The sequence below is a fragment of the Ruegeria sp. HKCCA4812 genome, from assembly GCF_013034245.1.
Taxonomy (GTDB): Bacteria; Pseudomonadota; Alphaproteobacteria; order Rhodobacterales; family Rhodobacteraceae; genus Ruegeria.
Genome location: NZ_WQFQ01000001.1, coordinates 224697 through 280496 on the forward strand (window position 1 = coordinate 224697; position 55800 = coordinate 280496).

Here is a 55800-nt window from a genome sequence, read left to right on the forward strand (position 1 = left end):
AGCCCAGCGGGTATGGCCTATGCCGGATTTTCCGGGAAGAGGATCATGCACCAGAAGGTCGCTGAGGTTGACCAGCTTGCCAACCGCGCGCCGCCGGCCCAATGCGCCGTCGTTGACGGTTGCAATCCCGGCGCTGTCATAGCCGCGATATTCCAGCCGTTTCAGGGCTTCTACCAGAATAGGGGCGGCCTCGTGCTGCCCCAAAACACCTACTATTCCACACATATCTCAGGCCTTTTTATCGCGGCGAGCCTTTTTCGCCTTCAACATATCAAACAATTTACGCGCATATCCGGGCTTGTTTTCCTGCTTGGCCCGCGCAACAGCCAGCGCATCAGGGTCCACATCCCTGGTCACGACAGTGCCCGTCGCGGTCATCGCGCCGTCGCCCACTGTGACCGGCGCTACCAGCATGGTGTTCGAGCCGACAAAGACATTCTCACCAATCGTGGTCTTGTGCTTCATCACGCCATCGTAGTTGCAGGTGATCGTGCCTGCGCCGATGTTGGTCGCAGCGCCAACCGAAGCGTCCCCGATATAGCTGAGGTGATTGACCTTCGCGCCTTCGGCGATTTCGGCATTCTTGATCTCGACAAAATTGCCGACCCGCGTGTTTTCGGCCAGTTCGGCACCGGGGCGCAGGCGAGCGTAGGGGCCGACGACAGCGCCCCGGCTGACATGGCAGCCCTCAAGATGAGAAAAGGCGCGGATCGTTGCGCCGCTTTCGACCGTGACGCCCGGTCCGAACACCACATTCGGTTCGATCACCGTATCGCGCCCGATCACCGTATCCGCGGCCAGATACACCGTGTCAGGCGCCATCAAGGTGACGCCCAGGTCAAGCAGCTCGGCACGGGCGCGCGCCTGAAATACGGCATCGGCGGCCGCCAGATCAGCGCGAGAGTTCACGCCCAGCGTCTGCGCCTCGTCGCACGCGACTGCGGTCACGTTCAGCCCCCGGCGGCGCGCAATTTCAACCACGTCGGTCAGATAGTATTCGCCCGAAGCGTTGTCGTTTCCGACCTCGTCGATCAGCGAAAACAGCAGCTGAGCATTGCAGGCCAAAAGTCCTGAATTGCAGAATGTTATGGATCGTTCTTCATCTGACGCATCCTTGAATTCGACAATGCGTTCCAGCACGTCGCCAGTCATGACCAGCCGGCCATAACGGGCAGGATCGGCTGCTTCAAAGCCAAGAATGACAAGGTCATTCCCTGACCGTGCCTCGATCATCCTTTCCAGCGTGTCGGGCTGCAAGAACGGGGTGTCGCCATAAAGAACAACCACATCACCTTCGAACCCGCTCAATGCGCTTCGGGCCTGGGCGACCGCATGGGCCGTACCCAACTGGTCTTCCTGCACGGTGATCTGCGCCCCTTCATCCTCGGCCCGTGCAACCTTTGCCACGGCTTCGGACCCGTGGCCGGTGACGATCACGGTATGTTCGGGCGACAGGACAGATCCGGCGCGCATCGCATGGATCAGCATCGGAACCTGAGCGATGGGATGCAGAACTTTGGGAAGGTCCGAATTCATCCTGGTGCCTTTTCCGGCGGCAAGGATGACGAGGGCAGTGGTCATGAATTCGTTTTCTCTTTGTGTTTTGTTGCCGTCCGTTTTATCCGCTGAGGTCAAAGGCGCAAGCCGTTCGGCCATCAAACAAGATTGCCGATTGAAACAGGATACGGCGAAAACCTGCCGAGCAAGGGGGCGAAATGCGCACCGTCATCTTCGATCTGGACGGCACTTTGGCGGATACATCCGGTGATTTGCTGGCGGCCGCGAACCATTGTTTCCGCAAAATGGGGCACGGGGATGTACTGGTCCACGGGCCGGATTCCGGTGTGGCGCTGCGAGGTGGGCGCATGATGCTGACCCACGGGCTGAAACGTGTCGGGGCCTATGACGAGGATACGGTGCAGGCCTATTATCCGGTTCTTCTTGAGGCCTACGCGCAGGACATCGACACCCACACCAGTTTCTATCCCGGCGCACTACAGGCGGTCGAGATGCTGAGTGACGCGGGTTACGGTGTGGGCATTTGCACGAACAAACCGGAACATCTGGCCGAATTGTTGCTGACTCGCTTGGGGGTGCGGGACCGTTTTGCATCTTTGGTCGGGGCCGATACGCTGCCGGTACGCAAACCGGACCCGGCGCCGTTGCGTGAAGCCGCGCGCCGTGCCGGGGGAGATCCGGACTTGTGCGTACTGGTCGGAGACTCGGATACCGACCGCAATACCGCCAGGGCGGCGGGCGTTCCTTCGGTGCTGGTTACCTTCGGGCCATCGGGGGATGACATGGCGGCGCTGGAACCCGAAGCCCTTCTGCATCATTTTGACGACTTGCCCGGCCTCGTGCCTGATCTGATCGGTGCGGCAGCCTGAAACCTTGACCGGACCCTTTCGGAGCCTCAGAACAAGACCATGACCGACGTATTCTCTGGCAGCTTTACGCAGCAGGAACCCCTTTCGGAAGATGCAATCGAGGCGGCACTGGCCGTTCTGCGCCATGGGCGTCTGCATCGATACAATGTCGTCCCCGGAGAGTTGGGGGAAACGGCCCTGCTGGAGCAGGAATTTGCCGCGCAGATGGGGGCCAAATACTGTCTTGCGGTTTCGTCTGGCGGTTACGCTCTGGCCACGGCCCTGCGTGCGGTAGGCGTGCAGCCGGGCGATCCGGTTTTAACCAATGCGTTCACGCTGGCCCCGGTGCCGGGGTCGATTGCCTCGGTCGGAGGGCGGGCAATTTTTGTCGGAGTGACGGAAGACTTGACCATTGATCTGGATGATCTTGAGGGCAAGCTGGATCAAGCCCGTGTTCTGATGCTCAGCCATATGCGCGGGCATCTGTGTGATATGGACCGGCTGATGCAGATGTGTGACGCGGCCGGGGTGATCGTGATCGAGGATTGCGCACACACGATGGGGGCAGCCTGGCGCGGTCAGTTGTCAGGACGGCAGGGCGCGATCGGGTGTTATTCCTGTCAGACCTACAAGCACGTCAATTCGGGCGAAGGGGGCTTGCTGGTCACCGATGACGAGGAACTGGCGGCCAAGGCCACCATGTTGTCGGGGTCCTACATGTTGTACGAACGCCATCTGGCGGCGCCGGGGCCTGAGGTGTTCGAGCGGATCAAATACACCACGCCCAACGTTTCTGGCCGGATGGACAATTTGCGCGCGGCGATCCTGCGCCCGCAATTGCGGGATCTGGACCGGCAGGTGGCCCGGTGGAACGAACGTTATCGCGAGATCGAAACCGGGTTGCGGGGTACGCCGGGTCTGACGATCGTCGAACGGCCCGAAGAGGAAACCTATGTCGGTTCTTCGATTCAGTTCCTGCTGCTGGATTGGGCGCCTGAACGGATAGCCGAAGTGATCAGCCGTTGCGCGGCGCGTGGGGTTGAGTTGAAGTGGTTCGGCGGTGCCGAACCGACAGGATTCACGTCGCGCTATGACAGTTGGCGATATTTCGATAGCGAGCGGATGCCGGAAAGTGACCGCGTTCTGGCCGGCGTTATGGATATGCGCGTGCCTTTGACGTTTTCCCTGGAGGATTGTCGATTGATCGCCCGGATCATCCGGGCCGAAGTGAGCGCGGTTTATCAGTCTTGACCAAGCGGAGTGCGCCTGCGGCGCACGCTCGATCTTTTGAAACGCCGCCCTTTTCGGGGCGGTGTTTTCCGTTTTGGACGCGCTGTCACAAAGATTGACCGGCAAAAGATTCACTGCTAGAGATTTATTGAACACTTGTTCATTAAAGCGGAGGGAAGACGCAGATGTTCATGGCCACGATGAAGTTCGATCTGGGTGAGGATGTGAATGCCCTGCGCGAGATGGTGCATCGCTGGGCGCAGGAGCGTGTCAAGCCGATGGCGGCCGAGATCGATTCAAAAAATGCCTTTCCGAACGAGCTGTGGAAAGAGATGGGAGAGCTTGGTCTGCTGGGTGTTACCGTGCCGGAAGAGTACGGCGGTGCAGGCATGTCTTACCTGGCGCATACGATCGCCGTCGAAGAGGTCGCGCGCGCTTCAGCTTCGGTTTCTTTGTCATACGGGGCGCATTCGAACCTGTGCGTGAACCAGATCAAGCTGAACGGCAATGAAGAACAGAAGCAAAAGTATTTGCCGCGGCTGATCTCGGGCGAGCATGTGGGGGCGCTGGCCATGTCGGAGCCTTCGGCCGGGTCGGATGTGGTGTCGATGAAGCTGCGCGCGGAAAAGCGGAACGACCATTACCGTCTGAACGGAAACAAATACTGGATCACCAACGGGCCGGATGCGGATACTCTGGTGGTTTATGCCAAGACCGACCCCGATGCCGGATCGAAAGGTATTACCGCATTTCTGATCGAAAAAGAGATGAAGGGTTTTTCAACCTCGCCCCATTTCGACAAGCTGGGTATGCGCGGGTCGAACACGGCTGAGCTGATCTTTGAAGACGTCGAGGTGTCGTTCGAGAACGTGTTGGGCGAAGAGGGCAAGGGTGTTGCTGTGCTCATGTCGGGGCTGGATTATGAGCGGGTCGTGCTGGCAGGCATCGGGACCGGCATCATGGCCGCCTGTCTGGACGAAGTGATGCCTTATCTGGCTGAACGCAAGCAGTTCGGCAAACCTATCGGCAGCTTTCAGTTGATGCAGGGCAAGATTGCCGACATGTACACCGCGATGAACTCGGCGCGAGCATATGTCTATGAGGTCGCCAAGGCGTGTGATCGCGGTGACGTGACCCGGCAGGATGCGGCAGCGTGCTGCCTTTACGCGTCGGAACAGGCGATGGTTCAGGCCCATCAGGCGGTTCAGGCGCTGGGCGGGGCGGGTTTCCTGTCGGATGCGCCGGTCAGCCGGATTTTCCGGGATGCCAAGCTGATGGAGATCGGTGCAGGCACCAGCGAGATTCGCCGGATGCTGATCGGCCGCGAAATGATGAATGAAATGCTCTGAAAGAAAGAACGCCCTGCGGACGAGGTAACCGCAGGGCGCTTTGGAAACGGGATCAGAACCGATGGACGTAGGAAACACCGACCAGCCAGGGATCGATTTCCGCGGTGCCGATGGGGGCGCCGTTGAGCGAAACGTCCGAGTCAATGTCGAACCAGCGCACGTTCAGGCGGATCGCCCCGTTGTCGGTGACCATGTAATCCAGACCCGCCTGCAACGAGACGCCGAAGGAGTCATCGACCTTGATGTTGCCCAGGGGCGATTGCTCGTCGAAGAAGATCGTATAGTTGAGACCGGCGCCGACATAGGGTTTCCAGACGCTGTTGGTCGGGAAGTGATAATTCAGCGACAAGGTGGGCGGCAGGTGCTTGACCGTGGCCGCGTCCGTACCGCCAAGGGCTACGGTGTGTTTGAACGGGGTCGCTGCCAGAAGCTCGATGCCCAGGTTGTCGCGAATAAAGTACTCGGCGGTGAAAATCGGGCGGGTGTCCGCGTCGATCGTCGCTGGCGCACCGGCCAGCGTGCCGTTGTCGGATTTCGGGTCCAGATAGCCAACACCGATACCCAGTGTCCAGTCCCCTTGCGACTGGGCCAAAGCCGGAGCCGCCAGGGCGACCAGTGCGGTAGACAGTGTCAAAGCGGCGAGTTTCTTTGTCATATTCTTGCCTTTGGTTATGTTGATGCTCTTGGTTTCGCAAAGGCGGTGTCCGGCCACTCTGATCTGCATCAAGTTTGCGTGATGTGTCCGCCCAAGGTCAGGTCGCGAAGCATCAGGAAAACAAGGGGAAATCGCGTTGCTGCACGCTGAGCGCATACCGGGTTTGCGCTCAGGTGGGGGCTGGGACATACCGGACCGGCTGAACATGGCGCAGCAATGTCTGAACCATCCGGGTGATCAGGTGGCGCTTATCGATCTGACCGGATCAGGGCAGAGGCAGATAACCTATGGGCAACTGGCGCAAATGGCTGATGGGATCGCCCGCGCCCTGCTGGCCCGCGTCCGGCCCGGTGATCGGGTCGGAGTGCTGCTGAGCCAGTCACCCTGGTGTGCGGCAGCTCATCTGGCGATCTGGAAGATCGGCGCGATTTCGGTGCCCTTGTTCAAGTTGTTCAAGCAGGATGCGCTGCGGTCGCGGGCGGGCGATGCAGGCGTTCAGATCGTGCTGACCGATGCTGAAGGGGCGGATTTGCTGGGCGATCTGGCTGAACCTCTGATCGCATCCGAAATTGGCGTGACCGGTCCTGCGCTGCCCTATGCCGCGACCGGGCCCGAGGATCCTGCCGTATTGATCTACACCTCTGGTACAACCGGCAGCCCTAAAGGCGCACTGCACGGGCATCGGGTTCTGACCGGGCATTTGCCGGGTGTCTCGATCAGCCACAATCACCTGCGCGAAGGAGACTGTCTGTGGACCCCGGCGGATTGGGCGTGGATCGGCGGGTTGTTCGATGTGCTGATGCCGGGCCTTGCGCTGGGCATTCCGGTTGTCGCGGCACGGCTTGAGAAGTTCACCCCCGAAGCCTGCGCCGAGATCATTGCGCGGGGCGGGGTGCGGAATGTGTTCTTTCCGCCGACCGCCCTGCGGATGCTCAAGGCGGCGGATCAGGCGATCCCGGGTTTGCGCTCGGTCGCGTCCGGGGGTGAGCCGCTGGGGGCCGAGATGCTGGCCTGGGGCCAAGGTGCGTTTGGTCTGACGATCAACGAATTCTACGGCCAGACCGAATGCAATATGGTCGTATCCTCCTGCGCCGAGGATTTCCCTGTTCAACCCGGCTGTATCGGCAAGCCGGTGCCCGGGCATGAAGTCGCGGTGATCGACGATGACGGCATCCCGACCAGCGAGGAAGGCGATGTCGCCATCCGGCGGGGTTCGGCCTCGATGCTGCTGGAATACTGGAACAATCCGCAAGCGACGGCCGAGAAGTTCCGGGGTGATTGGCTGATCACCGGAGATCGCGGCGTGTGGGAAGGCGACTATCTGCGCTTTGTAGGCCGCGACGATGACGTGATCACCTCGGCCGGCTACCGCATTGGCCCGGCCGAGATCGAGGATTGCCTGCTGACCCATCCGGCGGTGGCCACCGTGGGCGTGGTCGGCAAACCTGACAAGCTGCGGACCGAGATCGTCAAGGCGTATGTGGTGTTGAAACCGGGGGCCGAGGCCACGGGTGCCGAGTTGCAGGATTGGGTCAAGGACCGTCTGGCGCATTATTCCTATCCGCGCGAGGTGGCATTTCTGGAGGAACTGCCGATGACCGTTACAGGAAAGGTGATCCGGAAAGAGTTGAAGGCTCGGGCGGCGGGGGAGCATAGAGATGGCTGCTAATACTTTTCCTAACCGAATGAATAGCCTGATCTGGAAAACTGTTGGTTACCCGTACACAGCTAAGTGTCCTGTATGCGCTGCTGCAATATCACAAAGAAAACTGTTGCGAGCGTTTCGTAGATTCAATCGTCCGACCAAGATTCATTGGCAATCTTGCCCGTCCTGTGGATCTGCTTTGCGGATTGAGCAAGAGCACCATAGCAGGATTGTAGTTGCCCTAAGAATGCTAGTGTTTCTGGTAAGCGCAACCTTTGGTTTCATAGTGTTTTCAGAGATTGGCGCGACCAGCTACTATCGTGAAGAAAGGGGAGGTACTGAACCTAACCTTTTGGGGTTCATCTTGACCATTGCCCTGTTCGTTCTCCCGGCGGTTGGTTTAACGGGCAAACTTTTCCGAATTGAGGTTGCCGAATGATCGTTTTGAATGTCTCGCGTGCACCACGCATTTTGCCCTTCTTCGAACAATCCCAGAAAACACCGGGGCACAAGCCTGCTGTTGTCGCGGTGCCACAGGAGGACTTATGAAACTCACATCCAAAGCCATGCCTGCCTCTGAGGGCTTCAAGGCCAACCGCGCAGCGCATCTCGATGCACTGGCGCAAATCTCTGCCGCTGCCGAAGCCGCCCGCATGGGCGGTGGTGAGAAATCCCGCGCGCGGCATGAATCCCGAGGCAAGATGTTGCCCCGGCGGCGGGTGGCGAACCTGCTGGATGCCGGGTCTCCGTTTCTCGAAATCGGCGCGACGGCGGCGCACGGGATGTATGGCGATGCCGCGCCCTGTGCCGGCGTCATCGCGGGCATTGGCCGGGTGCAGGGGCGTGAGGTCATGGTGGTGTGCAATGATGCCACCGTGAAAGGCGGCACCTATTATCCGATGACGGTCAAAAAACACCTGCGGGCGCAGGAGATTGCCGAGGAAAACCATCTGCCCTGCATCTATCTGGTCGATAGTGGCGGCGCGAACCTGCCCAATCAGGATGAGGTTTTCCCCGATCGCGACCACTTTGGCCGCATTTTCTACAACCAGGCGCGGATGAGCGCGAAGGGTATCCCTCAGATCGCTGTGGTCATGGGCTCCTGCACGGCCGGTGGGGCTTATGTGCCGGCGATGTCGGATGTGACGATCATCGTCAAGGAACAGGGCACCATCTTTCTGGCCGGCCCGCCTCTGGTCAAGGCAGCAACGGGCGAGGTCGTCAGCGCCGAAGATCTCGGCGGCGGCGATGTACACACGCGCCTGTCCGGCGTCGCCGACTATCTGGCCGAGGATGATGCCCACGCGCTGGCCTTGGCCCGTCGGGCGGTTGGGTCACTCAATCGCCGCAAGCCGCAGACGGTGGACTGGGCCAGCCCCGAAGATCCGGCCTATGACCCCGAGGAAATCCTGGGCGTTGTCCCTGCTGATCTGCGCACGCCCTATGACATCCGTGAAGTGATTGCGCGTCTGGTCGATGGGTCTCGGTTCGACGAATTCAAACCGCGCTTCGGCGAAACGCTGGTCACGGGGTTTGCCCATGTCAAAGGCTGCCCGGTGGGGATCATCGCCAATAACGGCGTGCTGTTTTCCGAGGCGGCGCAGAAGGGTGCCCATTTCGTCGAGCTGTGTTCGCAACGCAAAATCCCGCTTGTGTTCCTGCAAAACATCACCGGGTTCATGGTCGGTCGCAAATACGAAAACGAAGGCATCGCGCGGCATGGGGCCAAGATGGTTACGGCGGTGGCCACGACGTCGGTGCCCAAGATCACGATGCTGGTCGGCGGCTCGTTCGGGGCCGGGAACTATGGCATGGCCGGTCGTGCCTATCAGCCGCGCTTTCTGTGGACTTGGCCGAATTCGCGCATTTCAGTGATGGGCGGGGAACAGGCCGCTGGCGTTCTGGCCACCGTCAAACGCGACGGGATAGAACGGCAGGGTGGAACATGGTCCGCCGAAGAAGAGGCCGAGTTCAAACGCCCGACGCTGGATATGTTCGAGGAACAGTCGCATCCGCTCTACGCCTCGGCGCGGCTGTGGGATGACGGCATCATCGACCCGCGCAAAAGCCGCGATGTGCTGGCCCTGTCGCTCAGCGCCGCTTTGAATGCCCCGATCGAGGAGACACGTTTCGGCGTGTTCAGGATGTGAGATGAGCGAGAGTTTGAAAGACATAATAGCCCGCTATCCGGGTGCACAAACCTTCAAATTCGGCGACAACCCCGTGCTGAGTTCAGAGCTTCTGGCCTTGGTCCGTTCTGGCCGTAAAACAGCGACCTGCGACGCGCTCAGAAACTATCCTGATGACAGCCTTGAGATGCCCAAGTCCGGTCGCCGCGATATTGCGCTGAACTGGGATGACACTCCGGCGTTGGTCATTGAAACCGTTGATGTTTCGATCCAGCGTTACTGCGATGTGACCGAGGAATTCGCCTTGGCGGAAGGTGAAAATGAAACGCTTGAAGGATGGCGGGAAGATCATCGTCGATATTTCCAGCGAAACGGCGGCTTTGATCCTGAGATGAAACTCGTGTGCGAACGGTTCCGTCTAGTCGAAGATCTGGCAGTGGAAGGGTGAAAGACATGTTCAACAAAATCCTGATTGCCAACCGGGGCGAGATCGCCTGCCGGGTGATGGAGACGGCTCAGAAGATGGGCGTGTCCTGCGTTGCTGTCTATTCCGATGCGGACGCGGCGGCAAAGCATGTGCAAATGGCGGACGAGGCGGTTCATATTGGCGGCCCCGCCCCGGCGGACAGCTATTTGAAGGGCGACGTCATCATTCAGGCCGCGCTGGATACCGGTGCACAGGCGATCCATCCGGGGTATGGCTTTCTGTCCGAGAACCCCGATTTCGTGGATGCCGTGCAGGCGGCGGGGCTGACGTTCATCGGCCCTTCGGCGGATGCGATCCGCAAGATGGGCCTCAAGGACGCGGCCAAGGTTCTGATGGAGAAGGCCGGCGTTCCGGTCGTACCCGGCTATCACGGCGACAATCAGGACCCCGAGCATCTGGCCGGTGCGGCGGATGCGATCGGCTATCCGGTTCTGATCAAGGCCGTTGCGGGCGGCGGCGGCAAGGGGATGCGCCTTGTTGAACGCCCTGAGAATTTCGCGACCGCGCTCGACAGCGCGCGGGGCGAGGCCCGGACCGGCTTCGGCAATGATGCCGTGCTGGTCGAAAAATTCGTGGCCAAACCCCGCCATATCGAAGTGCAGGTGTTCGGCGATGGTACCCATGCCGTTCATCTGTTTGAAAGGGACTGCTCGTTGCAGCGCCGCCATCAGAAGGTGATCGAAGAAGCCCCCGCCCCGGGCATGACGTCTGAAATGCGCGAGGCTATGGGGCAGGCCGGCGTGCGCGCCGCCGAGGCGATCGGCTATAAAGGCGCGGGCACGGTCGAATTCATCGTCGATGCCTCTGACGGGCTGCGCCCCGACAGGTTCTGGTTCATGGAAATGAACACGCGCCTTCAGGTGGAGCACCCGGTGACAGAGGCCATCACGGGGATCGATCTGGTCGAGTGGCAGCTTCGCGTGGCCGCAGGCGAGAGTCTTCCCAAGAAACAGGATGATCTTGCGATCTCTGGCCATGCCTTCGAGGCTCGTTTGTATGCCGAGGATGTGCCGAAAGGGTTCCTGCCCGCGACGGGAACGCTGACTCATCTGGTTTTCCCCGGCAACTGTCGCGCCGATAGCGGCGTTCGCGCCGGGGACACGATCAGCCCGTGGTATGACCCGATGATCGCCAAGGTGGTGGTGCATGGATCGACGCGTGCCGTTGCGCTTGAGACGTTGAACCGGGTGCTGCAACAGACCGAAGTTGCAGGTACTGTTACCAATCTGGCCTTTCTGGGCGCGTTGACGCGTCACGAAGGATTTGCCTCGGGCGATGTCGATACGGGGCTGATCGGGCGAGACCTTGAAACGTTGGTGCAGGAACCCGAGCCGTCGGATGTTACCGCGGTCGCGGCTGCGATGACGGCATTGGATCTGGTGGATGTCGATCCGGAAACCGGGTTTTCGCTGTGGGCGCCGCTGCATCGTGCCGTGCAATTGTCCCGTCGCGACGACGTGCTGGATCTGGATGTGCAGGTCGATGGGCCGGATCGCCAGATTTGGCAGGTTGGCGAAAACCGCGTCGTTGCGGAACGCACCGCCGGGCGCTGGATGTTGAACGGCACGCCGATGCCTCGCGTTGCCGCACAAAACAGGACCCTGACGGTTTTCACCGATTACGGTCAGAGTTTCGACGTCATCGATCCGCTTGACCGGGATACCAGCGCGACCGGCGACACCAATGTGATCGAGGCGCCTATGCCCGGTCTGGTCAAAGCCGTCTTTGCCACAGCGGGACAAACCGTACAGGAAGGCGATCGTCTGGCCATTTTGGAAGCGATGAAGATGGAGCATTCGCTGCTTGCGGCGCGGGACGGGATCGTTGCCGAAGTGCTGGTCGAGGATGGTTCGCAGGTCGAAGCCGGGGCTGCTCTGGTGAGGTTGGAGGACGAAGCTTGATCTGTACCCGCGCAACGCGGCGTGCCAAGGTCAGACGATAATTGCTTGAAACGACGACAATCCAGAAGGGGGGCGGACATGGGTGAGCTGGTCGAAATCTATGAGGTCGGGCCGCGCGACGGGCTGCAAAACGAAAAGCGCGAAATACCGGTCGCGGACAAGATCGCCTTGATCGACTGTCTCAGCCGTGCGGGGTTTCGCCGGATCGAAGTTGCAAGCTTCGTGTCCCCGAAATGGGTGCCGCAGATGGCGGGTTCCGCTCAGGTGCTGGGGGGGATCACGCGTGCGAATGGGGTGCGCTATGCCGCGCTGACGCCGAACATGCATGGCTATGGCGACGCGCTGGCGGCCAAGGCGGACGAGATCGCCGTGTTCGCCTCGGCCTCCGAAGGATTCTCGAAGGCCAATATCAATGCCTCCATCGCCGAGTCGATCGAGCGGTTCACGCCGATTCTGGAGGCGGCGCGCCATATCGACCTGCCGGTTCGTGGCTATGTCTCATGCGTGACGGATTGCCCGTATGACGGTCCGACGCCGCCCGAAAAAGTGGCTGAGGTTGCTGATCGGCTTTTCGCGCTGGGCTGTTACGAGGTTTCGCTGGGCGACACGATTGGGCAGGGAACTCCGGACAAGGTTGCACATATGCTTCTGGCAGTGCGCGAAAGGGTTCCGGTGACGCGGCTGGCGGGGCATTTCCATGACACCAACGGGCGCGCGATCGACAACATTGATGCGGCATTGGCGCTGGGCGTGCGGGTGTTCGATGCAGCCGTGGGTGGGTTGGGCGGTTGCCCTTACGCCCCGGGTGCGGCCGGTAACGTGGCCACCGAGGAAGTTGCGGCGCATTTGCAGCGGCTGGGGTATGAAACTGGCCTGGATATCGACGTTATTGAAGAGGCCGCGCAGATGGCCAGGGCTTTGAGGGGCTGACATGTTTGAAACGATCACGATCTCGACGGATATGCGCGGTGTCGCGACGCTTACCCTGAACCGGCCTGAAAAACACAATGCCATGTCGGGGCAGATGATCACGGAATTGACCGAGGCGGCATCGCAACTTGGTCAGGATGACGCGGTCCGGGCGGTCGTTCTGGTCGCAGCGGGCAAGACGTTTTGTGCCGGCGGTGATCTGGGGTGGATGCAGGACCAGATGGCGGCTGACAAAAAGACGCGTTTTGTCGAGGCGCGCAAGCTGGCCGAGATGTTGCAGGCTCTGAACACGATGCCAAAGCCTCTGATCGGGGCGTTGCAGGGCAATGCCTTTGGGGGCGGGGTGGGCATGGCGGCCGTGTGCGATGTCGCGATCGGGGTCGACAGTCTGAAGATGGGGTTGACCGAAACGCGCCTGGGGCTGATCCCCGCAACAATTGGCCCCTATGTCATCGCCCGTATGGGCGAAGCCCGCGCGCGCCGGGTGTTCATGTCAGCTCGTTTGTTCGATGCGTCCGAGGCCGTTGATCTGGGCCTGCTGGCGAAAACTGTTTCGGCAGATCGGCTTTCGGACGCGGTTGAGGACGAAATTCGCCCCTATTTGTCTTGCGCGCCCGGGGCGGTTGCCTCTGCCAAGGCGCTGGTACGCGCTCTGGGTCCGCGCATCGACGATGCCGTGATCGATCAGACCATAGGCGAGTTGGTCGAGCGCTGGGAAACACAAGAGGCACGCGAAGGGATCGCGGCGTTTTTTGAAAAACGAAAACCTGCATGGAACAAGTAGGTTTTACCAGGTTCCGCCAAGCCAAAGTCAAACGCAGGTGCTGCGATTCTATGCCGCGCTGTCAAACGCAGGTTTGATCGCGAAGGGGGCTGTGTTCGGTTGACCCTCTGACCCCGCAGAGATAGAGAATGTCCAGTCAACACGCCAATTGACGGCGCACCCGACAAGATGCGTGCGCAGGAAAGGAGCTATTCGTGGAAGACCTGCTGCGGGAGTACCTCCCGATTCTGGTGTTTCTGGCCGTTGCCGTGGGCCTTGGGATCGTCTTGATTCTGGCCGCCGTCGTACTGGCCGTCCGCAATCCCGACCCCGAAAAGGTCAGCGCATATGAATGTGGTTTCAATGCCTTCGACGATGCGCGGATGAAATTCGACGTCCGATTCTATCTGGTTTCGATTCTGTTCATCATCTTCGATCTAGAGATCGCTTTCCTGTTTCCCTGGGCCGTGGGCTTCAGAGACATCAGCGATGTCGGGTTCTGGTCCATGATGGTGTTCCTGGGTGTTCTGACCATCGGCTTTGCCTATGAATGGAAGAAAGGGGCACTGGAATGGGAGTGATGACAGGAGCCAACACTGCCGGTGTCGACAAGGAAGTCGCCACCCAGGCCCTGAACGCCGAGTTGCAGGACAAGGGTTTCCTGCTGACCTCGACCGAAGACATCATCAACTGGGCCCGCACCGGCTCGTTGCACTGGATGACCTTTGGACTGGCCTGCTGCGCGGTTGAGATGATGCATACCTCGATGCCACGTTATGATGCGGAACGGTTCGGCATCGCGCCCCGGGCGTCTCCGCGCCAGTCGGACGTGATGATCGTGGCGGGAACGCTGACCAACAAGATGGCGCCCGCGCTGCGCAAGGTCTATGACCAGATGCCCGAGCCGCGCTATGTGATCTCGATGGGCTCCTGCGCGAATGGCGGTGGGTATTACCACTATTCCTATTCCGTCGTACGTGGCTGTGACCGGGTTGTTCCGGTGGACATCTACGTGCCCGGATGCCCTCCGACTGCTGAGGCACTGCTTTACGGTCTGATGCAGTTGCAACGCAAAATCCGCCGTACCGGCACAATTGTCCGCTGAGGAGAGAGCTGATGAGCGAAGCACTCAAGGAACTCGGCGCACAGCTGGAAATCAAACGCTCTGATTGCGTTCTGTCATGGGACGTGACCCATGGCGAACTGAACGTGGATGTGGCACCGTCAAACCTTGTGGAATTCGTCGAATTCCTGAAATCCGACCAGAGCTGCAAATTCTCGACGCTGGTGGATATCACTGGCGTGGATTACCCCGAACGCGCCAAACGGTTCGATGTGGTCTATCACTTCCTGTCGATGTACCAGAACCAGCGCATCCGGCTGCGAGTCTCGATCCGTGAAGAAGACATGGTGCCGTCCATCGTTGACGTGCACCCCTCGGCCAACTGGTTCGAGCGTGAGGTGTTCGACATGTTCGGCATCCTGTTCTCGGGTCACCCGGATCTGCGCCGCATCCTGACGGATTATGGATTCCGCGGCTATCCGCTGCGCAAGGATTTTCCGACCACCGGCTATACCGAGGTCCGCTATGACGAGGCGCAGAAGCGCGTGGTCTACGAGCCCGTCAGCCTGGTGCAGGAATACCGTCAGTTCGATTTCATGTCCCCATGGGAGGGTGCGAACTACATTCTGCCGGGGGATGAGAAACAGGGGACAGAATAATGGGTGGCATCTGGTGGTTGATCCTGTCCGCGCTGACCATCATTCCGATGGTGAAGATATTGCCGTTCTTCGGGATCAACAAATACTGGTGCCTGCTGTGTCTGGTTCCCTTTGGCACGATCGCCTTGCTGTGGTGGGTCGGGCTGAAACTGCAAGAGTTGGAGCGCCGCTGAGATGATGGGTGAGTTGATCATTCTGGGCGCGTTGGGGGTTCTTCTGGCCGGGGCCGCAGCCAAAGCGGCCGAGGCGGAAAAGGTTCGGGTTCGGGCCGATGCGAAAAAGAAACGAGGGCGTTGATGGACGGCTCAAGATACGATGACGGCAGCACGGACGCGCTGAGCGGAGAACAGAAGATCCGCAATTTCAACATTAACTTCGGCCCGCAACACCCTGCGGCGCACGGGGTTCTGCGCCTTGTGCTGGAACTCGACGGTGAGATCGTCGAACGGTGCGACCCGCATATCGGCCTGCTGCACCGCGGCACCGAAAAGCTGATGGAAAGCCGGACCTATCTGCAAAACCTGCCGTATTTCGATCGTCTGGATTACGTGGCGCCGATGAACCAGGAACATGCCTGGTGTCTGGCCATCGAAAAGCTGACCGGGGTTGAAGTGCCGCGTCGGGGTTCGCTGATCCGGGTTCTGTATTCCGAGATCGGCCGCATCCTGAACCACCTGCTGAACGTGACCACGCAGGCTATGGATGTGGGCGCGCTGACCCCGCCGCTCTGGGGTTTTGAAGAGCGTGAAAAGCTGATGGTGTTCTACGAGCGTGCCTGTGGTGCCCGCCTGCACGCGGCCTATTTCCGCCCCGGTGGTGTGCATCAGGACCTGCCGTCGGAACTGCTGGACGATATCGAGGCCTGGAGCCACGAATTCCCCGCCGTTCTGGACGACATTGACGGTCTGCTGACCGAAAACCGCATCTTCAAACAGCGCAACGCCGATATTGGTGTCGTGACTGAAGATGACATTCAGAAATACGGTTTCTCGGGCGTGATGGTGCGCGGGTCGGGCCTTGCATGGGACTTGCGCCGCGCTCAGCCCTATGAATGCTATGACGAGTTTGAATTCCAGATCCCCGTCGGCAAAAACGGCGACTGTTATGACCGCTATTTGGTGCGGATGGAAGAAATGCGCCAATCGCTGTCGATCATCCAGCAGGCCATCGTCAAAATCCGCGAATGCCCCGGTGACGTGCTTGCGCGTGGCAAGATCACCCCGCCGAAACGCTCGGACATGAAGACTTCGATGGAAAGCCTGATCCACCACTTCAAGCTGTATACCGAAGGCTTCCACGTCCCCGCAGGTGAGGTCTATGCCGCGGTCGAAGCCCCCAAGGGCGAGTTCGGCGTCTATCTGGTTGCCGACGGCACCAACAAGCCCTACCGCGCCAAACTGCGCGCGCCCGGTTTCCTGCACCTGCAAGCCATGGACCACGTCGCCAAAGGCCACCAGCTGGCCGACGTCGCCGCCATCATCGGCACCATGGATGTCGTATTTGGAGAGATTGACCGCTAATGCTCCGCCGTCTTCACCCCGAACAACCCGAAAGCTTTGCCTTCACCGCTGCCAACCAGCAGTGGGCCGAAGCGCAGATCACCAAATACCCCGAAGGCCGCCAGGCCAGCGCGGTCATTCCGCTGCTGTGGCGCGCGCAAGAGCAGGAAGGTTGGCTGAGCCGCCCGGCGATTGAATCCATCGCCGACATGCTGGGCATGGCCTATATCCGCGTGCTCGAGGTGGCGTCCTTCTACTTCATGTTCCAGCTGCAACCGGTTGGATCTGTGGCGCATATTCAGGTGTGCGGAACGACATCCTGCATGATCTGCGGGGCCGAAGATCTGATCGCGGTCTGCAAGGAAAAGATCGCCGCGAAACCGCATGAACTTTCTGCCGATGGCAAGCTGAGCTGGGAAGAGGTCGAATGTCTCGGTTCCTGCACCAACGCGCCGATGGCGCAGATCGGCAAGGATTACTACGAGGATCTGACCGCCGAGAGCTTTGGCAGGATCCTCGACGATCTGGTGGCGGGCAAGGTGCCGACGCCCGGCCCTCAGAACGGGCGTTACGCGGCCGAGCCGTTGAAAGGGCTTTCCAGCCTGTCCGAATATGAAGCCGGCAAGCCGGAATACAACGCAAGTGTTGAACTGGCGACAGAGCTTGGAGACACGGTCAAGCGTATCGACGGAACCGAAGTTCCGATCCTGACACCGTGGCTTGGCAAGGATGGCAAAGCCAAAGCTTCCGGTTCCGCTCCTCAACCGCCGAAAAAGCCGGAGCCCGGCAAGACGGCGGCACAACAGAGTGGAACCAAAAAATCGACCCATACCGAACCGGCATCTCCCGAGGGCGCTGCAGCAAAGTCGGATAGCCCGGAAGTTCAGGAGACCCAGCCTAACACTCTAACCGCGGCACGCGACGGCAAGGCCGATGACCTGAAACTGTTGAAAGGCGTCGGCCCCAAGCTGGAAGAAACGCTGAACGAGCTGGGTTTCTATCACTACGACCAGATCGCGGCCTGGACGCCCGAACAGGTGGCCTGGGTCGATGCGCGATTGAAATTCAAAGGCCGGATCGAACGCGATGGCTGGATCGAGCAGGCGGCCAAGCTTGCTGCGGGTGAGGAAACCGAATTCGCCAAACGTGCCAAATCCGAGGGCACATACGAAGACTAGACGGATGCCCGTTCCGGGCTTCGGGGGAAGATGGACAAGGACAAGGAACAGGCCATAGCCCGCAAGGGCCGACATATCGGGGTGGTCATCGCCGTGACCATGCTGATCTGGCTTGCGATGAACGTGTTCATTGGCCCCGCGCTGGGTTTGACAGCCCGGCATGCGCTGCTGTTTGATTTCGCCGCTCTGGCGGGTTTCATCTATGCGGGCGTCAACATTTTTCAACTCTGGCGCATGCGTCAGGACAGCTGAAGGTAACACGCGATGCTGAAGGATCAGGACCGGATCTTTACCAACATCTACGGGATGCATGAACGCACGCTGAAAGGTGCGCAGGCCCGCGGGCATTGGGACGGCACTGCTGGCCTGATTGAAAAAGGGCGCGACTGGATCATCCAGACGATGAAGGATTCCGGGCTGCGCGGACGCGGCGGCGCGGGTTTCCCGACTGGTCTCAAATGGTCGTTCATGCCCAAGGAAAGCGACGGACGCCCTTCCTATCTGGTTGTCAACGCGGACGAATCCGAACCCGGCACCTGCAAAGACCGCGAGATCATGCGCCATGATCCGCATACGCTGATCGAGGGCTGCCTGATCGCGTCTTTCGCCATGAACGCCCACACCTGCTACATCTATCTGCGCGGTGAGTACATCCGCGAACGCGAGGCGTTGCAGGCCGCGATTGACGAGGCCTATGACGCGGGTCTTCTGGGCAAGAACGCCGCCGGCTCGGGCTGGGATTTCGACCTGTTTCTGCACCACGGGGCAGGCGCCTATATCTGTGGCGAGGAAACCGCGCTGATTGAAAGCCTCGAAGGTAAAAAGGGCATGCCGCGGATGAAGCCGCCGTTCCCCGCAGGTGCGGGCTTGTATGGCTGCCCGACGACCGTGAACAACGTCGAATCCATCGCTGTCGTGCCTACGATCCTGCGCCGTGGGGCGGATTGGTTCGCAGGTTTCGGCCGCCAGAACAACGCGGGCACCAAACTGTTTGCGATCTCGGGTCACGTCAACAACCCCTGCGTGGTCGAAGAGGCGATGTCGATTTCCTTCGAGGAGCTGATCGAGACCCATTGCGGCGGCATTCGCGGCGGCTGGGACAATCTGCTGGCCGTGATCCCCGGTGGATCCTCGGTTCCGTGTGTGCGCGGTGAGAACATGCGCGACGCGATCATGGATTTCGATTATCTGCGCAACGATCTGGGCTCGGGGCTTGGAACGGCGGCGGTGATCGTGATGGACAAGTCCACCGACATCATCAAGGCGATCTGGCGCCTGTCGAAATTCTACAAACACGAAAGCTGCGGCCAGTGCACGCCCTGCCGCGAAGGCACCGGCTGGATGATGCGGGTCATGGACCGCTTGGTGCGCGGTGAGGCCGAGCTGGAAGAGATCGACATGCTGTTTGATGTGACCAAACAGGTGGAAGGTCACACGATCTGCGCCCTTGGCGATGCGGCCGCCTGGCCGATCCAGGGCCTGATCCGGAATTTCCGGGAAGAAATCGAAGACCGCATCAAGGCTCAGAAATCGGGCCGTATGGGTGCGATGGCGGCGGAGTGATCGGGATGGACATGTTTGCGCAATACAGCCACGCGATTTCATCGGTTGTGCTTTTCACGCTGGTGGTTCTGTTCCTGGCCCCGTTTTCAGCACTGGCCAAGCAGGGCAAGGGCCTCGCGCCGGGGGCAACCCCTGAGCAGGACTATTCCGACCAGGCCTATCGACTGAACCGGGCCTATCTGAACGGAACGGAAACGCTTCCGGCGTTTGTGGCTGTTGTGACCGCGGCGGTATTGCTGGGCGCCAGCCCGTTCTGGGTCAATCTGCTGGCGTCTGTCGCTTTGGTTGCGCGGTTGGTGATGCTGGTGGTGCACATCAAAGGCATAGGCAAGCCGAACAGTGGCCTTCGGTCCGTGCTGTATGTGTTGGGCTGGGCCTGCATGTTTGTGATTGGGCTTATGGCATTGGTGGCGGCGTTCTGATGGCGTCCCGGCAGATGAGAACACGAAGAGGGATAGTATGAAGGCCCGAAAAACCCTTGTAGTCCTGCTGGCACTGGCAAGCGTGTCCGCCTGCGGCATCATCAAGCCGTCGGAAGATCGTATTCTGTTCGATGGAAAGGCGTTCAAGGCAAAGGCGAAGGCGGTCGACAAGAAAGCATCGCCAACGGACTTTACCGTTGTGGTAAAGGGTGCGTCCGCATCGCTGGACGGCGCGCGTGAGGCCGGCCGACACGAAGGAACCAAGTTTTGCGTGCAGAATTTCGGGTCTTCGCGGATCGACTGGAAAGTGGGGCCGGACACTGAACCGCAGAACCTGCGCATCAGTGATGATCAATTGACCTTTGCGGGAAAATGCCAACGGCCATGACGCGCGGTTTTGCATATCACGACACGGATTGCCGGCCGCTATTGCCTAGCAAGACCGGACCGGTTCGTTTTGGTGCGTCCAAAACGAAGGGAAGATCCATGTCTTTTGCCAAAACACTCACCCTGGCTGCCTTGGTGACATTGCCTGCCGTAGCAAATGCGAAGCCGCCCTTGAGGGATGTCAAAGAGATCGACGACGAACTCTATTACATCGCCATCGCAAATGAAATTTCGGAATATTGCCCCTCGATCAGCGGGCGTCGATTGAAAGCGATCAGTGTGATGTGGGGGCTGCGGTCCAAGGCGAACAAGCTGGGGTATTCGGACACCGAAATCCGCTCTTACGTCGAATCGGATGCTGAAAAGGACCGGATGCGCGCCAAGGGCGAGGCGTATCTGGCTTCGAATGGCGTGACCTATGACAACCCCAACACATTCTGCACTCTGGGGCAGAAAGAAATCCAAAGAAACAGCGCCATTGGCGTTTATTTGAGGGCGAATTGAAAGCCATGTCTGACCTCCGCAAGATCAATATCGACGGACAGGAAATCGAAGTCGATGGCGCGATGACCCTGATCCAGGCTTGTGAACAAGCCGGGGTCGAAGTGCCGCGCTTTTGTTATCACGAGCGTCTGTCGATCGCTGGCAATTGCCGGATGTGCCTGGTCGAGGTCGTCGGCGGGCCGCCGAAACCTGCGGCCTCCTGCGCGATGCAGGTGCGTGACCTGCGTCCGGGGCCTGAAGGCCAGCCCCCGGTGGTCAAGACGAACTCGCCCATGGTCAAAAAGGCCCGCGAAGGTGTGATGGAGTTCCTGCTGATCAACCATCCGCTGGATTGCCCGATCTGCGATCAGGGTGGCGAATGCGACCTTCAGGATCAGGCGATGGCCTATGGCATGTCGGGATCCCGCTTCAAGGAAGCAAAGCGGGCGGTCGATGACCTGGATCTTGGCCCGCTGGTTGGCACCGCAATGACCCGCTGCATCAGCTGCACGCGCTGCGTGCGCTTCACCACCGAAGTTGCCGGGATAACTCAGATGGGTCAGACCGGGCGCGGTGAGGATGCCGAGATCACCTCGTATCTGAACCAGACGCTGGATTCGAATTTGCAGGGCAACATCATCGATCTGTGCCCTGTCGGGGCGCTGACCTCCAAGCCCTACGCCTTTACTGCGCGTCCGTGGGAATTGACCAAAACCGAAAGCATCGATGTGATGGATGCGTTGGGATCGAACATACGCGTCGATACCAAAGGTCGTGAAGTCATGCGTTTCCTGCCGCGCAATCATGACGGCGTGAACGAGGAATGGATCAGCGACAAGACACGTTTCGTCTGGGATGGCCTGCGCCGTCAGCGTTTGGACAAGCCCTATGTCCGTGAAAATGGCAAGCTGCGCCCGGCCTCATGGTCCGAGGCACTGACCAAGGCAGCAGAGGCGCTGAAGGGCGCCGAGAAACCTGCCGGTATCGTGGGCGATCTGGCTCCGGTCGAGGCGGCGTTTGCGCTGAAACAGATGATCGAAGGGCAGGGTGGTGTTGTCGAATGCCGTACCGATGGCGCAAAGCTTCCGGCGGGCAATCGTGGCGCTTACGCTGGTACCGCCGCGATTGAAGACATCGACACCACGGAACGCATCCTGCTGATCGGTACCAACCCACGTGACGAAGCGCCTGTCCTGAACGCGCGTATCCGCAAGGCGTGGGCGCATGGGGCCGAAGTCGCTTTGGTCGGTCCTGCGGTCGATCTGACATATGAGTATCACCACGTTGGCGATGATCGAACAGCGCTGCAAAAAGTTGTCGACATGGGCGGAGATGATGAGATCAAGAGCAAACGTTCGTTGGTCATCATCGGGCAGGGCGCTTTGCAGGAAGCGGACGGCGCCGCCGTGCTGGCTGCTGCGCAAGCCATCGCGGCCAATACGGAAAGTGGTCTGATCGTTTTGCACACTGCGGCGTCGCGCGTCGGTGCGATGGATGTGGGTGCCACGAACGAAGGCGGAATGGACGCGATCAGCGCCGCCGATGTAATCTACAACCTTGGCGCGGACGAGGTCGAGATCGGCGAAGGCGCCTTTGTGATCTATCAGGGCAGCCATGGTGACCGGGGCGCACACCGCGCCGATGTGATCCTGCCAGGCGCGGCCTATACCGAGGAAAACGGCGTGTTCGCAAACACCGAAGGTCGCCCTCAACTGGCGATGCGGGCCGGTTTTGCGCCGGGTGAGGCGAAGGAGAACTGGGCCATCCTGCGCGCCTTGTCGGCCGAACTGGGCGCAACACTGCCCTACGACTCTCTGGCGCAGTTGCGCACGGCCTTGATCGAGGCGGTTCCGCATCTGGCCCGCATCGACGAAGTGATCGAGAACGAAGTGAAAGCTCTCGACACCGGTACTCTGGGCAACGCAACTTTCCGCTATGCGATCAAGGACTTCTACCTGACCAACCCGATTGCACGGGCTTCACAGCTGATGGCCGAGCTGTCGGCACAGGCGCAGGCCCGCAAATCCGAGAAGATCGCGGCGGAATGACCCAGACCTGTTTCATATCGCAGGCAAAAGCGGCTGCCGGGTGGCAGTTCGCCGCGCCAGATTTGCATGTGAAACCGAATATTAAGGGTGGCGCAATGGCGGCAGATGCTGTTTACACCAACGCGCCGACCCAGCCGCAATTTGCGCAGGCTTCTGGCCTTTGCATCGCGCGCGGAAAACGGAATACCCACGGTGTGAGGACCAATGGCTGAATTCTTTAACACCCCAGGCGGAATAGCCATCATCATTCTGGCGCAAGTGCTTGCCGTTGTTGCCTTTGTGATGATTTCACTGTTGTTCCTTGTTTACGGGGACCGCAAGATCTGGGCTGCTGTCCAGATGCGCCGCGGCCCCAACGTGGTGGGCGTCTATGGCCTGCTGCAATCGGTGGCGGATGCCCTGAAATATGTGGTGAAAGAGGTCGTCATTCCTGCGGGCGCCGACCGGACGGTCTTTATCCTCGCACCGCTGACATCCTTCGTTCTGGCCATGATCGCCTGGGCGGTGATCCCGTTCAACGATGGATGGGTTCTGTCGGATATCAACGTGGCCATCCTCTATGTATTCGCCGTGTCCTCGCTCGAGGTTTATGGCGTGATCATGGGCGGTTGGGCGTCGAACTCAAAGTACCCGTTCCTGGGCTCGCTGCGCTCGGCCGCGCAGATGATTTCCTACGAGGTTTCGATCGGCCTGATCATCATCGGTGTGATCATTTCGACCGGCTCGATGAATTTTGGCGACATCGTGCGCGCTCAGGACGGCTCGTTCGGCTTCTTCAGCTGGTACTGGCTGCCGCATTTTCCGATGGTGTTCCTGTTCTTCATCTCGGCCCTGGCCGAAACCAACCGCCCGCCCTTCGACCTGCCCGAGGCGGAATCTGAACTGGTTGCCGGTTATCAGGTCGAATATTCGGCCACGCCTTTCCTGCTTTTCATGGCAGGCGAATACATCGCGATTTTCCTGATGTGCGCGCTGACCTCTCTGCTGTTCTTCGGCGGCTGGCTGTCGCCGATCCCGGGCCTGCCCGATGGCGTGCTGTGGATGGTCGCCAAGATGGCGTTCTTCTTCTTCATCTTCGCGATGGTCAAGGCGATCACGCCCCGCTACCGCTATGACCAGCTGATGCGGCTGGGTTGGAAAGTGTTCCTGCCATTCTCGCTGGCTTGGGTGGTTTTCGTGGCCTTCGCGGCGAAATTCGACTGGTTCTGGGGCGCATTTGCCCGTTGGAGCGTAGGAGGCTGATATGACTCAAATTGACTATACCCGCGCTGCCAAATACTTCCTTCTGCAAGACTTCTGGGTCGGCATGAAACTGGGGCTGAAGTATTTCTTCGCCCCCAAGGCCACGGTGAACTATCCGCACGAAAAGGGGCCTCTGTCCCCACGTTTCCGCGGCGAACACGCTCTGCGCCGCTATCCGAATGGTGAAGAACGCTGCATCGCCTGCAAACTCTGCGAGGCGATCTGCCCTGCGCAAGCCATCACCATCGACGCCGAGCCGCGCGAAGACGGCAGCCGCCGCACCACGCGTTACGACATCGACATGACCAAGTGCATCTATTGCGGTTTCTGTCAGGAGGCCTGCCCGGTCGATGCCATCGTCGAAGGCCCGAATTTCGAGTTCGCAACGGAAACCCGCGAAGAGCTGTTCTATGACAAGCAAAAACTGCTCGACAACGGCGAACGCTGGGAAGCCGAGATTGCCCGCAATCTGGAACTGGACGCGCCTTACCGATGACTGACAGCCCGACAAATCCTTTCGAGCTGATGATGAAACAGGCTCAGGACATGGCCAAGGCGATGAACCCGGCGATGGAAAGCTTCTCGCCCAAGGGGTTCGAGGCGCTGTGGCCGACCATGCCGAAAGAGGTCATGGAGATGATGTTCGGCAATACCGTCAACAAAGACGGGCTGGATGCCAAGACCCGCCTGCTGCTGACGCTGGCCGGGCTGACCTGCCAGGGCGCGCAGGCGGATTCGGCGGTGCGTCAGACCGTGCGCCACGCTCTGGAAGCTGGTGCCAAGAAACAAGAGATCGTGGAAACGATCGGTCAGATGTCGGTCTTTGCCGGCATCCCGGCCATGACCCGCGCGCTGGATCTGGCGCAAGAGGTCATGGGCGACAACGAGGATGAGGATCAATGACCGTCTTTGCCTTCTATCTGTTTGCCATCAGCGCGATCACCGGCGGGCTGTTCACGGTGATCAGCCGCCAGCCGGTGCACTCGGTGCTGTGGCTGATCCTGGCGTTTCTATCCTCGGCGGGGCTGTTCGTGCTGCTGGGGGCCGAGTTCGTGGCGATGCTGCTGATCATCGTTTACGTGGGTGCGGTCGCGGTTCTGTTCCTGTTCGTCGTTATGATGCTGGACGTGGACTTTGCCGAGTTGAAGGCCGAGATGGCACGCTATATGCCGCTTGCCTTGCTGATCGGTCTGGTCATCCTGATGCAGTTCGTCATAGCCTTCGGGGCCTGGGACAGCGCGCAGGGCGCAGCGGCCAATCTGGCGCAGCCGGTCCCGGCGGACCGTCACAACACCGAGGCGCTTGGCGTCATTCTTTACGATCAATACTTCCTTCTGTTCCAACTGGCGGGCCTGATCCTGCTGGTGGCCATGATCGGCGCCATCGTTCTGACGCTGCGCCACCGTCAGGACATCAAGCGTCAGGACATCGTCGGCCAGATGATGCGCGACCCGGCCAAGGCAATGGAATTGAAGGACGTGAAACCGGGGCAGGGACTTTGAGACCATGATCGGACTTGAACACTATCTTACGGTCGCGGCGACGCTGTTTGTCATCGGCATCTTCGGTCTCTTCCTGAACCGCAAGAACGTCATCATCCTGCTGATGAGCATTGAACTGATGCTGCTGGCGGTGAATATCAACCTCGTGGCGTTTTCCAGTTTCCTTGGCGATCTGGTCGGGCAGGTCTTCACGCTGTTCGTGCTGACCGTTGCGGCGGCCGAGGCGGCGATCGGGTTGGCCATTCTGGTCTGCTTCTTCCGCAACCGCGGCACCATCGCGGTTGAAGACGTCAATATGATGAAGGGGTAAGGGATCATGGAAACCACAATCCTCTTTGCCCCGCTGGTGGGCGCACTGATCTGCGGCTTTGGCTGGAAGTTCATAGGCGAGAAAGCGGCCATGTGGACGGCCACGGGCCTGCTGTTTCTGGCCTGTCTGCTGTCATGGCTCGTGTTCTTCTCGTTCGACGGGCACACACAACAGATCGAGATCATGCGCTGGATCGAAAGCGGGTCGCTCTCGACCTCGTGGGCCATCCGTCTGGACCGGCTGACCGCCATCATGCTGATCGTGGTAACCACGGTTTCGGCGCTCGTGCATCTCTACAGCTTTGGCTACATGGATCACGACCCGCAATGGCGCGAAGGCGAAAGCTATAAGCCGCGTTTCTTCGCCTATCTGTCCTTCTTTACCTTCGCCATGCTGATGCTGGTGACGGCGGACAACCTCGTGCAGATGTTCTTTGGCTGGGAAGGCGTGGGTGTCGCATCCTACCTGCTGATCGGTTTCTACTATCGCAAGCCTTCGGCAAATGCGGCGGCGATGAAGGCGTTCATCGTCAACCGTGTCGGCGACTTCGGCTTTGCTCTGGGCATCTTCGCGCTGTTCTTCCTGACCGACAGCATCAACTTTTCGGACATTTTCGCATCGGCACCCGCGCTTGCAGAAGAAAAGCTGCATTTCCTGTGGGGCGAATGGACCGCGGTCGAGGTGATCTGTGTGCTGCTGTTCATCGGTGCGATGGGTAAATCCGCGCAGCTGATCCTGCACACCTGGTTGCCCGACGCGATGGAAGGGCCGACACCGGTGTCGGCCCTGATCCACGCGGCCACCATGGTGACAGCGGGCGTGTTCCTGGTCTGCCGCATGTCGCCGCTGATGGAGTTCGCGCCGGGCGCGACCGGGTTCATCACCTTCCTTGGGGCCTCGACAGCGTTCTTCGCGGCGACCGTGGGTCTGGTACAGACCGATATCAAGCGCGTTATTGCGTATTCGACCTGTTCCCAGCTGGGATACATGTTCGTGGCCGCGGGCGTCGGCATGTACTCGGCGGCCATGTTCCACTTGCTGACGCACGCTTTCTTCAAGGCGCTGCTGTTCCTCGGTGCGGGGTCCGTGATCCACGCCATGCATCACGAGCAGGAGATGACGGAATATGGCGGTCTGCGCAAAAAGATCCCTTACACCTTCTGGGCAATGATGATCGGAACGCTGGCTATCACGGGTGTCGGCATTCCGCTTACCACAATAGGTTTTGCCGGGTTCCTGTCTAAAGACGCGATCATCGAAAGCGCCTATGCGGGCGGAACCGGCTATGCCTTCTGGATGCTGGTGATCGCGGCGATGTTCACCTCGTTCTATAGCTGGCGTCTGATTTTCCTGACCTTCTATGGCAAACCGCGCGGCGACAAGCACAAGCATGACCACGCACATGAAAGCCCGATGACCATGCTGGTGCCGCTGGGCGTTCTGTCGCTGGGTGCGGTGTTTGCCGGGATGATCTGGTATGGCAATTTCTTTGGCCATGCGGACAAGGTCGGCAAGTTCTACGGTATTCCGGTTGCCGAAGCGTCAGAACATGCCGATGCCGGTGATCATGCGGCGGCGGATGCTTCGCACGGTGAAGACAGCCATGCGGATGAAAGCCACGCAGCTGACGGCCATGCCGATGAAGGTCATGGTGAGAAGGGTGCCAAGGGTGGCGATCATCACTATGTCTTTGCGGGCCAGCCCGGCGAGGGCGCGCTTTACATGGCGCCGGACAACCATGTTCTGGACGATGCGCATGCGGCTCCGAAATGGGTCAAGGTTTCACCCTTCGTCGCCATGTTGCTTGGCTTTGTCGTGGCCTATTGGTTCTACATCGTGAACACGTCGCTGCCGGCACGTCTGGCTGCAAATCAGCGTCCGCTGTACCTGTTCCTTCTGAACAAGTGGTATTTCGACGAAATCTACGATGCGGTCTTCGTAAAACCCACTGTGGCGCTTGGCCGCTTCCTGTGGAAACGCGGTGACGGCAATACAATCGATGGCTTCCTGAACGGAGTAGCAATGGGCGTCGTTCCCTTCTTCACCCGCCTCGCCGGCAAGGCGCAGACCGGGTACATCTTTACCTATGCCTTCTGGATGGTGCTGGGCATCGCGGCCCTTGTGACCTGGATGTCGATCGGCGGAGGGGCCCAGTAATGGATTATATCCTTTCGATCGTCACGTTTATCCCCGCCATCGCCGCAGGCATTCTGGCCTTGTTCCTGCAGGGTGACGATGCGGCGGCACAGCGGAACGCCAAGTGGATTGCTCTGCTGGCCACCACGGTAACCTTCCTGGTTTCCATCGGCATCTATACCGGCTTTGACCCGTCGAACCCCGGTTTCCAGATGGTGGAAGAGGGTGAGTGGCTGATGGGCCTCAAATACAAGATGGGTGTTGATGGCATCAGTGTCCTGTTCGTTCTGCTGACGACCTTCATCATGCCGCTGACCATTCTGGCCAGCTGGAATGTCACGGACCGCGTCAAGGAATACATGGTTGCCTTCCTGCTGCTGGAAACGCTGATGCTGGGCGTCTTCATGGCGCTTGATCTTGTACTGTTCTACCTGTTCTTCGAGGCAGGTCTTATTCCGATGTTCCTGATCATCGGGATATGGGGCGGCAAGGATCGGATCTACGCCAGCTTCAAGTTCTTCCTCTATACCTTCCTCGGCTCGGTCTTGATGCTGGTCGCCATGGTTGCAATGTATGCTGACGCAGGCACCACGGACATTGCCGCGCTGATGACGCACCAGTTCTCGTCCGAGGGCTTCAGCGTGCTGGGCATTTATGTTGTCGGTGGCATGCAGACCCTCATGTTCCTGGCCTTCTTTGCTTCGTTCGCGGTGAAAATGCCGATGTGGCCGGTGCACACCTGGTTGCCGGACGCCCACGTTCAGGCGCCCACGGCGGGATCGGTCGTACTGGCGGCGATCCTGCTGAAGATGGGCGGCTATGGCTTCCTGCGGTTCAGCCTGCCGATGTTCCCGGTGGGTTCGGCCGTGATGACCGATCTGGTGCTGTGGATGTCTGCCATCGCGGTTGTCTATACCTCGCTGGTGGCGTTGGTACAGGAGGATATGAAGAAGCTGATCGCCTATTCCTCGGTCGCGCATATGGGCTTTGTGACCATGGGTATTTTCGCGGCAAACCAGCAGGGCATCGATGGCGCGATCTTCCAGATGCTCAGCCACGGGTTCATCTCGGCAGCGCTCTTCTTGTGTGTCGGCGTGATCTATGACCGGATGCATACCCGCGATATCGAGGCTTATGGCGGTCTGGTGATCCGGATGCCCGCATACGCGCTGGTCTTCATGCTGTTTACCATGGCCAATGTCGGCCTGCCGGGCACATCGGGCTTCATCGGCGAATTCCTGACCCTGATGGGCGCGTTCCAGGTCAACACCTGGGTAACGGCGGTGGCTGCAACCGGTGTGATCTTCTCGGCGGCTTATGCGCTGTGGCTCTACCGCCGAGTCGTGTTTGGCGATCTGATCAAGGAAAGCCTCAAGGCGATGACCGACATGAGCTCGCGCGAGCGGTTGATCTTCGCCCCGCTGATCGTGATGACCATCCTGCTGGGTGTCTACCCGTCGCTGGTGACCGATGTAATCGGGCAATCCACAGCGGCTCTGATTTCGAACTATGACACGGCTCTGGCCGCGGCTGAGGCTGCGACCCAGACAGCCGCTTCGCATTAAGGGAGCTTTGGAGACATGATCCAGGCTGATCTGACAATCATCCTGCCGGAAATCGTTCTGGCGCTTTATGCGATGGCGGCGCTGCTGGGGGCTGTCTACACGACAAAGGACGGGTTGGCGCCTTTGTTGGTCTGGACCACGGCAGGTCTTATGGCCCTTCTGGCAATCTGGATTGCAACTCAGGGCGGGGGTACAAACGTGGCCTTCAACGGCATGTTCGTCGATGACGGCTTTGCCCGCTTTGCCAAGGTTGCCATCCTGCTGTCGGCGGGTGCCGTACTGGTCATGAGCCAGGAATACATGGCGCGCCGTGATCTGCTGCGATTTGAATATCCTTTGCTGGTGGCACTGGCCGCCGTGGGGATGATGATGATGGTCAGCGCAGGCGATCTGATGTCGCTTTACATGGGGCTCGAGCTGCAATCGCTGTCGCTCTATGTCGTGGCTGCTCTGCGTCGTGACAGCGCGAAATCGACCGAGGCAGGTCTGAAGTATTTCGTGCTGGGTGCGCTGAGCTCGGGGCTGCTGCTTTATGGTGCGTCGCTGGTCTATGGCTTCACCGGCACCACGTTGTTCTCGGGCATCATTCAGACAGTTCACCATGGCGATGTTTCGTTGGGGCTGCTGTTTGGTCTGATCTTCCTGATCTCGGGTCTGGCCTTCAAGGTCTCGGCCGTTCCGTTCCATATGTGGACGCCGGACGTTTACGAGGGGTCTCCCACGCCGATCACGGCCTTCTTTGCCACGGCGCCGAAGGTTGCGGCGATGGCGTTGTTCGCGCGCCTGTTGCATGACGCGTTCGGCGGTGTTGTCGAAGACTGGCAGCAAGTGATTGTCCTGCTGTCCGTATTGTCGATGTTGCTGGGGGCCGTGGCCGCGATCGGGCAGCGCGACATCAAGCGTCTGATGGCGTTTTCGTCGATTGCCCATATGGGCTATGCGCTGATTGGTCTGGCCGCCGGTACCGAGCTGGGTATCAAGGCGATGCTGATGTATCTGGCCATCTACGTGACCATGAATATCGGCACCTTCGCCTTCATTCTGATGATGGAGCGTGACGGCAAACCCATCACCGACATTGACGCTCTGCGGCAATACTCCAAGCGTGATCCGGGCAAGGCGCTGGCGGTGCTGATCCTGATGTTCAGCCTTGCGGGCGTGCCTCCGATGCTTGGTTTCTTTGCGAAATTCGGCGTCTGGCAGGCGGGCGTCAGTGCGGGTCTGACCGGTCTGGTCGTCGTCTCGGCCATCGCTTCGGTCATCGGTGCCTTCTATTACCTGCGGATCGTGTTCTACATGTATTTCGGGGCCGAGAACGAAGAGCCGATCGAAACCCGGTCGACCCCTGTTCTGTGGGTGGCATTGATGGGGTCTGCGGCCCTGATGCTGGTCGGTATCTTCTATCAGTTCGGCGTCGAGGGCGCGGCAGCCGCCGCGGCGGCCACGCTTGTCAACTGATCGTTTTGCACAACCGGAAAGAGGGGCTCGGTTGCGCGACCGAGCCTTTTTGATATGACAAAATGGCCCCAAGGCTATGGCCTGCACGAGGTGCAGGAAGTCGACAGCACGCTGAATGAAGCGGCGCGGATTGCTCCGAATGCGCGTGGTCCCGTCTGGATCATGGCGCATCACCAGACGGCGGCGCGCGGGCGGCGCGGACGAAGCTGGGCCAACCCGATGGGCAACCTGGCGGCGACCTTGCTGATGCGTCCTCAGGGCGCGCCGGAACAGGCGGCCTTGCGCAGTTTCGTGGCGGCGCTGGCCCTTTTTGACGCGTGTGTCGCCGTTACCGGGCGGGCTGCCGGACTGTCGCTGAAATGGCCCAATGACGTGCTGCTGAACGGCGGCAAGCTTGCCGGTATCCTGCTGGAAAGCACGGGGCAGGGGCATGGCGTGGCGCATCTGTCCATCGGCATCGGAGTGAACCTGGCCAATGCCCCGGATGCGGACGCGGTAGAGCCCGGCGCGGTTCGTCCCGTGTCACTTCTTTCGGAAACCGGGGCGCATGTCTCGCCCGAGGATTTTCTTACCGAACTGGCCGCGGCCTACGCCGCGTATGAAACCCAGTTCGTCACCTATGGGTTCGAACCGATCCGCACCGCCTGGCTGTCCCGCGCGGCCCGGTTGGGCGAGGTCATCACCGCGCGGACCGGTACGTCGGAAACGGTTGGAACCTTCGAAACGGTGGACGCAAGCGGTAACCTTGTCTTAAACACCGCCAAAGGCCGCGTGAGCATTCCTGCGGCGGATGTCTATTTCTGAGAGGGGCGCGGATGCTTCTGGCCATCGATTGCGGCAATACCAATACCGTCTTTTCGATCTGGGACGGTGAGGAATTCCTGTGCACCCTGCGCACCTCGACCCACCACGCACGCACGGCAGACGCTTATTTCACATGGTATTCGACGCTGGTGAAGCATTACGGGATCGAGGCGGACATCACCGATGTGATCATCGCCTCAACCGTGCCGCGCGTCGTGTTCAACCTGCGCATCTTCGCCGATCGTTTTTTTGGGTGCAGGCCATTGGTTGTGGGCAAGCCTGATTGCCTGTTGCCGGTCCCGCCGCGTGTGGATGAAGGCACGGTGCCTGGCCCGGATCGACTGGCCAATGCAGTGGGCGCTTTTGACCGGCATGGTGGCAATGTGGTTGTCGTGGATTTCGGAACCGCAACGAATTTCGACGTTGTCGCCGCCGACGGCGCATATGTGGGGGGCATTATCGCCCCCGGTGTGAACCTGAGCCTTGAGGCCCTGCATCAGGGCGCCGCGGCGCTGCCGCATATCGATGTCTCCCGACCTGACAAGGTGATCGGTACGAATACGGTTGGTTGTATTCAATCGGGCGTGTATTGGGGATATTCCGGTTTGATCGAGGGGCTGATCGCCCGGATCAAGGCTGAATATGGAATGCCGATGAAAGTCGTTGGAACCGGAGGGCTGGCCCCCTTGTTCGATCAGGCCGACGTGGGGTTCGACGCAATCGAGGATGATCTGACGATGCACGGCCTGACCGTGATCCATCGCTACAACAAGGATAATGGCTCCGTATGAGCAGTGAAAGATTGATCTACCTGCCGCTGGGTGGCGCGGGCGAAATTGGCATGAACGCCTATGTGTACGGCTACGGTGAACCGGGAAAGGAACGCCTGATCCTTGTGGATCTGGGCGTCACTTTTCCCGATATGGACACAACGCCGGGCGTTGACCTTATCTTTGCCGATATCTCATGGCTGAAAGAGCGTGCCGACCGACTGGATGGTGTTTTCATCACGCACGCCCATGAAGACCATGTCGGTGCCGTGGCCCATTGTTATGAAGCTTTGGGCGCGCCGGTCTATGCGCGCGCCTTCACGGCCAATATCGCGCGCCGCAAGATGGAAGAACACGCACACCCGACCGAGGCGGTCACGACCGTTTCCGCCTGGCCTGAACAGGTGTCCGTCGGGCCGTTCACAGTTGGTTTCCTTCCGGTTTCGCACTCGATTCCCGAAAGTGCCGCATTGGTCATCGATACACCCGCAGGGCGTGTCGTGCATTCGGGCGACTTCAAGCTGGATGCAGCACCGGTCGTTGGCGAGGCCTTTGACCCTGACCTGTGGGCCGAGGTCGCCAAGCCCGGCGTCAAGGCGCTGGTCTGTGACAGTACGAATGTGTTTTCGACCCATCCGGGGCGTTCGGAATCCGAAGTTGGCCCCGAAATCGTCAAGCTGGTCGAAGGCGCGGAAGGTATGGTCGTGGCGACCACTTTTGCGTCAAACGTCGCGCGGGTCAAAACGCTGGCCGAGGCAGGTGCGCAGGCCGGGCGTTCCGTCGTCCTGCTGGGGCGCGCGATGCGTCGGATGATCGAAGCCGCGACCGAAACCGGTATTCTTGCGGATTTTCCCAAGGTGATCAGCGCCGAAGAGGCTTTGGACCTTCCGCGCCAGAACCTGATGCTGATCGTGACCGGCAGCCAGGGGGAACGACGGGCCGCAAGCGCCCAACTGGCCCGTGGCAAGTACCGTGGTCTGGAGCTGGCCGAGGGCGATCTGTTCCTGTTTTCCTCGAAAACCATTCCCGGGAACGAGCGGGGCGTGATCTTTATCATGAACCAGCTCAGCGAAAAGGGCGTGGATGTCGTCGATGACAGTTCGGGCCTTTATCATGTCTCGGGCCATGCGAACCGGCCGGACCTCGAGAAAGTGCACGCACTGACCGATCCGCAATTCGTGATCCCGATGCATGGCGAACACCGGCACCTGCGCGAGCATGTCAAACTGGCAGAGCAGGGCGGCAGAACCGGAGTGCTGGCAGTGAACGGCACCATGCTGGATCTCAGCGGCAATGCGCCTGTGGTCGTCGATTATGTTGAAACCGGTCGCACATATCTGGACGGCACCGTGAAGATCGGCGCCCTTGACGGCGTGGTGCGGGATCGTATCCGCATGGCTTTGAACGGCCATGTTACGGTGACGGTGGTTCTGGACGAAGAAGACGAACCGCTGGGCGAGCCGTGGTGCGATACCATGGGGCTGCCCGAAACCGGCACGTCCCGTGCCGCGTTGGTCGAAGTTCTGGAAGAGGACCTGAACCAGTTCCTGATGCGGGCCGCCGCCAAGACCCTGCGCGATGACGACAAGCTGGAAGAAGAAATGCGCCGCATCGTGCGGCAGACAGCCAAAGCCGAAATTGGCAAAAAGCCCGAAGTGACGGTGGTGGTCAGCCGGATGCGGTGAAACCGATCCGTCAGTCGTGGGTTGGCATCGGATAGCCCCTGAGACGCAGGAACAGGTTGGCTTCTTCGTTGTTTTTGTAGAATGGAACCGACGATGGCGGCTCGGGGGACGTAACCCGGGCCGCTATTTCCGCCAGAACGACCTCGGTGATAAACGGCAGATCCAGATCCCGTGCCCGATCCAGTGGCACCCATTGCAGGTGCGACAGCTCATCCGAGGCGTGACTGAAATCATCCACATCACCTTGCAGAGCGTCGGCGTCGACCAGAAAGAACCGCGCATCGAACCGGCGGGGACGGCCCGGTGGAGTTACCGCGCGAAAGACGAACTGAAGCGCAGCCGCAGTTGGCAGGTAACCCAACGCGGCAAAGCTTTGCCAATCGTCAGGTACATGACCAGGCCATGTACCCGGCTGGCCAAGAACAAGACCGGTTTCTTCCCAAAGCTCGCGTATGGCGGCCGCGGCGAGGGCGTGTTGAATCCCCGGCTCGGCCTGTTCGCCCAAACGTTCAAAGCACAGATCCGGCAAATCCGTTGCCAATGGAACATCCGCGTCAGCCGGATCAACCGCGCCACCGGGAAAGACGAACTTGTTCGGCATGAAGGCCGCTTTGGACCCGCGCTGCCCCATAAGGATCGAGGGGTTTGTCCATCTGTCCCGCAGCACGATAACCGTCGCTGCGTCCCGGATGGCTGTTTTGTCGGGTGTCATGTCCAAACTGGTCAACTGGGTCGGGTCACGCGGTTTTTCCAAAGCCATGCATGCGGCGTGCCCACTGATACGCCACCACCGCACCTTTCAGGCGTGGCAACAGGTACAGGGACAGGGCAACGCAGGCGACGGAAAAGCCGATGGCCATGGTCCACGGATCGGGCCGCCAATGCACATAGGACACGTGCAGAGCTGGCGCCAGCAGGTGGCCGACCAGTAGGATTGTCAGGTAGGCGGGCCCATCATCTGCGCGATGGTGAAACAACTCCTGCCCGCAGTTCGAGCAGGAGTCATTGACCTTGAGATAGCTGTGCAACAGCTTGCCTTCCCCGCAGTTGGGGCATTTGCAGCGAAACCCCTTGACCAGGGCGGGCCATGTCTCACGCTCATCTTCAGAGGTCGTCTCGATCGTCTGATCCGTCATAATGTAACTCGCGCAGTAATCTTTTGCGGATAATGGGCCTGATCGTGGAAATTTAAAAGGGGGGTGCGTCGCTTTGCAACGTCTGCCCGGCACCTCGTCTTGGGGCGGTCCCGAACCTTTCAAAAAATAATATCGACTTTAGCGACGGAATCCCTGGCACGGCCCGTTTGAATGGGTATGAGCGGCGGCACTCGGGCCGCGTCAACAAAAGGAAACGGAAATGAAAAACGTTACATTCATCTCGGCCATTGTTATGTCGGCTGTTGCGATTACCGGTACTTCTGTTCTGGCCGCTGGCCCGGGTGGCCGCGAGCCGGTGTCCTTTCAGGAACTGGACGCCGATGGCGATGGTCAGGTGACGCAACAAGAGATGGAGGCGCACCGCACCGCTCGTTTCACCGAGGCGGACACCAATGGGGATGGAAAGCTGAGCCAGGAAGAAATGCAGGCTGCCGCCCAGAAGAAAGCCAGCGATCGGGTTGCCAGGATGTTCGAAAACAACGACGCGAACAAAGATGGCTTCCTCAGCCAGGATGAGTTGCCGAAACCGCGCCGGGCTGACAAGATGTTTGATCGGATGGATGCGGACAACAGTGGCGGAATCTCGGAACAGGAATTTGCCGATGCCAAAGATCGGATGGGACGGCACCATAAGAAAAAGCATCAAAAATCGAATGCAAGCGATAACTGATGCAGGATGGAGGATCTGACCTCCCACCCACAAGATGTTCGCGGTGCGGATTGCGCCGCGAACACACTCAGCGACGATGCGTTGCTGAGGCAATTCGCCGACGGCGAGGCGGGGGCGGCACGGATCCTGACCGATCGTTTGGGGCCACGCTGTTACTCGGTTGCTTTGCGTATGTTGGGCAATCGGGCCGAGGCGGAAGACGTGACGCAGGATGCGATGATGCGGTTATGGCAGATGGCGCCGAATTGGGTGTCGGGTCAGGCCAAGGTTTCGACCTGGCTGTATCGGGTGACGCTGAACCTGTGCGTGGACATCAGGCGCAGGAAGACACCTGACAGGTTGTCGGACGTTCCAGAGCCCGAAGATGGCAAGGCCAGCGTTGTTGACCGCATGCAGGACGAGGCGCGCAAGGATGCCCTGCAGTCGGCTTTGGCTGAGCTGCCCGAGCGGCAGCGACAAGCGGTCGTGCTGCGCCATATTGAAGAGCTGCCCAACCCCGAGATTGCCGGGATAATGGGCATTTCGGTAGAAGCAGTTGAAAGCCTGACCGCAAGAGGCAAGCGCAGCCTGACCGCGATCTTGGCCGTACGACGCGAAGAACTGGGGTATGACAATGGCGGATGAAGACCTGGAACTGGATCATTTGTTTGCACAGGCACAGCGGCAGCGACCGACACTGCCGGACGATCTTGCCGTGCGCATCCAGACGGATGCTGAAACTGTTCGCCTCGGTCGTCTTGCGCCTGCACCGCAGCCGATGCCTTCGATATGGAACAGGTTGATAAGCAATGTAGGAGGATGGCAGGGCCTTGGCGGGCTTGTCGCCGCAAGCGCTGCCGGGGTCTGGATCGGGTTTTCCGCACCGGCCTTTCTGCCGGACCCGGCCAACCTGTTGACGTCAGAGGAGACACCCTTCCTCGTCGCGGACCTTGGATTTGACTCGAGTTTTCTGGAGAGCACGGAATGAACGCTGATCCCAAGCCCAAACGCAGGTGGGTTCCTGTCGTCCTGGCCCTGTCACTGGCGCTGAACCTGCTGGTTGTCGGTATCGCTGTGGGCACCGTATTGCGCCTCAAAGGTGGGGATCATGCCAAATCACCGCCCGGCTTCGGCCCCGCGTTGTACCGGGCCCTGCCCAAGGATGATCGAAAGGCTATGCGGGGCGAGCTGACGGGCCTGCACAAAAAGGGATCCAAGGGTCGCGCTCAGGATTTTGAAGCGCTCAGTCAGGCGTTGCGCGCAACGCCCTTTGACCCGGTCGCGGTTCAGGTTCTGTTGCAACAACAAGCACAGGCCACCGCCGATTTGCAGCAGGCCTTGCAAACGCAATGGCTGGCACGTGTGACCGCCATGAGCGATGATGAGCGGCAGGCCTATGCAGACCGATTGCAGGAGGTCGTCAAACGCGGGCCGCATGGGCACAAGAAAAGAGACTGAACTGATCAGGCCGCACTTTGCCTGATACTCACCTGATTGCGCCCTGCCTTCTTCGCAGCATAAAGCGCTTTGTCCGCGGATTTGATCAGGTTTTCCACGCTTTCAGCCGCACAGTCTTGCGGGGCGAAACCGACCTGAGACAACTTCAACCCGATACTGACCGTCACATCAACTTGTGCCCCATGGTCCGGTAACAGGAACGGGGACTGACAGATGCTGTCACAAACGGTTTCGGCCAGGTTCAATGCCTGTTTGGGCGATACATCGGGCACGCCGATCATGAACTCTTCCCCCCCGATGCGGGCGACAAAGCCACGGGATCCCAAGGCATTTTGCATACGTTCCGCCGCTTGCGTCAAAACGTAATCGCCGCTTGCATGGCCATGGCCATCATTGATTGCCTTGAAGTGATCCAGATCGGCCAGCATTATCGCAAAACTGCGCCCCGTTCTGGCGGATTGGCGCGCGATCTGATCCAGCGCGCGCATGGCGTAGCGGCGATTGTGCAGCCCGGTCAACGGGTCGATCCAGGATTCCGCGATGCCTCTTTTGAGAGAGACCCGCATCTGATCCAGTCGCGCTTTGCGGGCAATCTGGTTTTCAAGCCGCAGCAGGATCTCCTGCGCGCAGAACCCGCCCAGACAGACAGCATCGGCCCCTCGGTCCAGAGCTTCCGAAGCCTGTCCGGCGTCTTCGTCCTTCAGCACCCCGATCAAAACCGTGTGCCGGGTCACGCCGCGTGATCTGAGGTCGGCAAGGATATTCAGGCCGGCCGGGTTCGAGCCCAGTTCAACCACGATCGCATCAGGAACAGAGCCGGACAAAACACCCCGCAGGTTTGACTGAAGATGCCAGTTCAAATCAAATTGACGTTGATCTTCCAGAGCCTTTTGCCAAAGCGTGCCGTTTCGGGCCGTGTGGGTCAGGATATCAACCCGCGCCGCTTTGGACGGTCTGATTATCGGTTGGGTCGGCTCTGCGAAGCCAATCGGTTGCGATCCGTTGCCGACCTGCAAATCCTGAGTGGCCGCACGGGCACGCAGAAGGCTGCGAACCCGCGCCAACAATAAAGTGTCTTTGAACGGGTGCGTCAGAACATCATCCAGCCCGTCCTTCAACGCCCGCAGCCGGGCGTCCCGGTCATTTTGCGCGGCAATCGCCACGACCGGAACGTCGTCAAGGCCGGGTTCCTTCACGATCGCCTTCTTCACATCCGCAGCCGTTCCGTCCGGCAACGTCTGGGCCGTCAGAACCAGATCCGGTTGCGTACGCCGCACGAGTGCGGGCAACCCTTCAAGCTTTTCGCCCTGCACCACGTGATACCAGGCCGCCGTCAGCTGTACCTTCAGCATGATGCGATTGGTCGATACCCCGTCGAGGACAAGGATGGTTCCCTGCACAGACATAGTTGTTCACCGTTGATTGCATGCGTGAACAAAGTGTTTATGACTCTGGTTAACAAACCCTTTCCAAGACCGGATCTGACCCAAGTTTATGCCGATATCCTCTGAATCCGCCGAAACTCTTGCGCTGACGGCCCTGGCCTGGCTGGTCAGCAATGACGAGCTTTTGCCTGTTTTTCTGGGCTCTACGGGCGCATCGATCGAGGATGTGCGCGATCGGGCAAGCGATACCGAGTTTCTAGCATCGGTTCTTGATTTTCTGGTGCTTGACGATTCGTGGGTCATGGCGTTTTGTGACGCCAATTCACTCGCCTATGATCTTCCCGCCCAGGCAAGGGCGGTATTGTCCGGCGGCGCTGAGATACACTGGACATAACCATATTTTCCGCAGGAGCACCGGATGCCGATAGATGCGATCATCTTTGACAAAGATGGCACGCTGTTTGACTTTGCCAATACGTGGGGAGGGTTCGGACGATCGATGCTGTTGCGCCTGTCCAACGGGGAAGAAGATCGCGCCACCGAGCTTGGCCGTGTCATCGGATATGATTTCGAGCAAGGGAAATATACCGAAGACAGCATTGTAATCGCCGCCACGGTCGAGGAAATCGCAGAAGTTCTGATTGCCCATGTCGATGGCGTGACCTTGCAGGAGATCATTGATTTGATGAACTCCGAGGCCGCCTCGGCCCCGCAGGTGCCCGCCGTGCCATTGGTTCCTTTCCTGGAAGGTCTGCAAAATGCCGGAATCAAGCTGGGCGTTGCGACGAATGACAGTGAACATCCCGCTTTGCAGCATCTCGAATCTGTCGGAATAAGGGGGCATTTCGATTTCGTCGCCGGGTATGACAGTGGTCACGGGTTCAAGCCGGGACCGGGCCAGTTGCTGGCCTTTGCCGCCCATATCGGGGTCGAGCCATCTCGTATCGCGATGGTGGGTGACAGTCTTCATGACTTGCAGGCCGGGCGTGCGGCGGGGATGACCACGATCGGTGTTTTGACCGGTTTGGCCGAGGCCGATGCTTTGGCTCCGATGGCGGATGTGATTTTGCCTGATATCGGACATATTCCCGAATGGTTGGCCAAAATCTGATTTTCAAATCCGAGATTCGACAAAACGGAATGAAAAACCGACATATTCTGTCGCAGACGGAGCGGCCATAGGCGTCTCTTCGGGGCTTGCTTGACGAAAGCAAGAACAGGAGGCACCGATGGCCGAGACCAAGACACGCAAGCGCCGCGGAGGAGGGCGCGCAGGGGCGGCTGCGCGCAGGGGCAGTGCAGCGATTGACCAGATGCCCTGGGATCCGCCGGTCAATATCGATCGACCCACAGAACCTTTGGATCAGGCCGGCATCGAAGCGATCCATGAAGGGGCGATGCGCATCCTTGAAGAGATCGGGATCGAGTTCTACAACGATGAGGCAATAGGCATCCTGCGCGAGGCGGGGTGCACCATCGACGGCGACAATGTCCGCATGGGGCGGGACTTTGTCATGGAGATGATCGCCAAGGCTCCCAGCCGTTTTTCGATCACCCCTCGCAATCCGGATCGCAAGATCGAAATCGGAGGAAAGAACATCCTGTTCGGCAACGTCTCTTCCCCGCCGAATTACTGGGACATGGAGATCGGGAAAAAAGTACCGGGCAATCGCGAGATGTGCCGGAACCTTCTGAAGCTGACGCAATACTTCAACTGCATCCATTTCGCCGGCGGATACCCGGTCGAGCCGGTCGATATCCACGCCAGCGTGCGCCATCTGGACGTGCTGTACGACAAGCTGACCCTGACCGACAAGGCGATGCACGCCTATTCGCTGGGCAAGGAACGCGTCGAAGATGTCATGGAGATGGTGCGCATCGCAGGCGGTTTGAGCCACGAGGAGTTCGAAGCCGCGCCGCGGATGTATACCAATATCAACTCGACCTCGCCGCTGAAACATGATCACCCGATGATCGACGGGTGTCTGCGCCTGGCGCGGCGTGGTCAGGCGATTGTTGTCACGCCCTTTACGCTGGCGGGTGCGATGGCCCCCGTTACCATGGCGGGTGCCGTGGCGCAGTCCTTGGCCGAGGCGCTGTGTGCCATTGCGCTGTTCCAATACGTGCGCCCCGGTATTCCCTGTGTGATCGGTACATTCACGTCGAATGTGGATATGAAATCCGGCGCGCCGGCCTTTGGAACACCGGAATATATGCGTTCGACCCAGATGACCGGCCAGATGGCGCGGTTCTATGGTTTGCCCATGCGGTCTTCGGGTGTTTGTGCGGCAAATGTGCCGGACGGGCAGTCGGTGTGGGAGACTTCGAACTCGCTTTGGGCCGCCGTGCAATCGGGCACCAATATGGTCTACCACGCAGCCGGTTGGCTTGAGGGCGGTCTGATCGCCAGCCCGGAAAAGTTTATCATGGATTGCGAAATCCTACAGCAAATTCAACGCTATATGAACCCCGAGTTGACCGCCACAGGGCCGGACGAGATTGCACTGGATGCGATCCGGGCAGTCGGCAATGACGGTCATTTCTTTGGCATTCAGCATACGCAGGATCGCTATACCACGGCCTTCTATCAACCCTTCCTGAGTGATTGGAAAAACTATGAAGGATGGGAGGTCGCCGGCGGTATCTGGACGGCAGAACGCGCGCATCACATGTTCAAGGAGATCATCTCGAGCTTTGAAGCCCCCCCGATCGATGAAAGCATTCGCGAGGAGCTGGCCGCTTTTGTCGAACGCCGCAAAGCGGAAGGCGGCGCGCCCACGGATTTCTGACCGGACAGGTGGTATCGCGCTGATACTCGGTTGAATTAGCTACAACTCAGGGTGGATTTTGGCCATTTGTTAAGGTTTTTCCGGCCACAGTGCACAGGACACCAAACTGGGGCAACTGATGCATGGTCTGATCAATCGGGCGATACAGTCCTTTGTCTGTGCGACCTACGGGCGATCCTGCTGGTTGCGCGTGACCGAAGCCGCGCGGCTGGGGTTTGTCGAGTTCGAGGCCATGCTCGTCTATGACGATGACATGACGTCCAAGGTAATGAAGGCGCTGAGCGCAGACCTCGATCGGCCGCAAGCCGAAGTGTTTGAGGACCTGGGAACGTATCTCGTGTCTCATCCGAATATGGAAGGGCTGCGCCGCCTTCTCAGGTTCGGCGGCGTCAGTTACGTGGAATTTCTTCATTCGCTCGACGATCTGGCGGACCGCGTGCGGCTGGCCGTGTCTGATTTGACCCTGCCGGCCTTGGAACTGAGAGAGCTGTCAGCCACGGAATTTCAGCTGAGTTGCTCTCCGGGCCTGCCAGGGTATTCCAATGTCATGGTTGGGGTCCTGCGCGCAATGGCGGATGACTATGGTGCGCTGGTGATGCTGTCACACGAGGGGCAGCAGCAAGGCAGTGACGTCATTTCCATCATGTTGGTTGAAAGCGCTTTTGCTGAGGGGCGGCATTTTGATCTGGGGGCTCGGAACGGATGACAGATACCCAAGAACTGGCAGGTCTGCTGGAAACGCTTTGCCCGATGTTCCTGTTGGTGGACCAAAACGGGCATATTCAGCAAGCAGGTCCGACCCTGCAAAAGTTGCGACCTGAACTGCCGCTGGTGGGGCAGGGATTTCTGGATGTGTTTGAACTGATCCGCCCCAGAACGATCACCACCATTCCCGCCCTGATGTCAATGGCGGGGGCGAAGCTGCATCTGAGGTTTCATGATGAACCGCGCACAACCCTCAAAGGCTTGGTCGCTCCTTTGCCGCATTCCGGTGGCGCGGTCATCAATCTGTCATTTGGTATCTCGATTTTGGATGCGGTGCGGGACTATTCGCTGACAAGTGCGGATTTCTCGGGCACGGATCTGGCGATTGAGCTGTTGTATCTGGTCGAAGCCAAATCCGCCGCGATGGAGGCATCCCGCTCTCTCAACCTTCGGCTACAAGGTGCGATGCTTGCAGCCGAAGAGCAGGCCTTTACCGACACATTGACCGGGCTGAAGAACCGCAGGGCGATGGATCACTTGCTCGAGCATTTGATTTCGGGGAATTCCACCTTCGCGCTCATGCATCTGGATCTGGACTTTTTCAAATCTGTAAATGACAAGCTGGGCCATGCGGCGGGTGATTTCGTCTTGCAGCAGGCCGCCCGCATCATGCAGCAGGAAACACGAAGCAACGACACCGTGGCTCGGGTCGGGGGGGATGAATTCGTCATTGTTTTCAATGATCTGACGCGGGAAGATACACTGGCCTGCATTGCTGGTCGTCTGATATCAAGGTTGAATGAACCGATGACCTTTCAAAATCAGTGTTGCTCGATCTCGGCCAGTATTGGCACTGCCTTGTCCACGCAGTTCGACTGCCCCAACGCCGCCGACATTCTTCACGCAGCAGACTTGGCCCTTTATCAGGCCAAGCGCGACGGCCGGTCTTGCCATCGCATGTATTCAGCGTTGAGCAAGGCGCAAACCTGAATTCGTTCAGAAAACACGATGGGCACGTATCGGGGCTTCAAGCTGAATCGAATGCCGCATTTATCTTTTTCGCAATCTGTTGCCGGATCGGAGGCAACTCTCCCACCACCGGCAGGACCACGCCTGAAAACCCCGCGCGATCCAGCTCTTGCGGGACGTCTTCCTGCACATGCCCTCCGGCACAGGCAAAGAACGGAAGGCACAGCGCCTGATCTTCGGTACCGTTTGCAGCGTCAGATATGGAAGGTGGCTCTTCGACGAAACCGACGCGAACGGATTTGAACGCAATCAGTTCTGCAAGCCGTTTCGCAAACTGCAACGCCACGGTCGACGGGTTCCGGCTGCGCCCGGAACCATGCGCGGCAATGACCAGATCGGTGGACCGAGCGGCCCAGTGTTTGTCGGACAATTCCGATCGCAGGGCCTCTGCGGTCAGGGCCGGCAGGTCTGGGTCAATTCCAAGCGGGTCCAAAATCCGTGCCGGATGGTGCCCAAGCCGTTTGGGTAGAGCGCTGGTGACAAACCACCCTTTTGCCATGAAAAGTGGATAGATGACCGAGTTTTCGGGCGCGCGGTTCAGCTTCGCCTCCAACGCACCCGGCGCTGCCAGGGTGGCCGAATCCACCGCTATATGCCCGGTAAGCGCGTTGACCTTGGCGGCGAATGCCGCAAGTGCAGCTTCGGCCGGTTCCGGGTCTGACGGTTGGCCATGAGCGACAATTATGGCATGTGACATTCGGATCTCCTGCTGCGTTGCGCGATAGATGTTTCACATCAAACTGAAGTCAACACCTCAGTTAGCCCAGAAGTGTCAGCCATAGCCAGACGGTCAGAATGGACGAGGCTGTTCCGATAAGTACCGCCGACGCTGCGACCCGTTTTGCGCGACCGTACATGTTGGCGAAGATATAGGCGTTGAAACCCGGAGCCATGGCCGCATTCAAAACCCCCGACCGAAACAGATCCTGCGGCAGGCCCGTGGATTTGCCGAACACCCACACCAGGCTGGGATGCAGCATCAAAGAGATACAGCAAACATAAGCAATGGTGCGCAGGTCGCCCTCGGGCTTGTATTTGACCAGCACACCGCCCAAGGCAAACAACGCCCCGGGCAGGGCAGCACGGGTGATCAACCCCAGTGCTTCGTCGACCACGGCAGGGATCGCCAGGCCGGACAGGTTGACCAGAAACCCAAGGGCGATACCAAGGATCAGCGCGTTCTTGAACATTGCGGACAAAACAGACCGTGCCATGCGCACGCCACCATGACCGCGATTTCGCACGACCTCCATCACCGTGATCCCGACGCCGTAACAAAACGGAGAATGGAAGGCGATGATCGCGTAGTTGCCGGTCAGGTTCTCGGGCCCATATGCGCGTTCGGTTATCGGCAAACCCAACAGGACAGAGTTTGAGAACAGGCAACAAAACCCGATGGCAACGCAATCTTCCCAATCGCGCCCGAAAATGATGCGCGCGCCGAACAGGCCTGCTGTGAAACACAGGGCGGCAGCGGAATAGAAACTGGCCAAAAGCCGGGGGTCGAAACTGGCGCTGAGGTCCAGATGCGCGATGGCCAGAAACAAAAGGCAGGGAATCGCAAAGCCTTGGGTGAACTTCATCAGCCCATCGACATGCGCTTCTTTGAAGTACCCCGTGCGGGTTGCCGTATACCCGGCCCCGATCACAAGGAAAACCGGAAGAATGACGTCGATCAGGCTTTGCAGCATGTGGCCCCCGTGCGACGGGCCTGCTGCGATATCATGCGGGCGACGGGCAGCGGCCTACTGCGACTGATGGATCACCATCCCGTCGAAGGCGGGGGTGATGTAGTCGGGGGTTTCCGCATCGACGGTCGCATAGTCGAGATCGATATGCATGTTGGTCAGAACCGCGCGCTTCGGTTGTAGTTCTTCGATCCATCCAAGCGTCTTTTCCAGATGGGCATGCGTTGGATGAGGTGAACGGCGCAGGGCATCGATGACAAGGCAGTCCAGCCCTTTCATTTCGGGCCAGGCATCGTCGTAGATCTCGGCGACATCCGGAAGATAGGCGAGTTGCCCAATGCGGAATCCAAGGGAATCGATCGAACCGTGATTCACTTTGAAAGGACGAAACGGAATCGGGCCGCCGGGGCCGTCGATTTCAAATGGACCGTCGATGGACTTGAGCTCGAGTATCGGAGGATAAGGAGAGCCTTCCGGCTGAATGAACGCGTATCCAAACCGCCCCAACAAGGCGTTCTGGGTGTCGCCATCCGCCCAAACGGGAACGCGGGTTTTCATGTTGAACACGATCATGCGCAAATCATCGATTCCATGCACATGGTCTGCGTGAGAGTGCGTATAGACGACCCCGTCCAACCGCCCTGTACCTGTATCCAGCAACTGGCTGCGCATATCTGGTGTGGTGTCGATCAGAACCGAGGTTGTCCCATCTGGCCCGTCGCGTTCGACCAGCATCGAACAGCGGCGTCGGATGTTCTTGGGGTTCGCAGGGTCACAATCGCCCCACTGACCGCCCAGCCGCGGCACGCCGCCAGAGGACCCGCAGCCCAGAATTGTAAATCGGAAGCCGGTCATGCGGCGGCCTTGTATGATGCCGCTTTGGTAAACAGCCGGTCGAAGTTCCTCTGTGTCTGATCAGCAAAGGCGGCATAGTCCATGCCAAAGATTTCGGCCCCCTTTTGGGCCGTGTGCACAGTATAGGCCGGCTCGTTTCGTTTGCCGCGATAGGGCGGCGGGGCCAGATAGGGCGCGTCAGTTTCCACCAGAATCCTGTCCACCGGGGCGTTTGCGAAGATATCGCGCAACTCCTGGCTTTTCGGAAAGGCTGCGATGCCGGACATGGACAGATAAAACCCCAGCTCCAGCGCGGCCTTGGCCAATTGAGCAGACGATGAGAAGCAGTGCATGACGCAGGAATAGGGTGCGTTGCGATATTCTTCGGCCAGAATGCGGGCCATATCTTCATCAGCTGCGCGGGCGTGAATGATAAGGGGCAACCCGGTGCGCTGGGCCGCTTCGATATGAATGCGCAGTGACTGTTTCTGCACTTCGGCACTGTCGGCGGTATAGTGGTAGTCCAAGCCGGTTTCACCGATACCGACGAATTTAGGATGCCGTGTCAGGGCGACCAGATCATCGACCGAGGCCAATGGCTCGTCCGCGGCGCTCATCGGGTGTGTGCCGGCGGCATAGAAGACCGGCGCGTGGGCTTCGGCAATCGCACGGACGGCGGGTTCGTTGCGCAGTTTGGTGCAGATCGTCACCATCCGGGTCACGCCAGCCTGGGCAGCACGCGTGATGATGTCGTCCAACTGGCCTTCGAAATCCGGGAAGTCCAGATGGCAATGGCTGTCGGTAATCTGGGGGGTGTCGCTCATCTGTTCTGACCGGCAGTTTCCTGTATCTTGAACACCGTATCTAGGACCAGAGCGGCAGGGTCAAGGTTGACTGCCTGACCATGTCGCGCTCGGGCTGTGATCGTTGCGGCGACCTCGGCCCAGCGACGGGCTTGATTTGGCGATGCTGACAGACGCGCCAGTGTTTCACCCTCGTTGGGGGCGGCTTCCGGAAGCGGGGGCGTACCCGTTGCCCCGGTCAGGGCCAGCCGTGACAGAGCGATGTCGATCAGGGTAAGCAAAAGTTCGAACCGGTCCGCCGCGCCGCGCTGTGCTGCCGCTTCGGCCAGGGCCAGCGCGCGCTGGCGATCCATGCGGGGCAAGGTGCCCAGAATGGCGATCAGTTCGGCATAGATGTCCAGACCACCCAGATTGATCAAACGCACGGCGTCTCCGACTGAACCTGCGGCAAGCGCGGCAAGGTGTTCTGTCTGCGCGGGAATGTCGGTTTCCGTTTGTGACAGGGCGGCTTGCATGTCTTGCGCGTTCAGCGGGCCTAAGCGCAGCGTGCGACAGCGTGAACGGATGGTTGGCAACAGGCGTGAGGGTTGATGCGATACCAGCAAAAGGGTGGTACGGGCAGGCGGCTCTTCCAGCATTTTCAGCAACGCGTTGGCGGCACTGACGTTCATTTCGTCTGCTGAATCCACGATCACGACGCGGCGGCCGCCGTCCGCAGAGGACAGGCCAAAAAACTTTCCAAGCTTGCGGATGTCATCCACGACGATCTCACCGCGCAGCCGTCCCTGATCGTTCAGCGACCGGGTTATCGCCGCCAAACCCGGTTCTGCCCCAGCCTGAATGCGATGGGCCACCGGGTGATCGGGATCGATATCGAGCGTCTCGGGCGGAGGCGGCGCGCCGAAAAACCCGCCATCCTCGGCCGGCGGAGTGGTCAGCAGAAATCTTGCAATTCGCCAGGCAAGGGTCGCCTTGCCGACACCGCGTGGCCCTGTCAGCAGCCAACCGTGATGCAAACGGTCCGAGGTGTAGGCGGTCAGGAATGCCTGTTCAGCCGCATCCTGGCCAAAAAGCCGAACGGTTTCGCGCGGATGTGGCGCGCCCGGCACCTGATCCGGAGAAGGGATATCGTCGTTCATCGTCTACCGCAGTGCTGCCTGGACGATTTCTGTCACATCCTGCGCAACGCTGTCCATGTCCCTGTTGCCATCCACGATGTGAAACCTGTCGGGGAACTCATCGGCCAGCGCCAGAAAGCCGGCGCGCATCTTCTTTTGCAATTCCGGGCCAAAATCCTCGAACCGTTCTTCGGTGCCTTGTCGCCCCTTGGCGCGTGCCAGGCCCGTTTCAGGGTCCATATCGATCAGCAGCGTCATGTCCGGTTCGCGCCCGATCATCAGGCTGTGCAACTGATCCACCAGATTTCGCAGGTCACCCCGGGACAAGCCCTGATACATACGTGTGCTGTCAGCAAAGCGGTCGCAGATCACCACCTTCCCTGCCGCCAGCGCGGGCTCGATTGTACGCTCCAGATGGTCGCGGCGGGCTGCTGTGAACAGCAGGATCTCGGTCTCGGCCGACCAGCGATCCGGGTCGCCCTCCAAAACCAGGCTGCGAATTTCCTCGGCCCCCGCGGAACCGCCGGGTTCGCGCGTCAGTACCACCTCGTGACCCTGCGCGCGCAGATGTTCCGCCAGCATCCGCGCCTGTGTTGACTTGCCTGAACCGTCAATGCCTTCGAAGGTCAGAAATAACCCCGCTTTCGTCACATCGACTCCAGCGGGTTGTTGATCACGTCCTTCAATACGATACCGCCGACGGTCAGCATACGCACCACAAACCCGCCAATCGCAACATCTTCTGCTGCCACAAGCGGGCGCCGGATTTCCGGCAACCCTTCGGGCTTGATCACCAGTTCGGCCAGTTGCTGACCTTTTTTGACGGGCGCGTTGATCGGGCCCTCATAGACCACTTCGGCCTCGACATTCTGAGTGCCCAGAACCGGGAACAGCACATTCAGATCACCTTCGGGAACAAGTCCCACGGTCTTTTTCTCGCCCATCCACAGTTTGGCTTCGGCTATCGGCGTTTCCGCGGTGGCAACTGTCCTCTCGACAAAATTTCGAAACGACCAGTTAACCACGGCCTCAGCCTCCTCTGCCCGTTGGCCGGTGCTGTCGAGCCCCGTCAGCACAAAGATCACACGCCTGTCGCCTTGTTTGGCGGACCCGACAAGGCCATAGCCCGCTTCTTGTGTATGGCCGGTTTTCAGGCCATCTGCGCCGATATCCAGCCGCAGCAGCGGGTTGCGGTTGCGGGCGTTTGACGGCGCGCGGCCATCGAATTCGAAAACTTCTTCGGCGAAAAGGGGATAGTATTCCGGAAAGTCGGTGATCAGCCGGTCTGCAAGAACGGCCAGATCATGAGCCGACATCATATGCCCGGCGGCGGGCCAGCCGTTCGAATTTGCGAAGTTCGAATTGTTCATACCCATCTGCTTGGCCCGCTGGGTCATGTATCGCGCAAATCCCGCTTCGGTTCCATCCGGGCTGAGCGCCTCGGCAATGACGACGCAGGCGTCATTGCCCGACAAAACGATAATGCCGCGCAGCAGATCTTCGACACGAACGCGATCCTGCGTATTCAGGAACATCGTCGAGCCGCCATAGCTCATCGCGTGTTCCGAAACAGGCAGAGTTTCGTCCAGCGTCAAGCGTCCGTCCCGCAATGCTTCGAACGCAACATAAAGCGTCATGAGCTTGGACATCGACGCAGGCGGCAACGGTTGGTCGGCTTCTTTCGACAGCAGAACGGTACCGGTGGTTTGGTCGATCACGTAAGCCGCGCGGGCGGATGTATCAAAAGCCTGGGCTGGTATCGCCAGAACGGCAAGCCCGAGAGCCAGAACAGATGTTCGTATTGAGGACAGCATGTTACGCCTCCCTGAATTAGTCGGTTACCGTGAACGCATCTTTGAAGCCAAGGTCTTTCACGTCCTTTTGAAAGGCTTTGCGCTCGGCCCGGGTTGTGGCGGGGCCGACCAGCACGCGCCAGACTGTACTATTCGCTGTTTTCAGTTCCCGAACAACTGTGGGCAATCCGTTGCGACGCACCTTTTGGGCTGCCGACTTGGCGTTTGCCTCAACGCTGAAGGTTCCAATCTGAACATACGGTTTGCTCAAAGATGTCGCCGACGTTGTGGCTGCTGCAACAGGAGTGGCGTCTGACGCATCAATAGCTGCTGCGGCCCCCTCTACCGGGTCCAGCGGTGTTTCGGTGATCGCGGCGGGGTCTTTCTTTTGCCACCATTTCCGCTTGGCAGGTTGCTCGGCAGGGGGCGTGACCGGTGCATCCGACAAAGAGGGCGACGCCACGGCCGCAGCGGCTTCGGTGGCTACGTCTGCGCTGTCGGTTGTTGTGTCTGCCGCGGCCACGGCCGTTCCCGCAGCCGCAGCGGCGGGGGCTTTCTTCTGCCACCATTTCCGCTTGGCAGGTTTTTCGGCAGGTGCATCGGCCTGATCGTCGGTTGATGTGGCAGTCTCGGCATCTTCGCTTGCGGGCTCGACGTCATCAGCCGTTTCATCGGATGAACTGGCCGCACCGGCTGCAACCGCAGCCGTACCAGCCGCGGCGGCTGGTTCCTTTTTCTGCCACCACTTCCGTTTGACCGGTTTTTCCGGCTCTGCGGACGCTTGCGTGTCAGAAGCTCCATCAGCAACCGCAGCCGTGGTTTCGGCGGCTGATTCTTCTGCTTCTGGCGCATCCTCCGACGACGGTTCTTCCAGCTTCTCCCGGCGCAGTGCGACGACACTGACTTTTGTCGGCGCACCCGCAAGCATTCCCAGTTCTTTCGCGGCAGCGGACGAGACCTGAAGCGCAGGCCCGGGCAGGTTGCGCTCGCGCCGGAAAAGGGCGCCGGTCACCGATTTGTTGTTGGACGTGTTTTTGATCACGACACGTTCAGGTTGGGACGCATCCGGGTGCGCAACCCATATCCCGCCAAGAGAAGGCCGGCCATCCCAAAGCCCTGCTTCGGTTGTCTGAAAAACCTCAGGGGCCTCGACATCACGCTGAGAGCCGGAAGTCACCTCGGGTAGGAGTTCTGTTTTTCCCGAATTGTCTTCCGGTTTTTCAGTCGATTCAGAAGTTGACAAAACTTCTTCGCATCCGGCCAGTATCGTCAAAGTCAACGCCAGATACGCCAGCCGTTTAGGCCCCGGGCGTGTCTCGATCGCTCGCTTCATCTGCTTTTCCCTTGCCTGAAGGGGTTTCGTTTTCCGAACCCCACTGCCGATCTGCTAGTTCTGTGTGCCAGCCTGTTGCGGTCTTTCGTACGGATCATAACGTGGCTGAAGTGTCATGGAAAGACCGCTGCATGGGCTTCGGCAAGATTTCCCGATTTCGACTTGCCTCTGCGCGAACTTCGCCTTAGACCCTGCTTTCGACGGGGAGGTGGCAGAGTGGTCGAATGCGGCGGTCTTGAAAACCGTTGGGCGTGAGAGCGTCCCCAGGGTTCGAATCCCTGTCTCCCCGCCACTCATACCTGTCTCACTTCAGTTGTGTTTTCTGATCCGGAATTGAGCCGAAATTCCAGCGATTTGACGCATGCGCTATCCATCAGAAGCGAAGCAGACCGTACCCTCGGCGCACGAGACAGGCCCCGGGCTCATTGTCGCGTTTTGGCAGGGTCGCTTTGGGTGGGACTTATTGACAGCCTGATCATTCCGTCCGGTGCAAGCCATGGGTGTGTTTGCCTTACTGCCGGAGAGTTGATCGATTGTTTCACGCCCAGGCGGGACAACTTTCTGTAGGGCGTATGCCACACGCTCCTGCACCTTTGGCGGGGAACGTCCTGACGGCTTGTGGCAGGGTATTCTGTTTTCGGTGCAACGGGCAGGGCGGGGGCCATTTCATTGCGCCAGAAGTTGGATCAACCAATGGTGACGTCGCAGCTCAGGTCAGGAAATGCGTATCTCGCGGGCCGAACCGATGCCAAGGATCAGGTCGGCGCATCGTTCACCCAGCATCATGGCAGGTGCGTTTGTGTTGCCGGCGTTGATGTCCGGCACGGCGGACATGTCGCACACCCGCAAGCTCTCGATCCCGCGCACGCGCATTCTGGCGTCCAGCACGGCCATTCCGTCGCCGTCCCGGCCCATTTTCGCGGTGCCCGCCGGGTGATAGTTGGTTTTCACGAACCGCTTGCAATGTGCTCGCAGCGTCTGATCGTCATCCGCTGTTGGAATGACGATTTCGCGGATCCTTCGCGCAAGCGGGCCGGACGTGAATGCCCGGCGAAAGAACTGCTGCCCCCGGATCATCTCCTGCATGTCGTCTTCATGCTTCAGAAGGTTGGGCGAGACCACCGGCAGGGCGTGAGGATCGGCCGAGCGAAGCCGAACCTCTCCGCGTGATTTCGGTTTGACCACCACGGTCGTAACGGTCAGGCCAAAGTCATCCTGCACCTCGTCCAGCGCATCGCGATCCAGATAGACGATGGGCACGCAAAAGGCCTGAATGGTCGGTTCTCCGTCGGGGTTCGACGGATTGACAAAGGCGCCGGCTTCGACCCCGGCGGAAGTCACCGGGCCGCTGCCGAACAGTTTGAACTGGATGCCGTTGCGCAGCATCCGCCAGCCCTCACCTTGTTTGAAATATCCGTAAGGACCATTGGCAAAGGCGGTGATGGGAACTTCGGGGTGGTCGATCAGGTTCTGTCCGACCCCGGGCAATGGGCAGATGACGGGAATACCGTGTTCTGCAAGTTGTGCATCCGGTCCGATACCTGACAGCATTAGGATTTTCGGCGTGACCAGAGCGCCCGCAGCAAGGACAACCTCGCCATCGCACCGGACGGTGTTTGCTCCGCGTTTGTCTCGGTACTGCACCCCGACGGCCCTGTCGTTCTCAATGATGACTTTGCTGACCGTTGCGCCAAGCCGGATGGTCAAGTTCGGGTTCATCTCTAGAGGGGCGAGGAAAGCATAGGCCGACGAGCTGCGCTTTCCAGCGCGATTGGTGAACTGATAGAACCCGACACCACGCTGCGTTGCGCCGTTGAAGTCCGTGTTGAATGGTTCGCCAAGGGCCTGAACCGACTGGACGAACCAACGGGACATGTCATCGATATGCCCTGGATCCGAAACCTGCACCGGACCGTCGCTGCCATGCAGGTCATTGTGAAGCCTGTTATTGTCTTCCATCCTGCGGAAATAGGGCAGCACATCGTCCCATCCCCAGCCGACCCCGTCGTTGGTCGCTCGTAGCAGGTCGTCCCACGCGTTATAATCAGAAGGGCGACCACGCATATAGACCTGTGCATTAACGGAAGACCCGCCGCCCAACACATTGGCCTGCGGAATGTCATGCACACGACCGTCCAGATGGTCTTGCGGTTCAGTTTTGTGATAGGTCATGAACTTTGACCCGTTGATCATCTTGAAGATGCCCGGCGGCATGTCCAGCAAAGGATGGCGATGCGAATGACCGGCCTCTAACACCAGAACTCTGCACTTTCCTTGGTTTACCAGTCGCGCTGCAGCTGCGGCGCCGGCAGAGCCGCCGCCGATGACGATGTGATCGAAGGTTTCCGTCATGATTTCGCCTTCAGGTCCGGCGTTTGGGTTCGCTGATCGAGTCGCGCTCGACCAGTTCGCATTCAAGCTTCACGAGAGGGTGCCGCTGACCATCAGTTGGTCCGTGGAACAGTTGTTCGACGACCCAGCGTCCCATCGCCCGAGTAGGAAGGATCATCGAGGTCAGGGGCGGCGACAGGTGTCGCGCGGTTTCGTCATCGTCAAATCCGATGACCGAGATGTCCTCGGGGATGGACAGGCCAAGTTCCTTGAGCGCTTCATAGCAGCCGATCGCCATGCGGTCATTTTGGCAGAAAATGGCGGTTGGCGGAGAGTGCAGGTCCATCAATTCACGCGTGGCAGCATAGCCTGCGCTGGGCAGCCAGTTGCCCTCGATGACCAAGTCCTCGTCAAATGGAATGTCGGCAGAAGCCAAAGCGTTTCTATACCCGGTCGTTCGTCCTGCGGCGCATTCCATGAACGGCTCGCCGGTGATGGTGGCGATTCGCTTGTGCCCAGCCTTGATCAGGGCGTTGGTCGCCGTATGTCCAGCAGCGACTTCGCCGGGGATCACCGCAGGAAAAGAGAGGTCGTCACAAAAACAGTTCAGCAGCAGAACCGGGGTAGCGGTCTGCCTGAGGATTTCCGGAACAACCACCCGCCGGGTGAAAACGGTTGCGTAAATGATGCCCGCAACCTGTTGGTCGAGGAAATAACTAAGCGTTCTGGGCTCGACCTCGGGGTCGTTTTGGGTTTCTGCCAGCAATACAAGATTTCCGGTGTCCCGAACGGCCTGTTTCACGCCGTTGAACGCGTTTACCATTTCGGGGCTCGACGCCAGATCATCCACGACAAAAGCGATGGTTCCGTCCAACGCCGCTGGCCGGCGCGCGCTGTCCTGGGGTTTCCTGAGTTGAGAGGGCATGGCGTATCCAAGCGTGTTGGCGGCATCCAGGACTCGTTGCTTGGTGTCCTCGGAGATTTTGACGGAATCGTTTTTGTTGAGGACCAGCGATACTGTCGTCTGCGAGCATCCGGCGACGCGTGCAATGTCGTGCATCGTTACGCGCTGCCGGCCCGCGACTCGTCCCACACCCCTGTGCTGCCCGGCTTTGTTCGCTTGATTGTTCATCGCTCAACCTTTTTGTTCGCATCCTTTTTATCGACTATGCAGAAGGTGTGCAACTAATATTAGCTTCTAATAATTAATATTAGTGTTGACGAAATAATATTATTAGTGTTTTGATCGACGGTGCGGTCGCCACTGTGGTTTGGCCGAGCAAGCGCGGGAGGCGAAATTGCGATCTGTAGTGGGGGAGTTGGGTCAAGTCATTCGCCATTCGATGTTTGTCGATGGCCGCTTTGCCGACTTTGGCGCGGGCACGGTTGATGTCGAGAACCCTGCAAATGAAGAGATCGTTGCGCAAGTTCCAGATGGCACTGCCGCTCATGCGGACGCAGCGGTCGAGGCGGCCCGCCGCGCTTTTGGCGCGTGGTATTCGCGCCCGGCGATCGAGCGGGCGCGATTGGTTCTGAAGCTCGCCGAGGCTATCCGGGCCGACGCCGGTCGTCTGGCAGCTCTGATCACGGCCGAGCAGGGCAAGCCGATCTCGCAAGCCCGAGGTGAAGTAGATGCCGCCGTCACTTTTCTTTGCCATGCAGCTGAAGAGGCCCGGAGGATTTCGGGTGACATAGTGGCATCGGACAACAAGTCGGAGGAAATCCAGATCCGGCGTCATCCTTATGGCGTTGTCGTTGCGTTGACAGCCTGGAACTATCCCTTGGCATTGGCCGCCAGGAAAGTCGGACCCGCGCTGGTCGCGGGCAACACCGTTGTTCTGTTGGGGCACGAAATCACGCCGTTGTCCGGTCTTGCGGTCGCCGAGCTTGTCGACAAGGTCGGGTTTCCGCCCGGTGTTCTAAATGTTCTGACGGGGAAGGGGCCGGTGGTGGGGCAGCGGCTGGTCGAACACCCCGATACGTCACTGATCACGATGACCGGCAGCACACGCGCCGGGAAAGAGATATTTCGCGCCGCGGCCGACCGGATCAAGGTCGTCCGGCTCGAGCTTGGCGGTAAGGCTCCGTTCATAGTGATGGAGGATGCGGATATTGATGCCGCAGTCTCGGCCGCCATTGGCGCCCGGTTTGCCAATTGCGGCCAGATTTGCACCTGCAACGAGCGGATGTATCTGCATCACGACATTGCGGATCAGTTCCTTGAAAAATTCGTGTCCGCAGCCCGTGCTTTGTCGATCGGGGATCCCATGGAAGACTGCGATCTGGGTCCCAAAGTCAGTAAAGTCGAGGTGACCAAGGTCGCTAATATCATCCAACGCAGCATCGCCGAAGGTGCCACGGTCCATCTCGAAGGTGGGCCCTTGACGGACGGTGCGCATCGCAAGGGGCACTGGATGTCCCCGACGGTTCTTGAGGTTTCCGACAACGGCAATGCCGCGATGCAAGAGGAGGTCTTTGGCCCCGTCGCGACAGCCATGC

Annotated in this window: 60 protein-coding genes and 1 tRNA gene (2 of these 61 running past the window's edge); 45 read left to right on the plus strand and 16 right to left on the minus strand. The window is 59.4% G+C overall.

Features of this window, described 5'->3' with window-relative positions; genetic code table 11:
- Positions 1-225, minus strand: the start of a protein-coding gene (gene glmS / locus GOW04_RS01105; protein WP_171231295.1) for a glutamine--fructose-6-phosphate transaminase (isomerizing). 1599 nt of this gene lie to the left of the window's left edge; the window shows 225 of its 1824 coding nt (coding positions 1-225); it begins with the start codon at positions 223-225; the stop codon falls past the left edge of the window.
- A 3-nt stretch (positions 226-228) separates the two neighbouring features.
- Complete coding sequence (glmU, locus tag GOW04_RS01110; protein ID WP_171231296.1) at positions 229-1581, minus strand: bifunctional UDP-N-acetylglucosamine diphosphorylase/glucosamine-1-phosphate N-acetyltransferase GlmU; 1353 nt, start codon at positions 1579-1581, stop codon at positions 229-231.
- Between the two features lie 134 nt (positions 1582-1715).
- Between glmU and GOW04_RS01115 the strand changes: the two genes are divergently transcribed.
- The 3 genes from GOW04_RS01115 to GOW04_RS01125 all read left to right on the plus strand — a co-directional run bounded on the left by GOW04_RS01115 (position 1716) and on the right by GOW04_RS01125 (position 4945).
- The gene (locus GOW04_RS01115) at positions 1716-2387 is read left to right on the plus strand and encodes an HAD-IA family hydrolase (protein ID WP_171227943.1); all 672 of its coding nucleotides are present in this window, start codon (positions 1716-1718) and stop codon (positions 2385-2387) included.
- Between the two features lie 39 nt (positions 2388-2426).
- Positions 2427-3617, plus strand: coding sequence for a DegT/DnrJ/EryC1/StrS aminotransferase family protein (locus tag GOW04_RS01120; protein ID WP_171231297.1), 1191 nt, complete (start codon positions 2427-2429; stop codon positions 3615-3617).
- 164 nt (positions 3618-3781) lie between these two features.
- Positions 3782-4945: an isovaleryl-CoA dehydrogenase gene (locus GOW04_RS01125; RefSeq protein ID WP_171231298.1), complete on the plus strand. Its 1164-nt coding sequence runs from the start codon at positions 3782-3784 to the stop codon at positions 4943-4945.
- 52 nt (positions 4946-4997) lie between these two features.
- Here GOW04_RS01125 and GOW04_RS01130 read toward each other — a convergent pair whose 3' ends face one another.
- On the minus strand, positions 4998-5600 hold the full coding sequence (locus GOW04_RS01130; RefSeq protein WP_171231299.1) for an OmpW family protein: 603 nt from the start codon (positions 5598-5600) through the stop codon (positions 4998-5000).
- A 136-nt stretch (positions 5601-5736) separates the two neighbouring features.
- On the opposite strand from GOW04_RS01130, the gene GOW04_RS01135 reads away from it, so the two are divergent.
- The 31 genes from GOW04_RS01135 to GOW04_RS01280 all read left to right on the plus strand — a co-directional run bounded on the left by GOW04_RS01135 (position 5737) and on the right by GOW04_RS01280 (position 34229).
- Complete coding sequence (locus tag GOW04_RS01135) at positions 5737-7269, plus strand: AMP-binding protein (protein ID WP_171231300.1); 1533 nt, start codon at positions 5737-5739, stop codon at positions 7267-7269.
- The gene (locus GOW04_RS01140; protein ID WP_171231301.1) at positions 7259-7684 is read left to right on the plus strand and encodes a hypothetical protein; all 426 of its coding nucleotides are present in this window, start codon (positions 7259-7261) and stop codon (positions 7682-7684) included. The genes GOW04_RS01135 and GOW04_RS01140 overlap by 11 nt, the downstream gene beginning before the upstream one ends.
- 106 nt (positions 7685-7790) lie before the next feature.
- Positions 7791-9395 (plus strand): carboxyl transferase domain-containing protein, encoded by a 1605-nt coding sequence (locus GOW04_RS01145; protein WP_171231302.1) that lies wholly within the window; start codon positions 7791-7793, stop codon positions 9393-9395.
- 1 nt (position 9396) lies between these two features.
- Positions 9397-9822, plus strand: coding sequence for an ASCH domain-containing protein (locus tag GOW04_RS01150; protein WP_171167307.1), 426 nt, complete (start codon positions 9397-9399; stop codon positions 9820-9822).
- A 5-nt stretch (positions 9823-9827) separates the two neighbouring features.
- On the plus strand, positions 9828-11762 hold the full coding sequence (locus GOW04_RS01155; RefSeq protein WP_171231303.1) for an acetyl/propionyl/methylcrotonyl-CoA carboxylase subunit alpha: 1935 nt from the start codon (positions 9828-9830) through the stop codon (positions 11760-11762).
- 78 nt (positions 11763-11840) lie between these two features.
- Positions 11841-12692, plus strand: coding sequence for a hydroxymethylglutaryl-CoA lyase (locus tag GOW04_RS01160; protein ID WP_171231304.1), 852 nt, complete (start codon positions 11841-11843; stop codon positions 12690-12692).
- A gap of 1 nt (position 12693) precedes the next feature.
- Positions 12694-13476: a crotonase/enoyl-CoA hydratase family protein gene (locus tag GOW04_RS01165; RefSeq protein ID WP_171205462.1), complete on the plus strand. Its 783-nt coding sequence runs from the start codon at positions 12694-12696 to the stop codon at positions 13474-13476.
- Between the two features lie 194 nt (positions 13477-13670).
- On the plus strand, positions 13671-14036 hold the full coding sequence (locus GOW04_RS01170; protein WP_068335558.1) for an NADH-quinone oxidoreductase subunit A: 366 nt from the start codon (positions 13671-13673) through the stop codon (positions 14034-14036).
- Positions 14027-14560 carry an NADH-quinone oxidoreductase subunit B family protein gene (locus tag GOW04_RS01175; RefSeq protein ID WP_010442777.1) on the plus strand — a complete coding sequence of 178 codons (534 nt, stop codon included), beginning with the start codon at positions 14027-14029 and terminating at the stop codon, positions 14558-14560. Before GOW04_RS01170 ends, GOW04_RS01175 begins: the two co-directional genes overlap by 10 nt.
- Before the next feature lie 11 nt (positions 14561-14571).
- Positions 14572-15177 carry an NADH-quinone oxidoreductase subunit C gene (locus GOW04_RS01180; protein WP_171227954.1) on the plus strand — a complete coding sequence of 202 codons (606 nt, stop codon included), beginning with the start codon at positions 14572-14574 and terminating at the stop codon, positions 15175-15177.
- Positions 15177-15350, plus strand: coding sequence for a hypothetical protein (locus GOW04_RS01185; RefSeq protein WP_010442775.1), 174 nt, complete (start codon positions 15177-15179; stop codon positions 15348-15350). The genes GOW04_RS01180 and GOW04_RS01185 overlap by 1 nt, the downstream gene beginning before the upstream one ends.
- Before the next feature lies 1 nt (position 15351).
- Positions 15352-15474: a hypothetical protein gene (locus tag GOW04_RS22125; protein ID WP_256367742.1), complete on the plus strand. Its 123-nt coding sequence runs from the start codon at positions 15352-15354 to the stop codon at positions 15472-15474.
- The gene (locus GOW04_RS01190) at positions 15474-16697 is read left to right on the plus strand and encodes an NADH-quinone oxidoreductase subunit D (RefSeq protein WP_171231305.1); all 1224 of its coding nucleotides are present in this window, start codon (positions 15474-15476) and stop codon (positions 16695-16697) included. Before GOW04_RS22125 ends, GOW04_RS01190 begins: the two co-directional genes overlap by 1 nt.
- Positions 16697-17854: an NADH-quinone oxidoreductase subunit E gene (locus GOW04_RS01195; protein ID WP_171231306.1), complete on the plus strand. Its 1158-nt coding sequence runs from the start codon at positions 16697-16699 to the stop codon at positions 17852-17854. Before GOW04_RS01190 ends, GOW04_RS01195 begins: the two co-directional genes overlap by 1 nt.
- Before the next feature lie 30 nt (positions 17855-17884).
- Positions 17885-18106: a DUF5337 domain-containing protein gene (locus GOW04_RS01200; RefSeq protein ID WP_171231307.1), complete on the plus strand. Its 222-nt coding sequence runs from the start codon at positions 17885-17887 to the stop codon at positions 18104-18106.
- Positions 18107-18118: 12 nt separating this feature from the next.
- Positions 18119-19417 carry an NADH-quinone oxidoreductase subunit NuoF gene (gene nuoF / locus GOW04_RS01205; RefSeq protein WP_152458587.1) on the plus strand — a complete coding sequence of 433 codons (1299 nt, stop codon included), beginning with the start codon at positions 18119-18121 and terminating at the stop codon, positions 19415-19417.
- Positions 19418-19422: 5 nt separating this feature from the next.
- Positions 19423-19839, plus strand: coding sequence for an MAPEG family protein (locus GOW04_RS01210; RefSeq protein ID WP_152458586.1), 417 nt, complete (start codon positions 19423-19425; stop codon positions 19837-19839).
- 37 nt (positions 19840-19876) lie between these two features.
- Positions 19877-20227: a hypothetical protein gene (locus tag GOW04_RS01215; protein WP_171167317.1), complete on the plus strand. Its 351-nt coding sequence runs from the start codon at positions 19877-19879 to the stop codon at positions 20225-20227.
- Between the two features lie 98 nt (positions 20228-20325).
- On the plus strand, positions 20326-20730 hold the full coding sequence (locus GOW04_RS01220) for a DUF5333 domain-containing protein (RefSeq protein WP_171231308.1): 405 nt from the start codon (positions 20326-20328) through the stop codon (positions 20728-20730).
- Positions 20731-20735: 5 nt separating this feature from the next.
- A complete protein-coding gene (gene nuoG / locus GOW04_RS01225; protein WP_171231309.1) occupies positions 20736-22757 on the plus strand; it encodes an NADH-quinone oxidoreductase subunit NuoG in 2022 nt (673 codons plus the stop codon).
- 204 nt (positions 22758-22961) lie between these two features.
- Positions 22962-23999 carry an NADH-quinone oxidoreductase subunit NuoH gene (gene nuoH / locus GOW04_RS01230; RefSeq protein ID WP_152458581.1) on the plus strand — a complete coding sequence of 346 codons (1038 nt, stop codon included), beginning with the start codon at positions 22962-22964 and terminating at the stop codon, positions 23997-23999.
- 1 nt (position 24000) lies between these two features.
- Positions 24001-24495, plus strand: coding sequence for an NADH-quinone oxidoreductase subunit NuoI (gene nuoI / locus GOW04_RS01235; RefSeq protein WP_152458580.1), 495 nt, complete (start codon positions 24001-24003; stop codon positions 24493-24495).
- Positions 24492-24902 carry a carboxymuconolactone decarboxylase family protein gene (locus GOW04_RS01240; protein WP_152458579.1) on the plus strand — a complete coding sequence of 137 codons (411 nt, stop codon included), beginning with the start codon at positions 24492-24494 and terminating at the stop codon, positions 24900-24902. The genes nuoI and GOW04_RS01240 overlap by 4 nt, the downstream gene beginning before the upstream one ends.
- On the plus strand, positions 24899-25501 hold the full coding sequence (locus tag GOW04_RS01245; RefSeq protein ID WP_171231310.1) for an NADH-quinone oxidoreductase subunit J: 603 nt from the start codon (positions 24899-24901) through the stop codon (positions 25499-25501). The genes GOW04_RS01240 and GOW04_RS01245 overlap by 4 nt, the downstream gene beginning before the upstream one ends.
- Before the next feature lie 4 nt (positions 25502-25505).
- The gene (gene nuoK, locus GOW04_RS01250) at positions 25506-25811 is read left to right on the plus strand and encodes an NADH-quinone oxidoreductase subunit NuoK (protein WP_005984024.1); all 306 of its coding nucleotides are present in this window, start codon (positions 25506-25508) and stop codon (positions 25809-25811) included.
- A 6-nt stretch (positions 25812-25817) separates the two neighbouring features.
- Positions 25818-27968 carry an NADH-quinone oxidoreductase subunit L gene (gene nuoL / locus GOW04_RS01255; protein ID WP_171231311.1) on the plus strand — a complete coding sequence of 717 codons (2151 nt, stop codon included), beginning with the start codon at positions 25818-25820 and terminating at the stop codon, positions 27966-27968.
- Entirely contained in the window at positions 27968-29512 is a 1545-nt protein-coding gene (locus tag GOW04_RS01260) for an NADH-quinone oxidoreductase subunit M (RefSeq protein ID WP_171167325.1), read from the plus strand. Before nuoL ends, GOW04_RS01260 begins: the two co-directional genes overlap by 1 nt.
- Positions 29513-29527: 15 nt before the next feature.
- Positions 29528-30970: an NADH-quinone oxidoreductase subunit NuoN gene (nuoN, locus tag GOW04_RS01265; RefSeq protein WP_171115054.1), complete on the plus strand. Its 1443-nt coding sequence runs from the start codon at positions 29528-29530 to the stop codon at positions 30968-30970.
- A gap of 54 nt (positions 30971-31024) precedes the next feature.
- Positions 31025-31774, plus strand: a complete 750-nt coding sequence (locus GOW04_RS01270; protein WP_171227962.1) for a biotin--[acetyl-CoA-carboxylase] ligase — start codon at positions 31025-31027, stop codon at positions 31772-31774.
- A gap of 11 nt (positions 31775-31785) precedes the next feature.
- Positions 31786-32565: a type III pantothenate kinase gene (locus GOW04_RS01275; protein ID WP_152458573.1), complete on the plus strand. Its 780-nt coding sequence runs from the start codon at positions 31786-31788 to the stop codon at positions 32563-32565.
- Positions 32562-34229: a ribonuclease J gene (locus GOW04_RS01280; protein ID WP_171231312.1), complete on the plus strand. Its 1668-nt coding sequence runs from the start codon at positions 32562-32564 to the stop codon at positions 34227-34229. The genes GOW04_RS01275 and GOW04_RS01280 overlap by 4 nt, the downstream gene beginning before the upstream one ends.
- A gap of 10 nt (positions 34230-34239) precedes the next feature.
- On the opposite strand, the gene GOW04_RS01285 is transcribed toward GOW04_RS01280, so the two are convergent.
- Both GOW04_RS01285 and GOW04_RS01290 read right to left on the minus strand, forming a co-directional pair.
- Positions 34240-34941 carry an NUDIX hydrolase gene (locus tag GOW04_RS01285; protein ID WP_171232010.1) on the minus strand — a complete coding sequence of 234 codons (702 nt, stop codon included), beginning with the start codon at positions 34939-34941 and terminating at the stop codon, positions 34240-34242.
- Positions 34942-34966: 25 nt separating this feature from the next.
- Positions 34967-35365 (minus strand): DUF983 domain-containing protein, encoded by a 399-nt coding sequence (locus GOW04_RS01290; protein WP_171115058.1) that lies wholly within the window; start codon positions 35363-35365, stop codon positions 34967-34969.
- 220 nt (positions 35366-35585) lie between these two features.
- Here GOW04_RS01290 and GOW04_RS01295 point away from each other — a divergent pair, with 220 nt between their 5' ends.
- Genes GOW04_RS01295 through GOW04_RS01310 form a run of 4 tightly spaced genes read left to right on the plus strand, consistent with a single transcriptional unit; the run spans position 35586 to position 37493 of the window.
- Positions 35586-36056, plus strand: a complete 471-nt coding sequence (locus GOW04_RS01295; protein ID WP_171205470.1) for an EF-hand domain-containing protein — start codon at positions 35586-35588, stop codon at positions 36054-36056.
- 6 nt (positions 36057-36062) lie between these two features.
- Positions 36063-36680, plus strand: a complete 618-nt coding sequence (locus tag GOW04_RS01300; protein WP_171231313.1) for an RNA polymerase sigma factor — start codon at positions 36063-36065, stop codon at positions 36678-36680.
- Positions 36670-37023 (plus strand): hypothetical protein, encoded by a 354-nt coding sequence (locus GOW04_RS01305; RefSeq protein ID WP_171231314.1) that lies wholly within the window; start codon positions 36670-36672, stop codon positions 37021-37023. Before GOW04_RS01300 ends, GOW04_RS01305 begins: the two co-directional genes overlap by 11 nt.
- Complete coding sequence (locus tag GOW04_RS01310) at positions 37020-37493, plus strand: periplasmic heavy metal sensor (RefSeq protein ID WP_152458567.1); 474 nt, start codon at positions 37020-37022, stop codon at positions 37491-37493. The genes GOW04_RS01305 and GOW04_RS01310 overlap by 4 nt, the downstream gene beginning before the upstream one ends.
- 5 nt (positions 37494-37498) lie before the next feature.
- Here the strand turns inward: GOW04_RS01310 and GOW04_RS01315 are convergent, their stop codons facing one another.
- Entirely contained in the window at positions 37499-38899 is a 1401-nt protein-coding gene (locus GOW04_RS01315; protein ID WP_171231315.1) for a diguanylate cyclase, read from the minus strand.
- A gap of 88 nt (positions 38900-38987) precedes the next feature.
- On the opposite strand from GOW04_RS01315, the gene GOW04_RS01320 reads away from it, so the two are divergent.
- The 5 genes from GOW04_RS01320 (at position 38988) to GOW04_RS01340 (ending at position 43362) form a co-directional block, all read left to right on the plus strand.
- The gene (locus tag GOW04_RS01320; RefSeq protein WP_171227967.1) at positions 38988-39272 is read left to right on the plus strand and encodes a DUF3572 domain-containing protein; all 285 of its coding nucleotides are present in this window, start codon (positions 38988-38990) and stop codon (positions 39270-39272) included.
- A gap of 24 nt (positions 39273-39296) precedes the next feature.
- Complete coding sequence (locus GOW04_RS01325) at positions 39297-39989, plus strand: HAD family hydrolase (RefSeq protein ID WP_171231316.1); 693 nt, start codon at positions 39297-39299, stop codon at positions 39987-39989.
- Between the two features lie 118 nt (positions 39990-40107).
- Entirely contained in the window at positions 40108-41667 is a 1560-nt protein-coding gene (locus GOW04_RS01330; protein WP_171231317.1) for a trimethylamine methyltransferase family protein, read from the plus strand.
- A 118-nt stretch (positions 41668-41785) separates the two neighbouring features.
- The gene (locus tag GOW04_RS01335) at positions 41786-42373 is read left to right on the plus strand and encodes a heme NO-binding domain-containing protein (RefSeq protein ID WP_171231318.1); all 588 of its coding nucleotides are present in this window, start codon (positions 41786-41788) and stop codon (positions 42371-42373) included.
- Positions 42370-43362, plus strand: a complete 993-nt coding sequence (locus GOW04_RS01340; RefSeq protein ID WP_171231319.1) for a GGDEF domain-containing protein — start codon at positions 42370-42372, stop codon at positions 43360-43362. The genes GOW04_RS01335 and GOW04_RS01340 overlap by 4 nt, the downstream gene beginning before the upstream one ends.
- 37 nt (positions 43363-43399) lie before the next feature.
- Here GOW04_RS01340 and GOW04_RS01345 read toward each other — a convergent pair whose 3' ends face one another.
- The 8 genes from GOW04_RS01345 to GOW04_RS01380 all read right to left on the minus strand — a co-directional run bounded on the left by GOW04_RS01345 (position 43400) and on the right by GOW04_RS01380 (position 50970).
- Positions 43400-44098 (minus strand): CbiX/SirB N-terminal domain-containing protein, encoded by a 699-nt coding sequence (locus GOW04_RS01345; protein ID WP_171231320.1) that lies wholly within the window; start codon positions 44096-44098, stop codon positions 43400-43402.
- Positions 44099-44159: 61 nt separating this feature from the next.
- Entirely contained in the window at positions 44160-45092 is a 933-nt protein-coding gene (locus GOW04_RS01350; protein WP_152458559.1) for an AEC family transporter, read from the minus strand.
- Between the two features lie 54 nt (positions 45093-45146).
- Positions 45147-45944, minus strand: a complete 798-nt coding sequence (locus GOW04_RS01355) for an MBL fold metallo-hydrolase (RefSeq protein WP_171227974.1) — start codon at positions 45942-45944, stop codon at positions 45147-45149.
- On the minus strand, positions 45941-46747 hold the full coding sequence (locus GOW04_RS01360; protein WP_171231321.1) for a TatD family hydrolase: 807 nt from the start codon (positions 46745-46747) through the stop codon (positions 45941-45943). Before GOW04_RS01360 ends, GOW04_RS01355 begins: the two co-directional genes overlap by 4 nt.
- The gene (locus GOW04_RS01365) at positions 46744-47865 is read right to left on the minus strand and encodes a DNA polymerase III subunit delta' (RefSeq protein WP_171231322.1); all 1122 of its coding nucleotides are present in this window, start codon (positions 47863-47865) and stop codon (positions 46744-46746) included. The genes GOW04_RS01360 and GOW04_RS01365 overlap by 4 nt, the downstream gene beginning before the upstream one ends.
- 3 nt (positions 47866-47868) lie before the next feature.
- Complete coding sequence (gene tmk / locus GOW04_RS01370; RefSeq protein WP_152458555.1) at positions 47869-48495, minus strand: dTMP kinase; 627 nt, start codon at positions 48493-48495, stop codon at positions 47869-47871.
- Positions 48492-49658, minus strand: a complete 1167-nt coding sequence (locus GOW04_RS01375) for a D-alanyl-D-alanine carboxypeptidase family protein (protein WP_152458554.1) — start codon at positions 49656-49658, stop codon at positions 48492-48494. Before GOW04_RS01375 ends, tmk begins: the two co-directional genes overlap by 4 nt.
- Before the next feature lie 16 nt (positions 49659-49674).
- Entirely contained in the window at positions 49675-50970 is a 1296-nt protein-coding gene (locus GOW04_RS01380) for an SPOR domain-containing protein (RefSeq protein WP_171231323.1), read from the minus strand.
- A gap of 202 nt (positions 50971-51172) precedes the next feature.
- Here GOW04_RS01380 and GOW04_RS01385 point away from each other — a divergent pair.
- Positions 51173-51262, plus strand: a tRNA-Ser gene (locus tag GOW04_RS01385).
- A gap of 422 nt (positions 51263-51684) precedes the next feature.
- Here the strand turns inward: GOW04_RS01385 and GOW04_RS01390 are convergent.
- The gene (locus GOW04_RS01390; RefSeq protein ID WP_171231324.1) at positions 51685-53322 is read right to left on the minus strand and encodes a GMC family oxidoreductase; all 1638 of its coding nucleotides are present in this window, start codon (positions 53320-53322) and stop codon (positions 51685-51687) included.
- Positions 53323-53332: 10 nt separating this feature from the next.
- On the minus strand, positions 53333-54433 hold the full coding sequence (locus GOW04_RS01395; protein ID WP_254430044.1) for a LacI family DNA-binding transcriptional regulator: 1101 nt from the start codon (positions 54431-54433) through the stop codon (positions 53333-53335).
- A 166-nt stretch (positions 54434-54599) separates the two neighbouring features.
- On the opposite strand from GOW04_RS01395, the gene GOW04_RS01400 reads away from it, so the two are divergent.
- On the plus strand, positions 54600-55800 hold the 5' portion of the coding sequence (locus GOW04_RS01400) for an aldehyde dehydrogenase family protein (protein ID WP_217356883.1). Its footprint extends 266 nt past the window's final position; the window shows 1201 of its 1467 coding nt (coding positions 1-1201); the start codon lies at positions 54600-54602; its stop codon lies off the right edge, out of view.

Bases quoted from the DNA above. Each gene is read 5' to 3' on its own strand.
- GOW04_RS01210 (WP_152458586.1), top strand. From the start codon at position 19,423: ATGGACATGTTTGCGCAATACAGCCACGCGATTTCATCGGTTGTGCTT.
- GOW04_RS01160 (WP_171231304.1), top strand. From the start codon at position 11,841: ATGGGTGAGCTGGTCGAAATCTATGAGGTCGGGCCGCGCGACGGGCTG.
- GOW04_RS01185 (WP_010442775.1), top strand. From the start codon at position 15,177: ATGGGTGGCATCTGGTGGTTGATCCTGTCCGCGCTGACCATCATTCCG.
- GOW04_RS01305 (WP_171231314.1), top strand. From the start codon at position 36,670: ATGGCGGATGAAGACCTGGAACTGGATCATTTGTTTGCACAGGCACAG.
- GOW04_RS01275 (WP_152458573.1), top strand. From the start codon at position 31,786: ATGCTTCTGGCCATCGATTGCGGCAATACCAATACCGTCTTTTCGATC.
- GOW04_RS01180 (WP_171227954.1), top strand. From the start codon at position 14,572: ATGAGCGAAGCACTCAAGGAACTCGGCGCACAGCTGGAAATCAAACGC.
- GOW04_RS01330 (WP_171231317.1), top strand. From the start codon at position 40,108: ATGGCCGAGACCAAGACACGCAAGCGCCGCGGAGGAGGGCGCGCAGGG.
- GOW04_RS01380 (WP_171231323.1), bottom strand. From the start codon at position 50,970: ATGAAGCGAGCGATCGAGACACGCCCGGGGCCTAAACGGCTGGCGTAT.
- GOW04_RS01335 (WP_171231318.1), top strand. From the start codon at position 41,786: ATGCATGGTCTGATCAATCGGGCGATACAGTCCTTTGTCTGTGCGACC.
- GOW04_RS01245 (WP_171231310.1), top strand. From the start codon at position 24,899: ATGACCGTCTTTGCCTTCTATCTGTTTGCCATCAGCGCGATCACCGGC.
- GOW04_RS01240 (WP_152458579.1), top strand. From the start codon at position 24,492: ATGACTGACAGCCCGACAAATCCTTTCGAGCTGATGATGAAACAGGCT.
- GOW04_RS01200 (WP_171231307.1), top strand. From the start codon at position 17,885: ATGGACAAGGACAAGGAACAGGCCATAGCCCGCAAGGGCCGACATATC.
- nuoF (WP_152458587.1), top strand. From the start codon at position 18,119: ATGCTGAAGGATCAGGACCGGATCTTTACCAACATCTACGGGATGCAT.
- GOW04_RS01115 (WP_171227943.1), top strand. From the start codon at position 1,716: ATGCGCACCGTCATCTTCGATCTGGACGGCACTTTGGCGGATACATCC.
- GOW04_RS01320 (WP_171227967.1), top strand. From the start codon at position 38,988: ATGCCGATATCCTCTGAATCCGCCGAAACTCTTGCGCTGACGGCCCTG.
- GOW04_RS01355 (WP_171227974.1), bottom strand. From the start codon at position 45,944: ATGACCGGCTTCCGATTTACAATTCTGGGCTGCGGGTCCTCTGGCGGC.
- GOW04_RS01340 (WP_171231319.1), top strand. From the start codon at position 42,370: ATGACAGATACCCAAGAACTGGCAGGTCTGCTGGAAACGCTTTGCCCG.
- GOW04_RS01190 (WP_171231305.1), top strand. From the start codon at position 15,474: ATGGACGGCTCAAGATACGATGACGGCAGCACGGACGCGCTGAGCGGA.
- GOW04_RS01285 (WP_171232010.1), bottom strand. From the start codon at position 34,941: ATGACACCCGACAAAACAGCCATCCGGGACGCAGCGACGGTTATCGTG.
- GOW04_RS01215 (WP_171167317.1), top strand. From the start codon at position 19,877: ATGAAGGCCCGAAAAACCCTTGTAGTCCTGCTGGCACTGGCAAGCGTG.
- nuoL (WP_171231311.1), top strand. From the start codon at position 25,818: ATGGAAACCACAATCCTCTTTGCCCCGCTGGTGGGCGCACTGATCTGC.
- GOW04_RS01150 (WP_171167307.1), top strand. From the start codon at position 9,397: ATGAGCGAGAGTTTGAAAGACATAATAGCCCGCTATCCGGGTGCACAA.
- nuoI (WP_152458580.1), top strand. From the start codon at position 24,001: ATGACTCAAATTGACTATACCCGCGCTGCCAAATACTTCCTTCTGCAA.
- glmU (WP_171231296.1), bottom strand. From the start codon at position 1,581: ATGACCACTGCCCTCGTCATCCTTGCCGCCGGAAAAGGCACCAGGATG.
- GOW04_RS01165 (WP_171205462.1), top strand. From the start codon at position 12,694: ATGTTTGAAACGATCACGATCTCGACGGATATGCGCGGTGTCGCGACG.
- GOW04_RS01145 (WP_171231302.1), top strand. From the start codon at position 7,791: ATGAAACTCACATCCAAAGCCATGCCTGCCTCTGAGGGCTTCAAGGCC.
- GOW04_RS01260 (WP_171167325.1), top strand. From the start codon at position 27,968: ATGGATTATATCCTTTCGATCGTCACGTTTATCCCCGCCATCGCCGCA.
- nuoK (WP_005984024.1), top strand. From the start codon at position 25,506: ATGATCGGACTTGAACACTATCTTACGGTCGCGGCGACGCTGTTTGTC.
- GOW04_RS01280 (WP_171231312.1), top strand. From the start codon at position 32,562: ATGAGCAGTGAAAGATTGATCTACCTGCCGCTGGGTGGCGCGGGCGAA.
- GOW04_RS01290 (WP_171115058.1), bottom strand. From the start codon at position 35,365: ATGACGGATCAGACGATCGAGACGACCTCTGAAGATGAGCGTGAGACA.
- nuoH (WP_152458581.1), top strand. From the start codon at position 22,962: ATGGCTGAATTCTTTAACACCCCAGGCGGAATAGCCATCATCATTCTG.
- nuoN (WP_171115054.1), top strand. From the start codon at position 29,528: ATGATCCAGGCTGATCTGACAATCATCCTGCCGGAAATCGTTCTGGCG.
- GOW04_RS01130 (WP_171231299.1), bottom strand. From the start codon at position 5,600: ATGACAAAGAAACTCGCCGCTTTGACACTGTCTACCGCACTGGTCGCC.
- GOW04_RS01220 (WP_171231308.1), top strand. From the start codon at position 20,326: ATGTCTTTTGCCAAAACACTCACCCTGGCTGCCTTGGTGACATTGCCT.
- GOW04_RS01350 (WP_152458559.1), bottom strand. From the start codon at position 45,092: ATGCTGCAAAGCCTGATCGACGTCATTCTTCCGGTTTTCCTTGTGATC.
- GOW04_RS01155 (WP_171231303.1), top strand. From the start codon at position 9,828: ATGTTCAACAAAATCCTGATTGCCAACCGGGGCGAGATCGCCTGCCGG.
- GOW04_RS01345 (WP_171231320.1), bottom strand. From the start codon at position 44,098: ATGTCACATGCCATAATTGTCGCTCATGGCCAACCGTCAGACCCGGAA.
- GOW04_RS01390 (WP_171231324.1), bottom strand. From the start codon at position 53,322: ATGACGGAAACCTTCGATCACATCGTCATCGGCGGCGGCTCTGCCGGC.
- GOW04_RS01295 (WP_171205470.1), top strand. From the start codon at position 35,586: ATGAAAAACGTTACATTCATCTCGGCCATTGTTATGTCGGCTGTTGCG.
- GOW04_RS01270 (WP_171227962.1), top strand. From the start codon at position 31,025: ATGACAAAATGGCCCCAAGGCTATGGCCTGCACGAGGTGCAGGAAGTC.
- GOW04_RS01360 (WP_171231321.1), bottom strand. From the start codon at position 46,747: ATGAGCGACACCCCCCAGATTACCGACAGCCATTGCCATCTGGACTTC.
- nuoG (WP_171231309.1), top strand. From the start codon at position 20,736: ATGTCTGACCTCCGCAAGATCAATATCGACGGACAGGAAATCGAAGTC.
- GOW04_RS01375 (WP_152458554.1), bottom strand. From the start codon at position 49,658: ATGCTGTCCTCAATACGAACATCTGTTCTGGCTCTCGGGCTTGCCGTT.
- GOW04_RS01325 (WP_171231316.1), top strand. From the start codon at position 39,297: ATGCCGATAGATGCGATCATCTTTGACAAAGATGGCACGCTGTTTGAC.
- GOW04_RS01310 (WP_152458567.1), top strand. From the start codon at position 37,020: ATGAACGCTGATCCCAAGCCCAAACGCAGGTGGGTTCCTGTCGTCCTG.
- GOW04_RS01315 (WP_171231315.1), bottom strand. From the start codon at position 38,899: ATGTCTGTGCAGGGAACCATCCTTGTCCTCGACGGGGTATCGACCAAT.
- GOW04_RS01365 (WP_171231322.1), bottom strand. From the start codon at position 47,865: ATGAACGACGATATCCCTTCTCCGGATCAGGTGCCGGGCGCGCCACAT.
- GOW04_RS01140 (WP_171231301.1), top strand. From the start codon at position 7,259: ATGGCTGCTAATACTTTTCCTAACCGAATGAATAGCCTGATCTGGAAA.
- GOW04_RS01300 (WP_171231313.1), top strand. From the start codon at position 36,063: ATGGAGGATCTGACCTCCCACCCACAAGATGTTCGCGGTGCGGATTGC.
- GOW04_RS01395 (WP_254430044.1), bottom strand. From the start codon at position 54,433: ATGAACAATCAAGCGAACAAAGCCGGGCAGCACAGGGGTGTGGGACGA.
- GOW04_RS01175 (WP_010442777.1), top strand. From the start codon at position 14,027: ATGGGAGTGATGACAGGAGCCAACACTGCCGGTGTCGACAAGGAAGTC.
- GOW04_RS22125 (WP_256367742.1), top strand. From the start codon at position 15,352: ATGATGGGTGAGTTGATCATTCTGGGCGCGTTGGGGGTTCTTCTGGCC.
- GOW04_RS01195 (WP_171231306.1), top strand. From the start codon at position 16,697: ATGCTCCGCCGTCTTCACCCCGAACAACCCGAAAGCTTTGCCTTCACC.
- GOW04_RS01120 (WP_171231297.1), top strand. From the start codon at position 2,427: ATGACCGACGTATTCTCTGGCAGCTTTACGCAGCAGGAACCCCTTTCG.
- GOW04_RS01125 (WP_171231298.1), top strand. From the start codon at position 3,782: ATGTTCATGGCCACGATGAAGTTCGATCTGGGTGAGGATGTGAATGCC.